The organism is Aliiroseovarius sp. B-4, assembly GCF_056857795.1.
The window spans coordinates 223340-279899 of the sequence record NZ_JBSXNV010000031.1; the positions used below are offsets into that span (position 1 = coordinate 223340).

A 56560-nucleotide genomic window follows, 5' to 3' on the forward strand; every position below is an offset into this window, starting at 1 on the left:
CAAAGAACGCGAAATCATGTCGGTCTATAGGGCCAGCACAGATCAGTACCAATGGTTCTATTATCGTGGGTCAAGAAGCACCCCACGGACCGAATGGCATGACAAACCGTTCGGAGATGATCCCAACGATTGTTTTGGCTATCCCTATGACGATGTCTGCGCAACCGAAACGGGGACCAGCTGGTGGGAAGAGCCACGCGTCGCTGAACCGACCCGCCTGTCCTGGCAGAACTTCTGGAAAAGGGATTATGTCTGGGGCTATGTCGAACGGTTTAGCTGGCTGGGAGACCCTGGGCGCTTGATCTCGAACAGCAACAACTCGGACGGTGATGCGGCCAATATCGGCGATATTGATGAACGCTTGAGGGATCAATGCACCGCTGCGAAGAACGCCGGGATGACGATCTATACGATCGAGATGGAGACAAGCTCGTCGACGGACACAAGCTCGCTGGAATCCTGTGCATCTGTGAAAGGTGGCAAGCGCCTGCACTACAAGGTGACGAAGGGTGATAGCAGCGTGAACCTGTCACAGGTGTTCTCGAAAATCGCTGCGGACATCAACAAGCTGCGGTTGATCAACTGACACGGCAGGGCCGTCAGCCGACTGCGGCGGCCCACCGGAACAAAGTGTTTTCTTTTGCGCCCGTATCGAGGCGAAACGTAGAACGGAATGTAACGAATGAAACAGGTATTGCAGGCATATTGGCGGCGGCTGCGCGCGTCCGATGGCAGCTCGACCGTCGAATTCGTGATCTGGTTCCCCTTGTTCATGACCTTGTTCCTGACATCGTTCGAGCTGAGCTTTTACGGGATGCGCTCCATGATGCTGGAACGCGCGCTGGATTTGAATGTGCGCGATTTACGGCTGGGTATCAGCCGCCCTGCCAATCTTGCCGATCTGAAAAAGGCGATTTGCCAAGACACGATCCTGTTCAGGAACTGCGAAGAAGAGATATCGGTCGATCTGCGACTGGTTGATCAAGGCAGTTGGTCCCTGCCGACGGGACCAATCCCCTGCGTCGATCGCGCCGAGAATATCAAACCCCTGACCAGCTATTCACCCGGTGGTGGGGGCGATTTGATGCTGGTGCGTGCCTGTCTTATCCGTGATCCGTTCTTTGCAACGACGCCGTATGTTATGGGCTTGCCGCGAGACCCGTCGGGTGGGGTGTCGATTGTCGCGGTGTCAACCTTTGTGAACGAACCATAGGGATGAGCATGACAAACACATTCCTTGATAAAATGCGTTCTGCCGCGGGTCGGCGTCTATCCCTGTTTGCCCGGACCGAGCGTGGCACGGTGACAGTCGAAAGCGTCATCATTTTGCCGCTGCTTCTGTTCGGCCTGCAAGCGGTGCACACCTATTTCGATGCTTATCGCCATCAAAGCCTTGCGCTGAAAGCGAACTATGCGATCTCGGATTATTTGTCACGAATCGATAAGTATGACCGCACCATATTGGAAGGGCTGGACGAACTGTTTGAATATATGTCGCGTTCGAAAGAAGAAAGCTGGGTGCGTGTGACGGTCGTGAAATGTGAACTCACTTCTGCGGAATGCAATGACGCGATCCCGCGCAAGCTGACCCTGGACCCTGGCGATTCTCAGGCCAGTTATAACAGCGGTATCACAGGCCATACGCAAGCAACGATGCGACAGTATCTGGGACCACATATTCCCAAGATGTATGATGGTGAAGAACTGATCGTTGTGGAAACCGTCGCGAAATATGAACCGCCATTTGCCGGGTTCTGGACCGGGATATATCCGCGCAACACAGAACATGTGGTCGTCACAAGCCCGCGCGAGTATCAGACACTCTGTTATGATACGGCGGCGAACCCGTGCCCGGTACCTGTCACACCGTAAACCGGTGCTGCCCCGCGTTCGGTCGGGGCAGTCTGACCCAGATCGGCATATGGTCTGACAGGTCGTGCGCAAACCGCGCGTAATCGGGGGTTCCATCGGGCAAAAGACCGGGGCCGGCATCCATGAACAATTGTGTGAAATCAAACATGCCATAATCGAACTGATCCGGGCCAAGCGTGCCCGCCAGGGCGTTATGACGCCCACGTGGCAGGCGCGTGTCGTCGGCAAGCCACGCGATATGGTCATAAGTCTGGGTGCGTCGGGCGTTGGTGTTGAACGCGCCATCAAGGAACGGGAAGTTCACCTTGGCATCCAGCCGCCGTTTCGCGTTGATCCCGGTGACGTAGTTTTCGATCCCCACACGCCTGTCTTCGTTTGAACTGTCAAAATCCAGGTTCAGATCGCCCATGATCATGATGATCTTGCCGCGTTCGCTGACCGTCTTGCGGCTGTCATGCAATAACCACTCCAGCAGGGCGAAGAACTCCTGCTCGCGCTCGGTCTTCTTGCCAGAAACCAGATGCGCGTTGACCGCATAGATTTCATACTGCCCATCCGGTCCGTCGATCCGAAATTCGACCAGATATGGGCTGCGGATAAACTGCACGAATTTGGAAAACTGCGACCCCATGAGGCGCGTGGTGTTTTGAACCCAGGTCATCAACTGCTCCAGATAGCCGGGGTCGTCCTGACCCGGCACGCTGGTATCAAAGGACGCTTTCAGCGCCTCGTTCATGTTCGCGGCGATCGCCGTGCGGTCATAGGACAGGTCCGAGGCCAGATGACCGAGCCGGACGCGGTCATGACGAAACAGATAGGCAAAGCGTTCCGACATACCCTTATAGCCGGGACTGCGCCCGGTCACGTCGCTGTAAATTACGCCATAGTTGGGGTTAAGCGCGGCGACCAGTGCGTCCAGTGCGCCGGTATCGTCTTGTTGTTCCTGTATCGAAAGCAGGTCGGCCTGTGCGGCGATCCGTTCAATCATCCGTGTTGCGCCGGGGCTTTTCTTTGGCCCGTCGCGATCTGCCACCGCGCCAAATTTGCGGATGTTCCATGACATCAGGATGACCGACCCGTCGCGCCTCTCTGGCAGGCCATAGGCTTCGGGGTCTTGGGCAAGGGCCGCGTCCAGATGCGCCTCGATCTCAAGCCATTCGACGTCGGAGAATTTCTGGGCCATCGTTGCCTCAATCGATACAGTAATTCTGCAAGCATAGCACGAATGGACTGTGCGCGCTTCCCCACGCGCGAATTGTGCAATAATGCGCGACCACTGTTAAACTGCGCGCAATTGTAGAATGAACGGGTCGTCCCTAGATAGAAGCAAACGCCACATGACCTTCTGAAAGGGGGATACCATGTCCATTCGTCCCGTTTTGTCGGCCACCCAGTCGAAACCCACGCTGGAAGGCGCGGGTGTTCACCTGCATCGTGCCTTTGGCTTTCACGAGCCGGAAGCCTATGACCCATTCCTGTTATTTGACGATTTCCGCAACGACGATCCGCGTCTGTCCGAAAAGGGCTTTCCCTGGCATCCGCACCGGGGGATCGAAACGATCACCTATGTTCTGGCCGGTGAGGTCGAGCACGAGGACAGCCTTGGCAACGCAGGGCGTCTTGGCGCGGGCGATATTCAGTGGATGACCGCAGGGTCGGGGATCATGCATCAGGAAATGCCGCACGCAAACACCAAGGGGCAGATGCACGGGTTCCAGCTTTGGGCCAACCTGCCGCGCGATCTGAAGATGACCGCGCCGAAGTATCAGGACGTGCCATCGGTCGAAATTCCGGTGATCGAGGAAGACGACGGCACCAAGGTGCGCGTGGTCGTGGGGGATTTCTGGGGCAAGTCCGGTCCCGTTGATGGGATTGCCGCCGATCCGCTTTATCTGGATGTGAGCGTCCCGGCGGGCGTAACCAAGACCTTCCCGATCGACACGCGTCGCCAGGCATTTGCCTATGTGTTCGAAGGGGCCGGTGCCTTCACGGATGCTGCTGCGCCGCAGGGTGTGCTGTTGGAGAAAGAGGTCATGGGGCAGGAGGTCAACATTCGCGACCTGTCCGGCAACCGCACCGTGGTGCGCTTTGGTGCGGGTGATGACGTGCGCGTGCAGGCCGGACCCGAAGGCGTTCGGTTCTTGTTGGTCGCAGGTGCGCCGATCCGCGAACCCGTGGCGTGGCACGGTCCCATCGTGATGAACACCAAAGACGAACTGCGGCAGGCGATGGCCGATCTGCGCAACGGCACGTTCATTCAGCCTGCGCACTAACGCTCAGGTCACGGCGGCCCGGGTGTGATACTCGGGCCGGTCCCATTGGCGGGTCGCCATGGTGTCTGACAGCGTGGCCACGGCCCGGTCGACATCCCCGTTGTCAATATAAAGCGGCGTGAAGCCGAAGCGCATGATGTCCGGGGCGCGGAAATCTCCGATCACGCTGCGCGCGATCAGCGCCTGCATGGCGGCATAGCCATGTTCAAATCGAAAACTCACCTGTGAGCCGCGCATCGCGGCCTCGCGTGGGCTGGCAAGGGTCAGGTCAGGGCAACTGGCCTCGACCCCCTCAATGAACCGCTCGCACAGCGCAACCGACTGGGCGCGCAGGGCGTCCATGTCCACCTGATCCCAGATATCCAACGCTGCCTCCAGTGCCGCCATTTGCAGAACCGGCGGTGTGCCGACGCGCATCCGCTCGATGCCGGGGCCGGGGCGATAGTCAGGGTCGAAGGCAAAGGGCGCGTCGTGACCCAGCCATCCTGACAGCGCGGGCTGCACCCGATCGGCAAGGCGTGGTGCCACATAGATGAACGCGGGCGCGCCGGGGCCGCCATTGAGGTATTTATAGGTGCAGCCAACAGCGAAATCCGCATCCGCGCCCGCCACATCGACCGGGAAAGCACCCGCCGAATGGGCCAGATCCCAGATCACCAGCGCGCCGACCTTGTGTGCCGCCTTGATCAGCGCGGCCATGTCGTGTCGCCGCCCGGTGCGGTAATCCACTTCGGTCAACATCAGAACGGCAAGGTCGTCACCGATCGCCGTGATGCGGTCGCCAACGTCTTCTGGGGCAGGGGTTTCAATCCGGTATCCTTGATCCAGCGACCGCACCAGCCCCTCGGCCATATAGAGATCGGTGGGGAAATTGCCGCTGTCCGACAGGATCACGCGGCGACCGGGTCGCAGTGTCAACGCCGAGGCCAGCGCCTGATAGACCTTGATCGACAGGGTGTCGCCCACCACCGTCGTGCCCGGCGCGGCCCCGATCAACCGACCGATCCGGTCGCCCAGGGCGCGCGGCTGCGCCATCCAGCCGGCCTTGTTCCACCCGGTGATCAGCAACTCGCCCCATTCATCGCGCAGGCAGGACGCCACCCGGTCCCGCGCGGCAACCGGCAGAGGACCAAGCGAGTTGCCGTCCAGATAGGTCACGCCGTCTGGCAGGGTAAAAAGCCGTTTGGTGGCGCTGAAATCGGTCATGTGATGCTCCGGTCGCGGTTCGGTGGCAGAGTATGGGTTTCCTTGCTGACGGCAAGGTCATATCCGTGCAATCGGCGTTGCACATCACACCCGATCCATTACAACTTTCGCAACATGAAACGACCGGAAGGCGGCACCCCTATGAAACAATTCACCCGTTGGCTTGATATGCCGCCGGTCTGGCTGTTGACGATGATCGCGCTGGCCTATGGGTTGGACCGGGTTGTGCCGGGGTTGGGCTTCGGGCTGGGCGTGAGCTTTGGGCTTGGCAACCTGCTGATTGTGCTTGGGCTTGGTCTGCTGGGTGTCGCGATGTGGGAATTCAGGCGTGCCCGCACCACTGTCATCCCGGGTGAGCAGCCGACGGTTCTGTTAAAGCGTGGCATCTACCGCTGGACGCGAAATCCGATCTATCTGGGCGATGCGATGATCCTGACAGGTCTTATACTTAGGTGGGACGTGCTGCCAGCCCTTCTGTTGGTGCCCGTATTCACCACCATCATCTCCAAGCGGTTCATTTTATGGGAAGAAGCGACGCTTTCGGCCAAATTCGGCCCCGCATTCAGCGATTGGGCGGGACAGGTGCGTCGTTGGATATGATTGCCCCGCTGCACAGCAGCATTGCCCTGTGAAGGGGAGTCGCGTATTGAAACATTATTGTCGCAATGCGCTCCGTAACGATAGCATCTTGCGCCTGAGCCGCGTATAGGATGCGCAGGAAACCGCCGGGGCCGAGGGATTGACCCTCGTTCGGCAGACGACGGGAGAAGGAAGAGACTGTGAAGATCGGTGTACCCAAAGAAGTTTACGAGGGCGAGAACCGGGTCGCAATGACCCCGGAAAGCGCTCAGATGCTGCAAAAGCTGGGCTATGAATGCGTGATCGAGACCAAGGCAGGTAACGCTGCGGGCTTCTCGGACGCGGCTTACAAAGAGGCTGGCGTCGAGGTCGTAAAGACCGCAGCCGCGCTTTGGAAAGCGGCAGATATCATCGCCAAGGTGCGCCCGCCAAATGACGCTGAACTGAAGCGGCTGTCGGCGGACAAGACGCTGATCAGTTTCTTCAATCCGGGCGGCAACGAAGCGGGCATGGAAAAGGCCAAGGCGTCGGGCGCGAACGTCATCGCCATGGAGATGGTGCCGCGGATTTCGCGCGCGCAGAAGATGGACGCGCTGTCGTCGATGGCCAATATCGCGGGCTACCGTGCGGTGATCGAAGCGGGTAACAATTTCGGTCGTTTCTTCACCGGTCAGGTGACGGCGGCAGGTAAAGTGCCGCCCGCCAAGGTTCTGGTGGTCGGTGCCGGCGTGGCGGGTCTGGCCGCCATTGGCACCTCGACCTCTCTGGGTGCGATCACCTATGCGTTCGACGTGCGCCCGGAAGTGGCCGAGCAGGTTGAAAGTATGGGTGCCGAATTCGTCTATCTGGATTTCGAGGAAGACCAGCAGGACGGGGCTGCCACGGGTGGTTACGCCTCTGTCTCAAGCCCCGAATTCCGCGAAGCGCAACTTGCCAAGTTCCGTGAGTTGGCGCCAGAAGTGGACATCGTGATCACCACCGCGCTGATCCCCAACCGCGAAGCACCCGAGTTGTGGACCGAGGACATGGTGAAAGCCATGAAGCCGGGCAGTGTCATCGTGGACCTTGCGGCCGAGAAGGGCGGCAACTGCAAACTGACGGTCCCGGATGAGAAGATCGTGACCGACAATGGCGTGACCATCATCGGCTATACCGATTTCCCGTCGCGCATGGCATCGCAAGCGTCGTCGCTTTATGCCAATAACATTCGCCACATGATGTCTGACCTGACGCCTGAAAAGGACGGCAAGATCAATCACAACATGGAAGATGACGTCATCCGCGGCGCGACTGTGACCCATCAGGGCGAGATCACATTCCCACCACCACCCCCGAAAGTGCCGGCCATCGCGGCCAAACCGAAAGCGGTGGTGCCGGAACTGACCCCGGAAGAAAAACGCGCCGCCGAGGTTGCCGCATTCAAAGCACAAACCAAACAACAATTCACTCTCCTGGGTGTCGGTGGCGCGCTGATGCTGCTTGCGGGTCTGTATACTCCCGCCAGTTTCATGCAGCACTTCATCGTCTTCGTCCTGGCGGTGTTCGTGGGATTTCAGGTGATCTGGAATGTCTCGCATTCGCTCCACACGCCGTTGATGGCTGTGACCAACGCCATTTCGTCGATCATCATACTTGGTGCGCTGATGCAAATCGGGTCGGGATCGTTCCTGGTTATTTTGTTGGCGGCTCTGTCGATCTTCATGGCCGGGATCAACATCTTCGGTGGCTTCCTCGTAACACGGCGCATGCTTGCCATGTTCCAGAAATCTTAAGGGGGTAGGGATCATGGATTTTGGTTTCACCACGGCCGCATATGTTGTTGCGGCAGTTCTGTTCATCCTCTCTCTTGGCGGTCTGTCGGGACAGGAAAGCGCGAAACGCGCTGTTTGGTATGGCATTGTCGGCATGGCGCTGGCGGTGTTCGCCACGCTGGTCGGCCCCGGATCGGGTCTGTGGTTGCTGTCGATCGTTCTGATCGCGGGTGGCGGTGTCATCGGCACCTATGTCGCCCAGCGGGTCCAGATGACCGAAATGCCGCAACTTGTCGCCGCGATGCATTCGCTGGTCGGTCTGGCAGCGGTGTTCGTGGGCTACAACGCCCATATCGAACTGGGCAATGTGCTGGCGATGAGTGACGAGGCTCGTCAGGGACTTCAGGGCTTCGCGGCCCTGCTGGCGCATAAGACACCGGTTGAGCAGAACATCCTGCGTGTCGAGCTGTTCCTGGGTGTCTTCATCGGTGCCGTGACCTTCACCGGGTCGGTCATTGCCTATGGAAAACTCGCGGGCAAAGTCAGCTCGGCGGCGGAAAAGCTGCCCGGTGGTCACATGCTGAATGCGGGTGCTGCAATCCTGTCGTTGATCTGTCTGATCTGGTATTTCAACACGGGTGGGTTCCTGCCGCTGTTCATCATGACACTGGCCGCGTTCTTCATCGGCTATCACCTGATCATGGGCATCGGCGGTGCTGACATGCCGGTCGTTGTGTCGATGCTGAACAGCTATTCCGGCTGGGCCGCGGCGGCGATTGGTTTCTCGCTTGGCAATGACCTTCTGATCGTTGTCGGTGCTCTGGTTGGCTCGTCCGGTGCGATCCTGTCCTATATCATGTGCAAGGCGATGAACCGGTCGTTCATCAGTGTGATCCTGGGCGGCTTCGGCGGCTCGTCTGGTCCTGCCATGGAAATCGAAGGCGAGCAGATCGCCATCGACGCCGATGGTGTGGCGGCAGCGCTTGAGGACGCCGACAGCGTGGTCATCATCCCGGGCTACGGCATGGCTGTGGCGCAAGCCCAGCAGAACGTGGCCGAACTGACCCGCCGTTTGCGCGCCAAGGGCAAGAATGTGCGCTTCGCCATTCACCCCGTCGCGGGTCGTCTGCCGGGTCACATGAACGTGCTGCTGGCCGAGGCCAAAGTGCCTTACGATATCGTGCTGGAAATGGACGAGATCAACGACGACTTCCCCGATACGGATGTCGCCATCGTCATCGGCTCGAACGACATCGTGAATCCGGCAGCACAGGAAGATCCCAACAGCCCCATCGCGGGTATGCCGGTGCTGGAATGCTGGAAAGCCAAGCAGGTCTTCGTGTCGAAACGTGGGCAGGGCACCGGCTATTCGGGCATCGAGAACCCGTTGTTCTTCAAGGAAAACACGCGCATGTTCTATGGTGACGCGAAACAGTCGCTGGACACGTTGCTGACACTGATCAACTAGGTGAACCGGAAACCAAGTCAAACGCCCCCGCAGGTCGGGGGCGTTTTTCGTCTCAACGGTTCCAAGGCGTTGTGAATTGCGCAGACGCGCGCAATTTCTTGGCTTCCAACGGCGCGGCACGTGGGTTACGCAAAGGGATGAACCCTTCGCGTGGCATAGCTCTGAAACTCGGATCGGTCGCCTTCTTTATCTCGCTTCAGACGATGGTGAAAGCGGTCACGGTCCATGTGCCTGTGGGCGAGGCGGTGTTTTTCCGCTCGCTTTTTGCGCTGCCGGTGATCCTTGGCTGGTTGGCGTATGAGGGGCGGTTGCACTCTGCCCTTCGCACCAAGAATCCATGGGGGCATATCAGCAGGGGCACGATCGGTGTGCTGGCAATGACGCTCAGCTTCGCGGCTCTTGGTTATCTTCCACTACCCGAAGTCACCGCCATATTCTATGCGGCTCCGATTATCACTGTGGCCCTTGCGGCGATCTTTCTGGGCGAACAGGTGCGCATGGTGCGTATCGGGGCAGTGCTGGCGGGGCTGGCAGGCGTGCTGGTGATCCTCTGGCCGCGTCTCGAAGGCTTTGGAGGGACGGGAGAAGATGATGCACTTCGGGCCTTCGGTGCCGTTCTGGCGCTTGTTGCGGCCTGCTGCATGGCAGTGGCGAAGATCCTGGTGCGCAAGCTGGTGGGGATTGATCCGCCCTCAACTGTTGTCATCTATGCGTCGTTGACCGCTGTTTGCCTGTCTGCCCTGACGATGCCTTTTGGCTGGGTCTGGCCTACCGGGTGGGAGTTCGCACTTTTGCTGGGGGCCGGGCTGTTTGGTGGGGTTGGTCAGTTGATGCTGACCACGGCCTATACGCATGCAGATGCCTCGACCATCGCGCCGTTTGATTATTCGTCGATGTTGTTTGCGCTCGCCTTCGGTTACATCTTCTTCAGTGAGTTGCCGACTCTGCAAACGCTGCTTGGCGCAGGAGTCGTCGTTTTCGCTGGTCTGGTGATCATCTGGCGTGAAAGCCAATTGGGTCGAGATCGGTCCAAGTCGCGCGCTGTCGGCCCACCGGGCAGCTGATTGCCCATCGCACAGTGTATGGGCGCGAATTCTCTGGAAAAGTGGCGAAAACCCCGCTAATCTTCGCGCAACGACCCACACAAGATGGGCGAATGAGGATCAATGGCAGATATAACCCGAACTACCGGGGCCTGCCGTTGGTAGATACGAGCGGTACAGACAAGTGGCAGGCATTTTCTCATGACAGAGATGGTATATGGCGCGGTTCCCGCGCGTGACGGCGACCCCATTCTTCCCCGGTGGTGGCGCACAATCGACAAATGGTCGGTATCGTGCATTCTGATCCTGTTCGGGATCGGCATTTTGCTTGGGCTGGCTGCGTCGCCTCCTCTGGCGGAACGCAACGGTTTGGCAAATTTTTACTATGTTGAACGTCAGTTGGTCTTTGGCGTGATGGCATTAATCACTCTGTTTGCCACCACGCTGATGAGCCCCCAAATGGTTCGCCGCCTTGGTGTGCTGGGATTTCTGGTCGCTTTGCTGGCGGTCATGCTGTTGCCGGTTCTGGGCACGGATTACGGCAAAGGTGCCGTGCGATGGTATTCGCTGGGCTTTGCCTCGGTTCAGCCGTCCGAGTTTCTGAAACCCGGTTTTGTTGTGGTCGCAGCATGGCTGATGGCCGCCAGTCAGGAGATTAACGGCCCACCCGGGCGGTCGATGTCACTGGCGCTGGTTCTGGTGATCGTCGGTTTCCTCGCGCTGCAACCGGATTTTGGACAGGCCGCTCTGGTGCTGTTTGGCTGGGGCGTGATGTATTTCCTGGCCGGTGCGCCGATCCTGTTTCTGGCCGCGGCCGCAGGTGTGGTCGTTCTGGGCGGGATGTTCGCCTATAGCAACTCCGAGCACTTCGCCCGCCGCATTGACGGGTTTCTGACCCCTGACGTGGATCCCACCACCCAGCTTGGCTATGCCACCAACGCCATCCGCGAAGGTGGGTTTTTCGGCGTGGGTGTGGGTGAAGGGCAGGTAAAATGGTCGCTGCCGGACGCGCATACCGATTTCATCATTGCCGTTGCCGCCGAGGAATATGGCCTGATCCTGGTCCTGATCATCATCGCGCTTTACGCCACCATCGTCGTGCGCAGCTTTCTGCGCCTGATCCGCGAACGCGACACGTTCACGCGATTGGCGGGCTCGGGACTGGCGGCGATGTTCGGTATTCAGGCGTTGATCAATATGGGGGTGGCCGTGCGGCTGCTGCCCGCCAAGGGAATGACCTTGCCGTTCGTCAGCTATGGTGGATCGTCCCTGATCGCGGGAGGGATCACACTTGGTATGCTTTTGGCCTTTACCCGCTCCCGACCACAAGGCCGGATGCAGGACGTATTCGCAAACAGGAAGGGGCGATGAACGAGCCCAAACCTCTTCTTGTCATCGCCGCAGGCGGCACCGGTGGCCACATGTTTCCTGCGCAGGCACTGGCAGAGGCGATGTTACGCAAGGGCTGGCGGGTGAAACTGTCAACCGATGCGCGCGGCGCGCGCTATACCGGCGGCTTTCCCCATGTGGTCGAGATCGAAGAAGTGTCCTCGGCGACCTTCGCGCGCGGGGGCGTGTTGGCCAAGGCTATGGTGCCCGTCCGTATCGGTGCGGGTATCATGGGGGCGATCCTGCAAATGCGCCGCGACCGACCCAAAGCGGTTGTCGGGTTCGGGGGGTATCCCACCATTCCGGCATTGGCCGCGGCCAAGGTATTGAACCTGCCACGGATGATCCATGAACAGAACGGCGTGTTGGGACGGGTGAACAGGATTTTTGCGACCCGTGTGAACGCTGTTGCCTGTGGCACCTGGCCCACCGCGCTGCCGGACGGTGCGAACCCTTTCTACACTGGCAACCCGGTTCGGGCAGAGGTGTTGGCCCGCGAAACTTCGGGCTATATTGCGCCTGGCGATTATCCGATGTCGATCCTGGTCATGGGCGGATCGCAAGGTGCGCGCGCCTTGTCGGACACGGTGCCGCCCGCGATTGCCGCTTTGCCGACGGAACTGTTGAAGCATATCTCGGTCAGCCATCAGGCCCGCGATGAGGATATGGCGCGCGTCAGCGCCTATTACACCGAACATGGCATCCGCGCGGATGTGCAGCCCTTTTTCAACGACATCCCGCGCCGCATGTCCGAGGCCCAACTGGTGATCAGCCGGGCGGGCGCGTCGTCGGTGGCGGATATCTCGGTCATCGGTCGCCCCTCGATCCTTGTGCCCTATCCGCACGCGACGGACGACCATCAAACGGCAAATGCGCGTGGGCTGGTGGAAGCTGGCGCGGCGATCTTGATCCCTGAAAGCCGGTTGGATGTGGACACGCTGTCCGAACAGATCAGAACGGTTCTGGACAATCCCGAAGGCGCCATGCGAATGTCGCGCGCCGCGCAGGGGCAGGCCCGGCCTGACGCGACTGAAGCCTTGGTGGAACTGGTCGAACACTTGACGGGCGTGGTCCCGACATCCTGATCCAGCGTGGCTGGTCCTGGACTATCGCATGAGCAGAAAGGCAACCGCATGAACGCAGCAGCGACCAAACTTCCCACCGAAATGGGGATGATCCATTTTGTCGGGATCGGCGGGATCGGGATGTCCGGTATCGCCGAAGTCTTGCTGAACCATGGCTATCGTGTGCAGGGGTCGGATCTGAAAACTTCGAGAATCACCGACCGTCTTGCCGATCTGGGTGCTGAAATCTTCGTGGGCCAGCGGGCCGAGAACCTGGCGAATGTCGAGGTCGTTGTGATCTCGTCCGCGATCAAGCCGGGCAACCCGGAACTGGATGCGGCGCGGGCGCGCGGCCTGCCGGTGGTGCGCCGGGCCGAGATGCTGGCCGAACTGATGCGGCTGAAATCCAACATTGCGGTCGCGGGCACACATGGGAAAACCACCACGACCACGATGGTGGCGGAACTTCTGGTCAAGGGCGGGATCGACCCGACTGTGATCAATGGCGGAATCATTCACGCCTATGGCTCGAACGCACGGATGGGGCAGGGCGAATGGATGGTGGTCGAGGCCGATGAAAGCGACGGCACCTTTAACCGCTTGCCCGCTACCATTGCCATCGTCACCAATATCGACCCCGAGCATATGGAACATTGGGGCGATTTCGACACGCTGCGACAGGGTTTCCTCGACTTCGTGTCCAACATTCCATTCTACGGGCTGGCCGTATGCTGCACTGACCACCCCGAAGTGCAGGCGCTGGTGGGCAAGATCACCGACCGCCGCGTCGTGACTTACGGCTTCAATGCGCAGGCTGATGTGCGGGCGGTCAATCTGACCTACAAAGGCGGCGTCGCGCATTTCGATATCGAACTGCACAATGAAGGCACAAGAATCGACGGCTGCACCCTGCCGATGCCAGGGGACCACAATGTCTCGAACGCGCTGTCGGCGGTGGCAGTGGCCCGCCATCTGGGCATGAAGCGCGACGAAATCCGCGCAGCGCTGGAAGACTTCGGCGGTGTGAACCGGCGTTTCACCCGCGTGGGCGAGGTCAATGGTGTCACCATCATTGACGATTACGGCCACCACCCGGTGGAAATCGCCGCTGTCCTGAAGGCTGCGCGCCATGCCACCGAGGGTCGCGTGATCGCCGTGCATCAGCCGCACCGTTACTCGCGCCTGCATGGTTTGTTTGAAGATTTCTGTGCCTGTTTTAACGAAGCCGACGTTGTGGGCATCGCCGATGTTTATGCCGCGGGCGAAGACCCGATCGAAGGGGCCAGCCGGGACGACCTGGTCGCAGGGCTTGTTCGCCACGGTCATCGCCACGCCCTTGCGATCCCGGACGAAGACGCCCTGACTTCGCTTGTCAAAGACCATGCCAGGTCCGGCGACATGGTGGTGTGTCTTGGGGCTGGCACAATCTCGACCTGGGCCAACAACCTGCCGAAGCGGTTGGGTTGAGGTCTTTCGTCGCAACAGACGTCGCACCGTCTGTCTTTCGGGTGGCAGAGGTGCACATTTGACGAAACACGCGCGGACAAGCGCCGTTTGATAGAAGATGGGTACATGGAACCAGCCCCGTTAAAACGCAATCTCGGCCTTGGCCTTCTGACCATGTATGGTATCGGCGTCATGGTCGGCGCGGGCATCTACGTGCTTGTGGGTGCCGTCGCAGCCGAGGCAGGCATCTGGGCGCCAATGGCTTTCGTTCTGGCCGGGATCGTCGCCGCCCCGTCAGCCCTGTCATATGCCGAACTCAGTTCGCGCATCCCCGAAGCCTCGGGCGAGGCGGCTTATGTCGAGAAAGGGCTGAACAGCCACTTGCTGGCGGTGTTGATCGGTCTGGCCATCGTGCTTGCGGGCACGGTGTCAGCCGCGGCAGTCCTGCGGGGCGGGGTCGGCTATCTGCTGTCACTGATCGACATTCCCGCAACTTGGGCGATCATCGGGTTTGGCGTTGCCCTGACCCTTGTCGCTGTGGCAGGAGTTCTGGAAAGCCTTGCCCTTGTGGCCCTGTTTACCATCATCGAGGTGTTGGGTCTGGCCACCGTGATCTGGGCCGGGTTCACCGCCCCGCCAGTGGCCGAGTTTACCGATCTGCCATCTATCTATTGGCCCGGCGTGGCAGGTGCCGCCGCTCTTGCCTTCTTTGCATTTATCGGGTTCGAGGACATGGTGAACATGGCCGAAGAAGCCCGCGACCCCACCCGCACCGTGCCAAGAGCAATCTTGATTGCGCTGGTTGTGACGACTGCGCTTTACGCCATGGTCTCGCTGGCGGCGATCAGGGCCGTTCCGGTGGACGAACTGGCTGGCTCTGACCGACCCTTGGTTCTGGTCTGGGAGGCCGCGTTTCTAATGTCCCCGGCCATGCTGGGTGCCATCGCGGTTGTCGCCGCGTTAAACGGTGTGCTGGCGCAGATCATCATGGCTGCACGGGTTCTGTTTGGATTGGGACGGCGGGAAAAGCGGCTGTCGATCTTTTATCGCGCGCATCCCCGGTTCGGCACGCCCGTGCTGGCGACGGTGCTTTTGGGTCTCGGCGTGGTGGCAGCGGCGCTGGCATTGCCTGTCTCGGACCTGGCGGAAGTCACCTCGACCGTCCTTCTGATCGTGTTCGCGGTCGTAAATGTCGCCCTGATTGCGTTGAAACGCAAAGACCCCAAAGCGCCGTTTCGCACCGCAAACTGGGTGCCGTGGCTGGGTCTGATCGCGGCGCTGCTGGCGCTTGGGGCTTCATTCCTGACCTCGGGTGCCGGATGAGCGCGCCGCTGATCGCCGCCGCCCTGTGGGTGATTGCCGCCACCGCTGTAGCGTTTCTGCCCATGCGACGTCAGTTTGTGCCAGGTCTGGTGCTTCTGGTGGCCGCGCCGTTCTTGATCCTTTGGATCGGGGCTAACCATGGCTGGCTGTGGGCCGGGCTTGGTCTTGCGGCCTTCCTTTCGATGTTTCGTCGACCCCTTTGGTATCTGACTCGCAAGGCGTCGGGGCGGGTATGACGCTGTCGCTGATCCTTGCCTGTTTCTGGGCCGTCCTTGCGCAGGTCATCGCGCTGTTTCCATCGCGGGATCATCATTGGCGCGTGGCTTACGTCTTGATCGCCATGGGCATTCCGCTATTGGGTTACGTGGTTTATCAAAACGGGCCGCTGGTTGGTGGGCTGGTCATGATCGCAGCAATGTCCATACTGCGCTGGCCAGTGATTTACCTGATCCGCTGGCTGCGCAAGATACGAGGTTGAAGTGACCCATCCAAGCAAGATCGAAACGCGCGGGGCGCTGGTGTCTGACAAGGACTTGTCCACCCTGACTTGGCTGCGCGTGGGCGGCCCCGCCGACTGGTTCTTCATGCCTGCCGATGACAGTGATCTGGCGCAGTTTCTGGCCGCGCTCGACCCGGATGTGCCGGTTTTTCCGATGGGGGTCGGGTCGAACCTGATCGTGCGCGACGGCGGTATTCGTGGCGTGGTGATCCGGTTGGGGCGCAGCTTCAACCGGATTGAGGTTGATGGCAACCGCGTCACCGCTGGCGTCGCCGCACTGGACGCCCATGTGGCGCGCAAAGCTGCGGACGCGGGTGTCGACCTGACCTTTCTGCGCACAATTCCGGGTGCCATCGGTGGCGCGGTTCGGATGAACGCCGGGTGCTATGGCTCTTATGTCGCTGATGTTTTCGTCGAAGCGCAGGCCATCACGCGATCAGGCGAGCGGGTGACGCTGACTGCTGACGACCTCAATTTTCAATACCGCCAGACCGATCTTCCGGACGGTTGCGTGATCACCAGCGCAACATTTGAAGGCCCGATGGGCGATCCTGCCCGGCTTGTCGCCCGGATGGAGGCGCAACTGGCCAAGCGCGACGAGACCCAACCCACCAAGGACCGCACCGCCGGATCGACCTTCCGCAACCCGGTCGGTTTCAGTTCGACCGGGCGCGCCGATGACAGTCACGAGTTGAAGGCGTGGAAGGTGATCGAGGCCGCGGGGATGCGCGGCGCGACCCTTGGCGGGGCGCAGATGAACCCGATGCACGCCAATTTTCTGACAAACACCGGCGACGCCAGTGCCGCAGAACTTGAAGGATTAGGCGAAGAGGTCAGAAAAAAGGTTTACGAACACAGTGGCATAGAGCTAGTATGGGAAATCATGCGCGTGGGTGAATTGGCAGATAAATAAGCCAATGTATGCGCGCAGATACCGGGGTCGGGCAGGCCCTTCAGATCCGGTCGAAATGAACCGGCGACAAGGGGCAAACGCCCTTGCAAACAAGGGGCATAAAGCCCTGAGCAAAGGGGCGGTACAGCCTCCGATAAAGATAAACGCCGCGCGCAAAGTGCGGATAGGCGCCGGAAACGGCTGGGCAGTTGGTCGCGTTCTCGCGATCAAGGACGAGGCAAAAGAGCAGGCATGTCGGGCAAGACGGTCTCGAAAGTTGTGGTTCTTCTGGGCGGCCATTCGGCTGAACGGGAGGTCTCGCTGAGTTCCGGGCGCGAATGCGTTGCGGCACTGAAGGGCGAGGGCTATGACGTGGTCGCGATTGACGCCGGTTCCGATCTTTCCGAGCGTTTGCGCGCAGAGGCCCCCGACGTGGTGTTCAACGCATTACACGGCCGCTGGGGCGAAGATGGCTGTGTGCAGGGCCTGCTTGAGTGGCTGCAAATCCCTTATACCCATTCCGGCGTGTTGGCGTCCTCGCTTGCGATGGACAAGGAGCGCGCGAAGGACGCATTCCGCGTCGCTGGTCTACCGGTTGTCGATAGCGTGCTGGCGCCCGCCGACGAGGTGCGCGCACGTCATGTGATGGAGCCGCCTTATGTGGTGAAGCCGTATAACGAGGGCAGCTCGGTCGGTATCTACATCGTTCAGGACGGGGCGAACACGCCCCCACAACTTGCCCCGACCATGCCCGAAACGGTAATGGTGGAAACCTATGCGCCGGGGCGCGAGATGACGACCACTGTCATGGGGGATCGGGCGCTTGGCGTGACCGACATTCTGACCGATGGCTGGTATGACTATGACGCGAAATATGCCGAAGGTGGGTCGCGCCACATCATGCCCGCCGACATCCCTGCTGACATCGAAGCCGCCTGTCTGGATTACGCCTTGCGCGCCCACGCGGTGTTGGGCTGCCGCGGTGTCAGCCGCACGGATTTCCGTTGGGACGAGGCGCGCGGTTTGGACGGATTGATCCTGCTTGAGACAAACACGCAGCCGGGCATGACGCCCACATCTCTGGCCCCTGAACAAGCGGCGCATCACGGGATCACTTTCGGACAATTCTGTGCATGGATGGTGGAGGACGCCTCATGCGATCGTTGATGCGAAAAACACGCCCTTCGGGCCCGTATCATTCCGTTGCCGCGCCACGCCCGACGGGTTCAAATGGCCCCGCGCGAGGGGGCGAGACCCTTCATCGTGATCCGGCACCGTCACGCATGGCCTATAAGGTGCATCGGCTCTGGCTGACCCCGGCGTTTCGGTCATTCCTGCGGGTCGGGCTTCCCGTCTTTGCCGTGCTTTTGACGGTCGGATGGTATTTCTCAATCCCCGACAATCGCGAAGCCCTTGCTGAAAAATACACCCAGATACAGAGGTCTGTGCAGGAGCGGCCTGAATTTATGGTCAAACTGATGGCGGTCGAAGGTGCGACACCGGTGGTTGCCGACGCGGTGCGGCAAATGCTACCGGTCGACTTCCCCATTTCCAGCTTTGATCTGGATCTGGAAGCGATGCGACAGGAAATCACCCAGTTGGACGTGGTTGAAAAGGCCGATCTGCGGGTGCGGCCTGGCGGGGTGTTGGAAGTCGCCATCACCGAACGCCAGCCGGTCATCATCTGGCGCCACGACGGCATCCTTGATCTGCTGGATCGCACCGGCCACCGCGTCGCAAGCCTGTTGGCGCGCGATGGTCGGTCGGACCTGCCGCTGATTGCCGGTGTCGGGGCTGACAAGGCTGTAACAGAAGCCCTGGACCTGATCGAGACGGCGCATCCGTTTGGCCCGCAATTGCGCGGCCTCGTTCGGGTGGGCGAACGCCGCTGGGACGTGGTGCTGGCCACCAAGCAGCGCATCCTGTTGCCGGAAAACGACCCCGTCGCAGCCCTGGAGCAAGTGATCGCGCTGGATCAGGCGCAAGAGGTGATGGCGCGCGATTTGACCGTAGTTGACATGAGAAATCCCCTGAGACCGACGCTTCGATTGGGCGAGCCTGCCGTCGAAGAATTGCGCCGCATTCGTGCGATTGAGTTTGGAGTAGAAGACCAATGACCGATATTTACAGCCAGCAGCGCGCCATGCGCTCGATGCGCGAAGCCGCCATGCAGCGAGGTGTGATCGCAATTCTGGATATCGGCAGCTCGAAGATCGCCTGTCTGATCCTGCGCTTCGACGGGCCGGACCAGTTTCGGGAAAGCGATGGGGTGGGCAGCCTGGCCGGGCAAAGCGCGTTTCGTATCATCGGGGCGGCGACCACGCGGTCACGCGGCGTGCGCTTCGGCGAGATTGATGCGATGCGGGAAACCGAACGCGCCATTCGCACCGCCATTCAGGCCGCGCAGAAAATGGCAAACATCCGTGTTGACCACGTGATTGCATGTTTCTCGGGTGCAAACCCGCGCAGCTATGGGCTGGATGGTGTCGTGGAGCTGAACGACTCGGCCGTGACGGAAGATGACGTCGCGCGGGTGCTGGCCGCGTGCGACATGCCGGATATCGGCGACGGGCGCGAAGTGTTGCACGCCCAGCCGGTCAATTTCGCGCTGGATCACCGGTCGGGACTGAGCGACCCGCGCGGGCAGATCGGCAACCGGCTTGCGGTGGACATGCATGTTCTGACCGTCGATTCAGCGGTCATTCAGAACCTGCTCTATTGCATCAAACGTTGCGATCTTGAACTGGCGGGGCTGGCCAGCTCGGCCTATGTGTCCGGCATTTCCGCCTTGGTGGAAGACGAACAGGAGCTGGGCGCGGCCTGTATCGATTTGGGTGGTGGTTCAACTGGTCTGTCCATCTTCATGAAAAAGCACATGATTTATTCTGACAGTGTGCGATTGGGCGGGGATCACGTGACCTCGGACATCTCGAAGGGGCTTCAAGTGCCCTTGTCGACGGCGGAACGCATCAAGACTTTCTATGGCGGCGTCGTTGCCACCGGCATGGATGATCGCGAGATGATCGAGATCGGCGGCGACACGGGTGATTGGGAACATGACCGCCGCACCGTCAGCCGGGCCGAACTGATCGGCATCATGCGACCGAGGGTCGAGGAAATCCTGGAAGAGGTCCGGGCCTGTCTTGATGCGTCTGGGTTTGAGCATTTGCGCAGCCAGCAGATCGTGCTGACCGGCGGCGGCAGCCAAATTCCCGGATTGGACGGGCTCGCCCCGAAAATTCTGGGCCAGCAAGTGCGGATCGGTCGGCCTTTGCGCGTGCAGGGTTTGCCACAGGCCGCCACAGGCGCGGGGTTCGCCTCGTCCGTCGGGCTGTGCCTGTTCGCCGCCCACCCGCAGGACGAATGGTGGGATTTCGACATTCCTGCGGAAAGCTACCCCGCCCGCAGCCTGCGGCGCGCCTTCCGGTGGTTCAAAGACAATTGGTGAATGGGGGTCGTCCAGGCAGCAACATGCGGTGCCTTCGGCGAAATCCTGCTGAAATCTTCGATAATCCCTCAATATTTTGCGGCTTTCCGACCCTTTAGGGCGTGACGGAAGGCTGTTTTATGGGTTAACATGGACCAAATGAGGCAGTAACCGGCGATTCAGTCGGAATTAAAAGACCATATTGGCCGCCATCGGGGGACATCGGTGCGGCGCGGACATAGACAGGCGGACAAATCATGACTTTGAACCTTACCTTGCCCGGTCAGGAAGAGTTGAAACCTCGTATCACGGTGTTTGGTGTAGGCGGTGCCGGTGGCAACGCTGTCAACAACATGATCGAGAAGGAACTCGAGGGCGTTGAATTCGTTGTAGCAAATACAGACGCGCAGGCTTTGCAGCATTCGCGATCGAAAGACCGCATCCAGATGGGTGTGAAAGTGACCGAGGGGTTGGGCGCAGGTGCCCGCGCGTCGGTCGGTGCAGCCGCAGCCGAGGAATCGATTGAACAGATCGTCGATCACCTTGCTGGTGCGCATATGTGCTTTATCACCGCCGGTATGGGTGGTGGCACCGGGACAGGTGCAGCCCCGATCATCGCGCAAGCCGCGCGTGAATTGGGTGTTCTGACCGTTGGTGTTGTGACCAAACCCTTCCAATTCGAAGGCGCAAAACGGATGCGTCAGGCGGAAGACGGTGTGGAAGCTTTGCAAAAGATGGTCGATACGCTGATCATCATCCCGAACCAGAACCTGTTCCGTCTGGCCAATGAGAAAACGACCTTTACCGAGGCGTTCTCGATGGCGGATGACGTGCTTTATCAAGGCGTTAAGGGTGTTACGGACCTGATGGTTCGCCCCGGCCTCATCAACCTCGACTTCGCGGATGTCCGCGCCGTGATGGACGAGATGGGCAAAGCCATGATGGGCACAGGCGAAGCAAATGGCGAAGATCGCGCCGTTCAGGCCGCCGAGAAAGCCATTGCCAACCCGCTGCTGGATGAAATCAGCCTGCGCGGCGCGAAAGGTGTGTTGATCAACATCACCGGCGGTTACGACCTGACCCTGTTCGAACTGGACGAAGCGGCCAACCGTATCCGCGAGGAAGTGGATCAGGACGCCAATATCATCGTCGGTTCGACGCTGGACACCGACATGGAGGGCGCGATGCGTGTGTCCGTGGTGGCCACCGGCATCGACGCGGTGGATGTGAACACCGAAATGCCGTTGCCGCGTCGCAGCCTTGCTTCACCGCTGCAAGCGCCGCTTGAAGTCGAGCAGAAGATGGAAGCCGAAGCACCTGATGCGGTTGCCGCAGCGGCTGCGATTGAAAATTCGCCTGCGCCGAAAGCTCCCTCGGCTGAGGTTGCCGCCAGTGAACCAACATTGTTTGGCGATCTGGAGCGGGAAGAAGTCGCCCCGAAAGCGCCGACCGAAAACGTGTTCCACGCCGATCAGGCCGGCGGTGATATTCCACCACCGGCTTATCAGCCGCGCGAACAGGAAGCCGCGCCCACGGGTTATGACAAGCAACCGGATGTGGCAACATTTGTGGCCCCGCGGGCGCCAACACCGGGCACCCCATCGCCCGAGGCTTTGGCCCGTTTGCAAGCCGCCGTGCACAATCAGCCGCGCGCGCAACAGCCCGCGCCGCATCGCGAAGCCCCGGCCCACTCCGACGCCGCCGCGCATGACAAACCGCGCTTTGGCATCAACTCGTTGATCAATCGGATGACCGGATCAGGGGCCGCAGGCGCCGAAGATCAGGCTCGCAGCCAACCGCCGGTGCAATCCGAACGGCCCGCCCAACCGCAGGCGCCGGCAGCCGACCCAGAACACGACAAGGTTGAAATTCCGGCCTTCCTGCGACGTCAGGCGAACTAGGTTTGTGACAAACAGGATCGCGCGACAGCAGCTTCGCGTGATCCTGATGTTGCACCAGGTCCACAGCAGGACGACTTCTGTGCTGAGACACTGTTTCACCGTTCACTAAATCACCAAAAGAGACCTGCCATGTGGTGGGTCTTTTTCTTTTGGAAACAACCCTTTGTGGCTCGGGGATAGGCGCTTCGGCAACCTCCCGCCCGAGCGAGTCCTGATGTTACAGACCGTTACAGAGGTTTGAATTGTTATTGCACCGGGCAGGATTTACCTCTGTGTCACCAAGCCATACATGCTTGGAGCGCGTCAGACCTGCCGCTGCATGGAACGGTTTCAAACACCTTTTTACGCACGGAGACTGGCAGTGGTGAACGGATAGAACCGGACGCCACACAGACCCAAGACGCTAAGGACCTGTGCCACTCCACACAGAACCTTGTTGTCTGCGGCTCCTGGCGCGGCGAAGAATGTGGATCGAACCGGATGCTGGATCATCAAGCATGACCCCAAGGCGGCGCGATCCGAACTGAGGCAAATAAAGAGGCAACACGTGCAAACCACAGTTGCAAGCAGTGTGACATTTACCGGCACCGGACTTCACTCCGGGCGACCGGCACGTATGCGCGTGCGACCTGCTTCGGCAGAACACGGCATCTGGTTCAAACGCATCGACGTTCTGGACCGGGACAATCTTGTCCCCGCCCATTGGGCCTCGGGTGTTCCCACACCGTTATGCACCCTGATCCGCAACGATGCGGGGGTCGAGGTCAAAACCATCGAACATATCATGGCCGCACTTGCAGGATGTGGTATTCATAACGCTTTGGTTGAACTGGATGGCCCGGAAGTGCCGATCATGGACGGCAGTGCGGCGCGGTTCGTCGATGGTCTGGTGAAGACCGGCGTGCGCGAATTGTCCGCACCTGTGCGGGTGATTGAGATACTGAAACCCGTCGAATACCGGGAAGACGACGGCGAACACGCCATATGGGCCCGGTTAGAGCCATCCGACGGATTTGAGATCGATTTTCACATTTCGTTCCCGGACCGTGTGATTGGCACGCAAAACAAGCGTCTGGACCTGTCGAACGGCAATTTCGTGCGCGAACTCAGCGATTGCCGCACCTTCTGCCGTCGTGCCGACGTGGAAGCGATGCACGAGGCGGGGCTTGCGCTGGGGGGCACCTATGACAACGCTGTCGTCGTTGACGGCGATGATGTTCTGTCGCCCGGTGGTCTGCGCCGCATCGACGAGGCCGTGCGCCACAAGATGCTGGATGCGGTGGGCGACCTTGCATTGGCGGGCGCGCCGCTGAAAGCACGCTATGTCGGGCATCGGGCGGGCCATGCGATGACCAACAAACTGCTGCGCGCTCTGTTCGACAAACCTGATGCGTGGCGCATGGTCGAATGTGACGCCGCAACCGCGCGTCGGTTGCCGGGCGTGGGGGTGCGCCGCTCTGATCTGCCCATGACGGCATGATCGCGGCCGGAACCTGTTGATTTCAAATCGGATACCACGCTTTTCAGGCGTGGTTTCTGCGTTTTTCGGACCGTGTGGGTGGGGCGAACATGCGCCAAGTGACCCAGAGGCGCGAAAATTGCCGAGCAAACCATTTTGCCTCGAAAATTTCTGTGCTAGGACAGGCGGGAACAATTCAGACCAGTCGGTCGAATGACAATTTTTTGGGGTGGCACCGGTCATGATCCGTGTGAAATTTGGCAAAGCTAAAGCGTTTCGCGAAGAACCTGTCGCACAGCTTTCTACGAAACGCGGCGCGACATCTGAGCGTTGCGCACGTTTCGCTTCAAATGAATGCCGCAGCTTCAAAACGAAACGCTTAATCAGTGTGATGCTGGCGTCCGGCATCGTTCTGTCATCATGCGGTGGTGGGTCTGGCAGTTTGGGGTTTGGCAGCCTTGGAGGCAGTTCAGGCGGCGGTGGGCGCGGATTGTTTGGCGCGTTTTCCCAACCGGTAGAAAAAAAGCCGATCGATCAGTGGACCGCGGAAGAAATCTATAAGCGCGGTGAATACGATCTTGACCGCGGAGACCCCTCGGAAGCGGCCAAGTGGTTTGGCGAAGTTGAACGCCTGTATCCGTATTCGGAATGGGCGAAACGTGCGTTGATCATGCAGGCTTTCGCGTTCCACAAAGACAAGGACTATGAACAGGCGCGCGCCAGCGCACAGCGTTACATCGACTTTTACCCCGCTTCGGAAGATGCGGCCTATGCCCAATATCTTCTGGCGCTCAGCTATTATGACCAGATTGACAAAATCGGTCGCGACCAAGGCCTGACATATCAGGCGTTGCAAGCTTTGCGCACCGTGATCGAACGCTATCCTGACACCGAATATGCAAAGTCGGCGATCCTGAAATTTGACCTCGCCTTCGACCATCTTGCCGCGAAAGAGATGGAAATCGGACGGTATTACCTGAAACGCAAGCATTATTCATCGGCGATCAACCGGTTCCGCGTGGTCGTCGAGCAGTTCCAGACCACAACGCACGTCGCCGAAGCGTTGCATCGTCTTGTGGAAAGCTATCTGTCGCTTGGATTGGTCGAGGAAGCCCAGACCGCAGGGGCCATTCTGGGGTATAATTTCCAGTCGAGCGAATGGTATCAAAGCAGTTATCGTTTGCTGACCAAGTCCGGGCTGAAACCCGAGGTAAAGGGCAACAACTGGCTCAGCGCGGTCTACCGCCAACTGATCAAGGGCGAATGGCTCTGATCCCTCACCGGGGCGGGGCGACGACTGACCGAGGGCATCATGCTGCGTGGTCTTGATATCCGCGACCTTCTGATTATTGACCGGCTGGAGCTTGAGTTTCAGCCGGGGCTGAATGTTCTGACCGGGGAAACCGGTGCGGGAAAATCCATTTTGCTGGACAGTCTTGGTTTTGTGCTGGGCTGGCGCGGACGCGCCGATCTTGTGCGTGCCGGGGCCGAACAGGGCGAGGTCACGGCGGTGTTCGATCTTGCGGATGGTCACCCCGCCCGCGCGGTGCTGGATGAAGCGGGGATCCCGGCCGAGGACGAGTTGGTATTGCGGCGCATAAACCGTGCGGATGGGCGCAAGACGGCGTGGGTGAATGATCGCCGCGTGTCGGGCGATGTGTTGCGCGCGCTGTCCGATACGCTGGTCGAACTGCACGGCCAGCAGGATGATCGCGGGCTACTGAACCCGCGTGTGCATCGGCAATTGTTGGATGAATTTGGCGCGCTTGGTCCCCAAGTTGGCGCGACCCGCGCGGCATGGCGCGACCTGTCCCGCGCGACGACGGCGTTGGATCAGGCCCGCGCCGATCTGACCGCCGCGCAGGCCGAGGAAGATTTCCTGCGCCACGCGGTGGCCGAGTTGGATGCGCTTGCCCCGGCACCGGGTGAAGACGCCGAGCTGGACAGCCGCCGCCGATTGATGCAGGCCGCAGAACGCATTGGCGAGGACATCACCAAAGCCCATCAGGCGCTCTCATCTGGCGAGGGGGCCGAGGCGCGGATGGGTGATGCGCTCAGGTGGCTGGAAGCGGTGGCCGATCAGGCGGGCGAGGCACTGGATCCGCCGATCTCGGCCCTTGGGCGGGCTTTGGCAGAATTGGGCGACGCGGTGCAGGGGGTCGAGGCTGCGCTTGATACCCTGTCTTTCAATCCGCACGAATTGGAAGTGGTCGAAGAGCGTCTGTTTGCGATCCGCGCCATGGCCCGCAAGCATCAGGTGGCCCCCGATGATCTGGGCGGTTTCGCTGAAGACCTGCGTGCGCGGCTTGACGCGCTGGACGCGGGCGTGGATGCGATTGCCGGGCTTGAGAAGGATGTCGCCAAGGCGCTGACGCACTACAACAGTGCCGCCGCCTTGCTGACTCAAGCACGCGTCACGGCCGCCAAGGCGCTGGATAAGGCCATGTCGGGCGAATTGGCGCCATTGAAAATGGAGCGCGCGGTATTCACCACAGAAATCACACCGATGGATGCGGGTCCGGATGGGTGTGATCAGGTTACATTCACCGTCGCGACCAACCCCGGAGCGCCGTCAGGTCCATTGAACAGGATCGCATCGGGTGGCGAACTCAGCCGGTTCCTGTTGGCGTTGAAAGTGTGCCTGACGCGTGAAGCTGACGGCTTGACCATGATCTTTGACGAGATTGATCGCGGTGTGGGTGGGGCGACGGCCGACGCGGTTGGGCGACGTCTGGCGGCTTTGTCCCTGGGTGGGCAGGTGCTTGTTGTGACCCACAGCCCGCAGGTGGCCGCCTTGGGCGATCATCATTGGCAGGTGCAGAAAACCGTGTCGCAAGGCATGACGCTGACCAATGTGACACCGCTGGATGCGCCCGCCCGCGTGGACGAGGTGGCGCGCATGATTTCCGGCGACACGATCACCGATGCCGGACGGGCCGCCGCGCAAGAACTTCTGGACGGTTAGGGGCGATCACCCTTGCGGCACAAGTTTGCCGGGGTTCAGAATGCCCTTGGGGTCGAGCGCGGTCTTGATGTCGCCCATGACCGACCAGGCCGGGCCATGTTCCGCGCCCATCAAGCCCAGTTTCCCCATACCGATCCCATGTTCGCCAGTGATTGTGCCACCCATCGCAAGGGCGCGGGTGCTCATTCGGGCGGCCAAGTCCTTGGCCGCCGCTTTCTCGGCCTCGTTGCCGTCTTCGATCAGCAGGGCGGCGTGAAAATTGCCGTCCCCCACATGACCCAGGATCGGTCCCATAAGGCCCGATGCTGCGATGTCCGCCTGCGTCTCGGTGATGGCCTCGGCCAGTTTTGAAATCGGCACGCAGATATCCGTGACCACGGCCTTTGCGCCGGGGCGCAGGGACAGCACCGCGTAATATGCGTGGTGGCGGATCTTCCACAGCGCATTGCGATCTTCGGTCCGGGTGGCGTGTTCGTATCCGGTGGCGCCGAAATCCGTGGCAATGTCGCCAAAGGCTTCGCTGGCTTCGGCAACGGCGGTGGGGCTTCCGTGAAATTCGACCAGCAAATGCGGGCATTCAGGCATGTCGGTCCCGGCATAGCCGTTGAAGGCGCGTGCGGTGTCGGCGTCCACAAACTCGATCCGCGCCATTGGGATCCCCATCTGGATCACCTGCTGCACGGCCCCCACTGCAGACGCCATGTCGGGAAAGGCGCAGATGCCCGCGCTGATCTGTTCTGGCACACCGTGCAGGCGCAGGGTCAGTTCGGTTATAATGCCCAGCGTGCCTTCCGATCCCAGAAACAGCGCGGTCAGGTCATAGCCAGAGGCGGATTTCGCCGCGCGCGATCCTGTCTTGATGATCCGCCCGTCTGCCAGCACCACCGTCAGGCCCAGCACATTGTCACGCATCGACCCATAACGCACTGTTGTGGTGCCCGAGGCCCGCGTCGCCGCCATTCCGCCAATCGAGGCATTGGCACCCGGATCGACCGGAAAGAACACGCCCAACGCGCGCAGTTCATGGTTCAGTTCTTCGCGTGTCACGCCGGGCTGAACGACTGCGATCATGTCGCCCGGATCGGCGGAAACAACACGGTTCATACGCGACATGTCGATACATAGCCCCCCCATCGGCGCGCTGGTGTGACCTTCCAACGACGTGCCCGCGCCATAGGGAATGACCGGCACACTGGCCGCATGGCACAGGTGCAGAATGCGGCTGACCTCGTCCGTGGTTTCGGGCCATGCCACCGCATCGGGAGGGGCCGGGGCGAAATGAGTTTCGGAACCGCCATGATGCGACAGATCGGACTTGGAGCGGCTGAGCCGATCGCCTAGCATGGACGAAAGCTCGGTAAACACGGTGTCGATGGTCATCCCATCCTCCCCAGCAAAGCCGGAACAACTTATGGTAAATGCGTGATCTTGGGAAGGGCCGCGCGGGCGGAGGACGATGCCTAATCGGCTAAAATTGTTCTTAGATCGCGCTTGGCGGGATTTGCAGGATCGGTCCTCTACCGGTTGGCATATCTTGATCGAGAAAGGACCAAGCCAAGTGCAATTCTGGCTGATTGCGCTGATGATCGGGATCGCGTCGGGTTTTGCGGCATTGGGATTCCGAAAGGGAATCGAGACGCTTCAGGCGGCGCTGTATGGCACTGACGATCTGGCCCATCTGCACAGTTTTGCGGGCACCTTGCCATGGTATTGGGTGCTTCTGCTGCCCGCGTTCGGCGGATTGGTTGTCGGGATCATCCTGAACTGGTTCACCCATGACGGCCGGGTGCGCGCGGTGGCCGACGTGATCGAAGGCGCCGCCTTGTGGGACGGGCGTGTCGAGAAACGCGCCGGACTGGGATCGGCGCTGGCCTCGCTGATCACGCTGTCGACCGGTGGGTCGTCGGGGCGCGAAGGCCCGGTTGTGCATCTTGCCGCTGTGATCTCAAGCTGGGTTTCGGCGCGGATCAACGCCAATGGCGTGACCGGGCGTGATCTGTTGGGCTGTGCGGTCGCGGCGGCGGTGTCGGCCAGTTTCAACGCCCCGATCGCGGGGGCTTTGTTCGCATTGGAAGTCGTGCTGCGTCATTTCGCTGTGCACGCTTTTGCGCCGATTGCAATCGCGTCGGTCGCTGGAACCGTGATCAACCGCCTTGAATATGGCGATGTGACCGAGTTTGTCCTGCCCGCCGAAGGATCGCTTGCTTTCTATGTCGAACTGCCTGCCTTTTTGCTGCTGGGGCTTGTCTGCGGGGTGGTCGCTGTCATCTTGATGCGGTCCATCTTCTGGGCCGAGGATGTCGGCGACACCATCCAGACTGCCACGCGACTGCCTCGGGTGTTGCGACCGGCCGGTGCTGGGCTGATCCTTGGTGCCATCGCCATCTGGTATCCACATATCATCGGCGTGGGCTATGAAACCACATCGGTTGCCCTGACCGGCGGGATGGGGCTGCAACTGGCGATCACCTTTGTCGTCGTCAAGGTTGCCGCAGTCGCAATCACCATGGCCGGACGCATGGGCGGCGGGGTGTTTTCACCGGCCTTGATGGTCGGGGCTTTGACCGGGCTGGCCTTCGGGATCGTGGCGACCGCTGTGTTTCCCGACGTATCAGGGTCCGAGACACTCTATGCGCTGGCGGGCATGGGTGCCGTCGCGGCGGCGGTGCTGGGCGCACCGATTTCGACCACATTGATTGTGTTTGAGCTGACGGGCGACTGGCAAACCGGGATCGCAGTGATGGCCGCGGTGTCGCTGTCCACGGCGCTGGCCAGCCGCTGGGTGGATCGGTCGTTCTTCCTGACCCAGTTGGAAAGACGAGGTGTTCACCTTGCCGCTGGCCCTCAAGCTTATCTGCTATCCACAGTGCGCGTGGCGTCGATCATGCGGGCAAGTAATCACGACAGGGCGGCGAATGAAGAACAGTGTTGGGATCTGATCGAACAGGGCGTGTATATTGACGGGAACGCGACGCTGGAGGCCGTGATGCCCATGTTCGAAACCTCTGCCGCGCGGTTCATACCTGTGGTCACGTTGGGCGGCGAGGGGGATCCGCCCGAACTTTGGGGAGCGGTGTTCCAGGTGGACGCGTTGAAGGCTTTCAACCGGGCACTGGCGGAAACGGCGGCCGAGGAACATAGTTGATTCTTGAACGGATCAACTCGCCAGCGCGCGGCTGAGGGCGCAGAACTCTTCGATGCCGATTTCTTCGGCGCGCGACGTCGGCTTGATCCCGACCGAGGTCAGCACATCCTCGATATCGGGTCGCAACCCTTTCAAAGACGCGCGCAGCATTTTGCGGCGCTGCCCGAACGCCTTCGCCACTAGGGCTTGCAGCTTGTCCGGGTCGGCTTCGAACCGGGGCGCAGGCAGGGCGTCAAAATGCACTACGGCGGAATGAATTTTGGGCGGCGGGGTGAACGCTTCGGGCGCTAGTTCCATTACCACGCGCGGGGTGGTGCGCCATTGCGACAGCACCGCCAGACGGCCATATTTCTTCGATCCCGGCTGGGCGACAATCCGTTCGGCGACCTCTTTCTGGAACATCAGGGTCAGGCTGGCCCAGACCGGCGGCCAAGACAGAGGGGTCAGCCATCGTACCAGAAGCTCGGTCCCGACGTTATAGGGCAGGTTTGCCACGATACGGATGGGCGGGGTCAGGTGCTCCAGCGGATCAAGGTCCAAAGCATCGGCATTGATCACTTCAAGCCGGTCGGGATAGACCGCCTGTATCTCGGCCAGCGGCGCCATGGCGCGGCTGTCTTTTTCCACTGCCAGCACCTTGCGTGCCCCTTCGACCAGAAGCCCGCGCGTCAGCCCTCCGGGTCCGGGGCCGATTTCCAGAATGTCAGAGTTCGCCAAATCACCCGCCTGCCGCGCGATTTTGGCGGTCAGGTTCAGATCGAGCAAGAAGTTCTGCCCGAGCGACTTCTTGGCGATCAACCCATGGGCCGCAATGACGTCGCGCAAGGGGGGGAGGCCGTCGATCTGGCTCATGTCCGACGCTTCTGTCGGATGCGGCCCATCTGATGCGCCATGCGCAACGCCGCGACCAACGAGCTTGGGTCGGCCTTGCCAGTGCCCGCGATATCAAACGCGGTGCCGTGATCGGGCGAAGTGCGCACGAAGGGCAGGCCAAGGGTGACGTTCACGCCGCCGGCAAAGTCGATGGTCTTGATCGGGATCAGGGCCTGATCGTGATACATGCAGATCGCCGCGTCATAGCCTGCGCGGGCTGCTGCGTGGAACATCGTGTCGGCAGATTGCGGCCCGATCAGGTCCAGCCCTTCGGCGCGCAGACCGTCCAGCACGGGGGTGATCATCTCGATCTCTTCATACCCCATCGCGCCGCCTTCGCCCGCATGGGGGTTCAACCCCGCCACGGCGATACGCGGGAACGGTTTGGCAAAATCATGGATCAATGCTGCATGTGTCGTGCGAATGACCTGTGCCAGAAGATCACGGGTCAGCTTGGATGGCACTTTGGCGATGGGGATATGGATGGTGGCGGGTACGACCCGTAGCCCATCACAGGCCAGCATCATCACGACCTCAGCGCCGCCTGCAAGATGGGCCAGAAATTCTGTGTGACCGGGAAAGGCGAAGCCTGCGCCGTCTTTCAGCGCCTTCTTGTGGATCGGGTTGGTGCAAACCGCCAACGCTTCGCCAGATCCGGTCAGTTCCACAGCGCGTTCGATTGCCGCGATCACATGTTGCGCATGGTCCGCCTGGGACAGGCCGGGGCGGCGGGGGCTGCCGAAGCCGTGAGGCAGAACCGGAAGGTGGTCAGCCATCAGCGCCTCGGAGGGTGCGGAGATTTCAGCGAAGGCGACGCCGTCCGGCAGGTGTGATGGATCACCGATCAGAAAAAACGGCACCTCACCCTTCAATGCGTCAAAGGCAGGACCGACAATATCGGGGCCGATCCCTGCCGGTTCGCCCATGGTTAAAGCCACCGGCGGCAAACTGTCCGCGGACGGCGCGCCAGTGGTCATTGATCGCTGTAATCTTCGATATGGGCCGCTGCCTTCAACTCGTCCAGATAGGCATTGGCGAAACTTTGCAGACGCTGGTTTTGTAATCGCAGCTTGATGTCGTCGCGGCTGACCTCTTCCGGCAGGTCGCGGGTGCGCGAGCATAGCATAAGGAACACAAGATTCTGGCCCGAGGCCGAGGTCAGGTTGGTCGACACCTCGCCTTCGTCCAGCTTGGCCAATTCCAGCGCATAGTTGGTGGGAATCTGACCAATGGAGAGCGTTTCACGTTGCAACTGCTCGGGCGAAGCATCCCTGATGATGCCGTAGAGATCGTCGCAAGTATCTGCTTTCGCGCGAATATTTGCTGCCTCGCCAAGGGCGGATTCGGTCCGCCCGCCGGGCAGCAGCAGCGTGGCATAGTCCACCGTCACATCCGTCGGCTGCGGGGTCTCGATCTCTTCAATGGCGCGCATCTGAAACACCGCCACGCCGTTATTGACGGGGATCGGGTCACTGACATGTCCGGGGGCCAGCGGCAGGATCTGCGCGGCGACTGCTGGGGGCAGGTTGGACAGATCCATCCACTGCAACCGACCCGAGCGATCGCGTGACGGGGCCACGGAATACTGCCGTGCAGCGGCGGCAAAAGCGGGCAGGGTGGTGATCTCGCTGAGTTCCGAGGCCTGCGCGTTCGACGCCTGCAATTGCGCTGGGGTCTGGGCGGGTAGTATTATCTCGGATAAAAGCACACGCACACCCTGGCCAGGGCGGGTCAGGGCCAATTGGCGATCCACCTCATCGTCTGAGACCTGAACGCGACCAGCCCAGCGGGCCCGCACCACGCCACGCCAGGCGATCCCGCCCGACACGAAGTCACGAAATGTTTCAGGTGCGATACCGGCCTGCGAAATGATATTGTTGAAGGCTTCGACATCCAGATTGAACCGGCCCGTGAATTCCTCCATCCCGGCAAGAATTTCTTCTGCGGTCGGTTTCACATCCGCATTCTCGGCGGCCTGGCGTTGCAGGGCTTCGTTCGTCAGTTGCTCCAAGGCCAGTTGCCGAAGGTTGCCGGGGGCCTTCAGGATGGTCAGAAATGCCATGCGCTGCGACAACTCATAGGCGGTGATCACCCGGTCGTTGATCTTCTTTACCGGTGCGAACAGATCCTGGGCCATTGCTGGTCCCGCGCTGAACGGTGCCAAGACAAACAGTCCGGTCATCAAGATTGCCGCAAGGCGCTGGATCCACCGGGGTTCCGGCAACGTGCAGGCGCGGCTGTTGTTCATGCGTTTCACCATAGTTCTGTCCGATCTGCTCATCGTCATCTCAACCTGTCATCTCAATCATCGGTTTCGATCAGCCGCTGCATTTGTTGGACGTTTTGCCCCGCGCACCGCCAAACCCCGTCAGTTCGACCTTGAAGCCGAAATCCGTTGTTGGCGTCACATTAATGGAGGATGTGAAACGACGCGAGAGGGAAAGGTCCACAAAAATGCATTCATTTTGATAGCGCAGCCCCAATCCGGCCCGTGTGGCCTGCTGGGCCTCAAGATCAAAGCTGCCATCTGCCGACACGCGCCAGAAGTCGCTGATCTGATAGGCCCCGTCCAGCCGCAATTCATGGGTCGGGTCGGGGCGGTTTTCGGCACTGTCTTCGATGACCCAGATATGGGCCGCGCTGAACTCGAAATCGTCGGCCAGATAGGCGGCGCGCGTTTCGGATTTGGTTATCCCGAAATCATCGTCCAGCAACGCGCGGCCCTGCAAGGCGAAGCGTCCGCCGAAATTCACATGCGCGCCCAGAAGCCAATCCGAACGATCTCCGGCCAGCCCGGACGCATCGGTGAACTGGTCAAACCCGCTTTCGCGGAACACCCGACCGGCGGCCAGCGTAAAGGCCCAGCCAGACGGCGAATGCCGTGTCCAGCTCAGCCCGACCGCCGCGCGCGCGCCATCTTCGCGTCGATCATAGCCGGGAAAGCGGTTCAGATCGAACAGATTGGCTTCGTCAAATTCGACAAACACGCTGTCTTCGTTGGGAATATCGGCGCCGACCTGCTTTGACCACGCCACATGGGCGACGGGTTCCAGAATATCCACTGCGCCCGATGCGGCCACGCGCGACATGGGCCATCTGAGTGTCACACCGGCCGATGGTGCGGCGAAACTTTGTTCGGACTCGAAACGGCTGTCCTGTTCGATCCAGTAGACGTTTGCGTCAACGCCCGCCTCTGCTTCGATCACCAGACCAGAGGGGCCGATCCAACTGCGGGTCCAGCCCAGCCCGGCCCCCAGACGCGCCATGTCACGGCCAAGGATATCTTTGTTGCTTTCGCGGAAATGCGCCTGCCATGACAGGTTGCCGCGCACCTCGCCGCCCAGCCAGGTCGGGAAGAAACGGCGCTCATAGAATGTGTCGATCTGGGCAAAGGGCAATTGGTCAGATATCGGCAGTTCGGATTCTCGCAATGTGTCATAGCGGGTGATGCCGCCGAACACGAACTCGTCCCGACGCGCCCGCATCACATTGATCGCGTTGCGCAACCGGTCCTGATCGGAATAACCGTAATCCAGCAGGTAAGCGGGGTCCGAGACCTCTTGCAGCTCAAAGCTGAGCGTGTAGTCGCGGGGCAGGGCAAACTCACCCTCGCCAAAGACGTAATACCGCGTCTGGTCGGGCAGAACGCTGTCGCGGCTGAACGCACCGGAAAACTCGATATCGCCCGCCCGGAACGCCTGACGATAGCGCAGCTCAAGCGTGGTGGTCTTGGCTGCCAGAAACGGCGACAGGGTAAGATCGGCGTGATCGCCCAATCTCAGAAAGAACGGGGCAACCAAACCCACGCCCAGCGTTGACGTGGTGCGAATTCTTGGCGGTAAGAACCCGGTCGCGCGTTTCAGAGTGGGATCGGGAAGGCGCAGGCGCGGCAGATAGAAGATCGGCACGTCCGCCACCAGGAACTGTGCGCCGTGGAAATACAATTGTCGCGCCTTCTCGTCATGCACCACGCGGTCAGCCCGGATCTGCCATAGCGGCACCGGGTTGGCTTTGCACACCTGGCAGGACGAGGCTGCAACGCGCGTCATTTGCGTATACCGGTCATTCACGCGATTGATCTGGGCGGCTGCGATCTGCAACTGTTCGTTCAGCACAAGTCGCGCGCTTTTCAGGATGCCGTTGCGCAGGTCTGACGACAATTCGGCCGCATCGGCAATCAGGACCGTGCCGTCTGCACGGCTGATCGTGATCGGTCCTTCGATGCTCAGATTGTCCGTGACCTTGTCATAGACCACGCGGGAAGCGGTCAGCCGCGTGCCTTCATACAAGACGACCACATTGCCCTGTGCGATCAACGCGGTGTTGCCATCGACACGAACGAGATCCGCGATCAGGCTGGCCTGACCTGCCATTGCAGGTCGCATGGGGGTGATGACAGCAATGGCAGCGACGGCAGATCCCAGCCAAGCCGCCAGAAGGCCAGTGCGTAATCTTGAGCGAACGCCCATCACCCGTCCTCCAAATGCAAGAGAAGCCCCATAGGCATCATGATTGCAGCGATGGGGGGCACCCATGCTGCCAAGAGCACGGGGATCTGGCCGTTTTCACCCAGAATTTGTGCGAAATTACGAATGAAATACGCCCCGAAGCCCATCATCAGCGCCAGCAAGACCATGATGCCGGTGCGGCCAAAACGGGTATGGCGCATGGTAAAGCCCGCGCCAATCAGCACCATCGCGACCAGAAAGAACGGAGTGGCAAGCTCCATATGAAACCAGACACGATGCGCACGGGCTGAGAAACCGGCGGTTTCCAACTGGTTGATAAAGCGGGGCATGTCCCAGATCGAGATCGAACTTGGTTTGCCGAAACTGTCCCTGATCTGTTCCTGTGTCAGGTTCGAATCCACCAGATATTCGTCATAGGACACGGCCTCCATCTCGGGATTGTCGGCGTTCTCAAGATCCCAGACCTTGGCGCTGGTCAACATCCATTGGCCGGGTTCAAGACTGGCCGTTTTGGCCTCGATCCGAAGGGTGGGAAGACCGTCCGGTGCGAAGGAAAAGAAGGTAACGCCCGACAGGCTGGTGCCTTCCAGATCGGATTTTGTCGCGCGGATCACGGTCTGCCCATCCTCGTTTCCTTGCCGCAGCCACACCCCGTCGGTCGAGATTGACAAGACCGACCCGCCGGTGCCTTTGTATTGGGCCGCGATGCGCTCGTATTTCTTGGACGTTGCCGCCGCGATCGGGTTGCCGACAGCCACCGCGATCAGGCCGAACAGGAATACCGTCAATGCGGGCGAGACGAGTGTATTCAGAGCAGACCGTCCGGCGGCACGGGTCACGACCATCTCGGAACTGCGTGCAAGGCTGAGGAACATCCAAAGCGTTGCCAATATGACGATCAATGGCAGAATGCGGTACATCCAGACCGGCGCGTTCAACAGAGTCAGGCCAAGAACATTACCGAAGCCGACCGCGGCACTGTCAAACCGGCGCATGCTTTCCACCATGTCCAGAAGCACGAAGATCATCGCCAACACAACCAGCATGGTCAGAAAGGCAAACAGAAACCGGCGTGCGATATAGAGGTGTAGTTTCATGCAGCCCCCGCCGCCGGTATCCTGGACATCTCGCGCAAGGTGCGCCGCCGCCGCCGCATATCGCGTGGCGATGGGCGGCTTGCCATGATCAGGACAACGATGTTCAACACGACCCCGACGCCTGTTGCGACATAAACCAGCCATAAATAGTTTGCGTCCCGGCGTGCCATATCCAGCATCGTGTTGTCCAGCGTTTGAAGCAGCGCAACAGCGCCAAGCGCCAACACGACCTGCCGCCAAAGCCCGAAGCGGCTGAACCCCGCGACGATCAGCATCGAGAACCCGGTCATCGCCGTGACCACGGAATAGAGCGCCTGCGCATTGCGGAAATGTCCCTCGGCGCGCAAGGCCGCGCGTGTCTCACCTGTCTCAGACAGGGTGGCGACAGGTGGATCTAGAAGCTCGGGCGTATAAATCTGGGTGACGGTGCGATTGCCGCCGATCGGCCCCGACAGAAGGGCTGAAATGTCATAGGTGAAATTCTTGAACCCTGTGGTCGACAGCCGTTGCGATTTGGCATTCAAGACCTGTGCCAACCCGTCAAACATGATCAGCCGCGGCCCCGCATCGGTGCGCAGGATCAGCGCTTTTTTGGCGGTATATGTATATTTCTGCGCCGCATTGCGTTCATCGGACAAGAAGATGTCCAGCAGTTCGCCAGCCGGGCTGATCTCGCGAATATAGAGGGTAACGCCGTCCACCGGATGGACGAAACTGCCTTCGGTCAGGAACCGCGCGGTGATGTTTTCGGAAATCTCGGCCTGCCGTTCGGCAAAGCGAAGCTGGCTCATCGGCACAAGGACATGGGTCAGCACCAGCATGAACAACGCGGTGAAAACACCGAAGACCAGAACCGGCCGGGCCAGACGGAACGGGCCGAACCCGGCGGCTTGCGCCACGACCAGTTCGCTTTCAGAATTCAGCCGGTTCGTCACTGATACGGCCGCCGCAAAGGACGCAATCGGGATGATGAACACAATGACACCGGGCACGATCATCGCCGAGAATTCAAGGAACACCATGGCGGTCTGACCATTGGCGATCAGCTGATCGAACAGCCTGACCGCCCGGTTCACCCAAAAGAGCAAAACAAGCACCAGCCCGTAAAAGCCAAACAGCAAAATAAGCTGCGACAGCATATAGCGGTCGAATCTGGCCACGATACCCCCGGTGAACCCCAACATGTTGTGGGTCATTTTCTAGCCCATCCCACCGCCGGGGAAAACTGCTATCTGGTCAATCGGTGTGTGGCTGGCTAGGAATGGCAAAAGATTGCCTGAAAGGAATGTCCCATGACGACCCCGATCCAGCCCGTTTTCAGCGAAGTCAACCTTGATCCCATCGGCGAACATGAAGGCCGCGTTGTGGTCGTTTTGTCCGAACCGGGCAAGCTGCATCCGGCGGCGCGGCGGGTCAACAAGCTGACCCGTGGTGCGCTTCTGCGTTTCGCGGAAAGCGAGGCATTCGACAAGATGAAAGACGGCGACGCGCATGAAATGGCTTTTCCTACGGGTATGAACGCCGAGGCGGTGCAGGTCATTCGTCTTGCGCCGCGTGCAGATATGAACACCGCACGCAAAGCGGGCGGGGCGATTGGTAAGTCCATGGCAGGAAAGGATGTTCTGGTTCTGGCCGGACCGGTCAAACATGCCGATGATCTGGCGCTGGGGGCGGTGTTGCGGGCCTATGCGTTCACCGATCACAAGACAGGCAAAGACGCCCAGGTCAAGCCGGGCAGCCTGACCGTGATGGTGTCGCGGGTTGACCAGTTCGAAGGCGCGACGGACCGCATCAATGCGCAAAGCGATGGGGTGTTCTTCACCCGCGATCTGGTGAACGAGCCTGCGAATGTTCTGACCACCACCGAGTTTGCGGACCGACTGGTTGCGCTGAAAAAACTTGGGGTCAAGGTCAAGGTGCTGGAAGAAGACGCGCTTGAAAAACTTGGGATGCGCGCGCTTCTGGCCGTGGGGCAAGGGTCGGAAGCCCCGTCAAAAGTGGTCGTCATGGAATGGTTGGGCGGCGAAAAGGATATGGCGCCGCTGGCTTTGGTCGGCAAAGGGGTCGTGTTCGATACCGGCGGCATCAGCATCAAGCCCGCCGCCGGCATGGAAGACATGACCATGGACATGGGTGGAGCGGGCACCGTCGCGGGCGTAATGAAAACATTGGCCACCCGCAATGCCAAAGCCAACGTGGTCGGGCTGGTCGGGCTGGTTGAAAACATGCCCGATGGCCGCGCGCAGCGTCCCGGCGACATTGTTACCTCGATGAAAGGCGACACGATCGAGGTGATCAACACCGACGCCGAAGGACGGCTCGTTTTGTGTGACGTGATGTGGTATGCTCAGGAGGAATACAAACCCGCCGGGATGATCGATCTGGCAACCCTGACCGGCGCGATCATCATCGGGCTGGGGCATGAGAACACGGGCGTCTTTTCCAATGACGACACGCTGTGCGACGGTCTGCTGGACGCGGCAAAAGCCGAAGGTGAAGGCGCGTGGCGAATGCCGATGGGACCGGGCTATGATCAGTTGATCAAGTCGAACAAGGCGGACATGAAGAATGTCGGCGGTCGCGCCGCTGGGTCGGTGACTGCCGCGCAGTTCCTTGGCCGCTTCGTAAAGGAAGGCCAACCCTGGATTCACCTGGATATCGCGGGCACCGCGCAAGTGGCGCAGGACGGACCACTTGCGCCGAAAGGCGCGACCGGGTGGGGGGTTCTGGCGTTGAACCGTCTGGTGCACGACATGTTCGAGGCTGAATAGCATGTCCGACCCGGCAACAGGGACCCAAGACGGGCAGGGTGCGTTGCACGACAAGACCGGCGAGGTCTTTTTCTATCACATGACGCGCAGCCCGCTTGAGGCAACATTGCCGGTTCTTTTGCAAAGGTCATTGGAGGCAGGTTGGAAAATCTGCCTGCGCGGCACCGATCCCAAGCGCATGGCGTGGTTGGACGAGCGTCTCTGGACAACATCGGATGATGGGTTCCTGCCGCATGGCCAATCGGGTGGACCGCATGATGCGGATCAGCCGGTGCTGCTGACCACGGACACAACCATTCCCAATCAGGCCAATGCGTTGATTGCGGTCGATGGTGCGGCGGTAGATGCTGAAGAATTGGCGGGTCTGACACGGGTCAGCATTCTGTTTGACGGCAATGACCCAGATGCGGTGGTCCACGCGCGCTCCCAGTGGAAAGAGGTGGCGGCCGCAGGTCTGACCGCGAAATACTGGAGCCAGGAAAGTGGGCGGTGGGAGATGAAGGCAAGCTCGTAAGTAGTTGATAGCAATTAGTTTTGAGCGCCTAGTTTCCGCGCGTCAGGATCAATCTATCCCGCTCGATCTCGATCTTCTCAAACCGCTGCAAATAGTCGTTTCCAAGCAGCGACCCCGGCATTTCGCCATCGTTTACCCAGACCTCGACGCCGAAATCCTCGACGCCCAGAAATTCGACGCGCGCAATGCGGGCGGGGGCGGTGCGGACCGGGCCATTTGCGCTCATCGCGCGACCGAAAAAGCGCAGCGCCTCCATCTGCACCCCTGCCCGTTCGGCATCTTCTTTGGTCAGAACGATTTGGCTGGCTCCGGTGTCGACAACAAAATCAATCGGCTGCCCGTTCATCAACAGGGTGGCATAGAAATGGCCGTCGCGTGCGCGCGGCAGCTCGATCTGACCTGTTTCCTGCACCACGCTCTGGCGCGGTGTAATGTCGTTTCTGATATCCTGCCAAAGCCCGACACCCGCCATCGCGCCGATGAAAATCAAGCCCCAAATCAGGGCGTGGCGGAAGGTCTGACCGATATTTTTTCGATTCTCGGCAATGAAATACCCGCCGATCGCTGCCAGCAGCAGCGTAAGATATATCGCACGTGCATAGTCGTCGCCTGTCATTCTGGCCTCCGAAACCCTTACCCGAAAGATATAGGAAGGGCAGGCGCATTTGTCATCGGGGCAGGGCGCCGCGTGTCAGCCCATTAGCCCAAAGTCGCGCAGCCCTTCCAGAATGAACTGAACGGCCAAAGCAGACAGAAGCATACCCAATAGCCGGGTTACGACCTTGATCCCCGTTTCGCGCAAGACATGTTCCAGCAGCGAGGATGCGTTGAACAGAATGAAAGCGATCAACAGCACCACCACCATCACCGCCACCGCCAGCATGACACCGGAAAAGCCGTCGCCCTGTCCCGACAACAGGATCACCGTCGCAATCGACCCCGGACCGGCCATGATCGGGATTGCCAACGGAAAAACCGACGGGTCGTCGTGGCTGTCAACGCCGTCCTCGGATTGATCCTTGCGACGTGCTGTGCGGCGTTCAAATACCATGTCCAAAGCCAACAACAACAGCAGGATACCGCCCGAAATTCGGAACGCGGGCATCGAGATGCCAAGGAAATTCAGAACATTTTCGCCCAGAAAGGCGAACAGGATCAGCAACAGACCGGCGGTTCCGCAGGCCCGAAGTGCAATGCCCCGCCTTTCCCGCGCCGTCCTGCCTTGAGTCAATGCCATGAACAAGGGCGAGATCCCAATCGGGTCCATCACCACAAAAAGCGTGACAAAGGCGGGAATGAACAGATCAAGATCCATCTCTAACCCTCGGCTTTTTCAAGTTTATCCTGCGCACGCAGCCACAGTTCCTCGGCGCGGTCCAGGGCCTCGTGAACCTCGGCATGTTTCTTTTGCCAGACCACGACCTCGTCCTTGCGTTCTGGTTCATATATCCCCGGATCGCCCAGTTTGGCGTCCAGCCTGTCGCGCATCGCTTCCAGTTTTTCGACCCGCGCTTCTGCTTTTCTCAACTCGGCGCGCAGGGCAAGGATCGTGTCCCGGTCGGCGCGTTTCGGTTTCGCAGGCGCAGGTTTCGCCTTGGCGGATTTCTTGTCGTCCTCTGATGACAGCAACATTTTGCGATAATCTTCAAGATCGCCCTCGAAGGGTGCGACGCCCCCGTCATTGACCAGCCAAAGCCGGTCGGCCACCAGCCCCAGCAAATGCATGTCGTGGCTGACCAAAACGACCGCACCGGAATAGGCGGTCAGCGCCTCGACCAGGGCCTCGCGGCTTTCGATATCAAGGTGGTTGGTCGGTTCATCAAGGATCAGCAGATGCGGCGCATCCAACGTGGCCAGTAGCAGCGTCAACCGCGCCTTCTGCCCGCCCGACAGCCGCGCAACGATGGTTTCCGCCTGATCCGCGCCCAGCCCGAAGCCTGCCAGCCGCGCCCGATGGCGACCGGGAAGCTCGTTGGGGCGCAGGCGACGCAGGTGTTCGATGGGGGTTTCATCCTCATACAGCTCGTCCATCTGATGCTGCGCGAAATACCCGATGCGCAGCTTCGATGATTTGGTCATCTTCCCCGTCATCAGCGGCAGACGATCCGACAGCAGTTTCGACAGGGTCGATTTGCCCTGACCGTTCTTGCCCAGAAGCGCGATCCGGTCATCCTGATCGATGCGCAAATCCATCCGCGACAGAACCGTCGTGTCGCCATAGCCGCAGGATGCGCCCTCCATGTTGATGATCGGGGGCGACAGCTCTTCAGGTTCCGGGAAGCTGAACGCCTTCAAAGCTGCTTCTTGCGGGGTGGTGATGGTTTTGAGTTTCTCGATCATCTTCAGCCGCGACTGCGCCTGCACAGCTTTTGACGCCTTCGCCCGGAACCGATCCACGAAACTTTGAAGATGTGCGCGCCGCGCTTCGACCTTCTTGTTTTCGCTCTCGGCAACGGCCAGACGCGCCGCACGGGTCTCGGCAAACCGGTCATAGGCACCCTGATACAGCGTCAGCTTGCGGTCTTCCAAATGCAGGATTGCGCCGACGGACCGGTTCAGCAACCCCCGGTCGTGGCTGATAATCAGAACCGTATGAGGATATTTCGTCAGGTACTGCTCCAGCCAAAGCGCGCCCTCAAGGTCCAGATAGTTGGTCGGTTCATCAAGCAACAGCAGATCCGGTTCGGAAAACAATACCGCCGCCAACGCCACGCGCATCCGCCAGCCGCCCGAGAAATCCGCGCAGGGCAGGGCGTGCTCGTGGTCGTCAAACCCCAGCCCTTTCAAAATCGCCGAGGCGCGCGCCTCGGCGCTCCAGGCATCAATATCGGCCAGCCGGGTCTGGATGTCCGCAATCCGGTGGGGGTCGGTGGCGGTTTCGGCCTCCTCCATCAACGCCGCCCGTTCAGTATCCGCCGCCAGCACGGTGTCCAGCAATGAGGTTTGCGAGGCGGGCACTTCCTGCGCCACCCCGCCAATCCGCGCGCCTTTGGGAACTGAAATCTCGCCGGATTCCAACGCCAGCTCACCCCGGATCAGGCGAAACAGCGTCGTCTTGCCCGTGCCATTGCGCCCGACAAGGCCCACTTTGTGACCATCGGGGATCGCTGCGGTGGCACCGTCAAACAGGGGGCGGCCCTCAACGGCGTAGGTGATATCTGAAATCTTTAGCATGTTGTCTCATGTGCCTGAGCCGCGCGCGGGCGTCAATCGCTGTCACGCACGGTCAGAACAGGTCACAATCGCCGCTTCCCAAATCCTTGATCCCATGTTACGGGACGCGCCAATCACATATGCATCGGGGCAGGGGTCCCGTTGCCCAAACGCAAAAGGGACCGACATGGCCATTCAACGCACATTCTCGATCATCAAACCCGATGCCACGAAACGCAACCTGACAGGCGCCATCAACGCCAAGATCGAAGCCGCTGGCCTGCGCATCATCGCGCAAAAGCGCATCCACATGACGCAGAAACAAGCCGAAACCTTCTATGGCGTCCATAAAGAGCGCCCCTTCTTCGGTGAACTGGTCGAATTCATGATCTCGGAACCCGTCGTCGTGCAGGTTCTGGAAGGCGAAGACGCGATCAAAACCTACCGCACCGTGATGGGCGCCACCAACCCGGCTGACGCTGATGAAGGCACCATCCGCAAAGAGTTCGCCCAGTCGGTTGGCGAAAACTCGGTGCACGGCTCGGATGCGCCGGAAACCGCCGCCGAAGAAATCGCCTACTTCTTCTCAGGTCTGGAACTGGTGGGCTAAGCTGGTTTGTCAGACGAATGAAAGGCCGCGCGAGGGAACTCGGGCGGCCTTTTCCATGTCTGCCGCTTTCTTCTGGCTTAAAATATCCCGGGGTGAGCGGCCTCGCCGCGAGGGGCAGCGCCCCTCAGGCTCACATCGTGAGCCACCCGATCAGACGCCCGACTGTCTTGGAATTCCAATTTCATCCAAGATCGCTTCCATCTTGTCTTCCGAAGGCGTGTTTGCGCTCGCTTCGGCCTTGAGCGCATCAAACCGCGCGCGCAATTCAGACTTTTCCTTGCCCTTGCAATCATTCCAGGGACGCCCCTGCAACCCCATGACCATGGCGTAATATCCGATGAAATGTGGACGAGAGCCCGCAGCCAGAAGGCGGCGATAGGCCTCATCCGCGCCCAACTCCCGCAATTCATCCGCCGAGTGGATGCCTGCCCGCGCGAAGGATATATCCGACGCAGGCCCAAGATTGCGTATGGACGAAACCGGATCAGTCATGATCCCAACTCAAGCGTGTAGCTCGACCGTGAAAATACGTCAGATACTGGCCCAGTCCGTAAACACCACGGCGGGCGTTTCCGGTTCCTCGGTCTTTGTTCTGTCGGTTTTCGGCGGTGTTTGCTGTCGAAGATAACGAACGACACGTTTTGGTGTTTTAATCTGTTTATTCTGTGACTTATATACCATTTCCCCACTCCAGTTGCTGAGGTTTGCGCCTGAATATGACGCACCATTTTTCCCACCAGAGACCTTTCGGTATTCACATGTTAACAGATTATGAACGATGAGTGGCGAATAAATATTTCACAATTGTGTTGTCTGTTGAAACATTGTGGCGTCAGTGTCACACAGATGACCTGCGGTCAGCGGGCGGCAACGCATATCCCACACCATCCCACACCATCCCACATTATCGTTGTCACATGACGATCACGCCAGTGCGCAACCGAAAGCCGCGCGCGCAAACCACGGCCCCGAACAAAAGGTCGATCATCCAGGCCACTGCGCGGAAGGCAAATGAAACAGCTTTGGTGGCGTGGGAATGATCGGCAAGGGACTGCCCGGTTTCGGGCGCCGAACGGTCTAGGATTGCGGATCGTCCAGTGCGCCGTGGATCGCAAATTGCTCAAGCCCGGCGTCCTGAGCTTCAATCACACGATAGGTTTCGCGCACGCCCGCTTCCGTCAAATCGCGCGCAACGGTCAGCAAGGTGTTGGCCGCATGTTCGTCACACAGATCCGCCATCTGTGAAAGTTCTTCGATGGCGACTTCGCGTGCGGTCTCAAGCGACGGTGCGCCGTAAACATCGACAAAGTGCTGGGCCAGACGGTCGGCCAGGGTGTCGCGTTCGCCGGACTCGATCTGGGTGACAGCGACAAAGCTGACGCGGCCAAATGTTTCGCACCCCAACCAGCCATTGGCAAACGCCTGACGGGCCTTGCCGACTAGATCAGCCTCGGACCAGTTGGAAAATTCGAACCCGCCGGAGATGCACCATTCGCCGGTCCTGGCGGGATTATGGAAAACACGGGTATCGCTTTCGTCAAAATGGATTGCGCGGGCAAGTTTCATGCGGGCTCCGTTAACAGGGCGGTCAGGGGGATCAGATGGGATTGGCCGTCGGTTTTCAACAGCAGGCCGAGGTTTTCGTCAAGGCCGACGAACGTGCCGCGTTGCCCGGCGACGGATATTTCGGTGTTGCGCCCATAGGCCACGCCAATCCAGTCCTGATGCAGGCGCGCGGGACCATCTTCGGCCCAGGTATTCAACGCCACCAACGTATGGCGCACCCATGCCTCAAGCAGGGTCACGGCGTCCACATCGGTGCAGCCCTCGGCATAAAGCGCGGTGATGTCCGGTGTCAGCCCGGTTTCCTCCGACGCGGGCCAAAGGTCCAGTGACAGCCCGACCACCAGCCAGTCGGGCACCGCATCGGGGTCCGGTGCGGACGCCGCCAATTTCAGCGCGCCACAGCGCCCGCCATTCAGGTATATCTCCCCGCTCCAGCCCAGATGCACTGCGACTTCGGGTGGGGCAAGCGCGCCAAGGGCGTTCTGGAACCCGATCCCGCAAAGCGGCAACATGCAGGCTGCGTTGCCCAGCGGAACCTCGGGCGCGAAAACCATCGCCGCGCGCAGGCGGTCATGGGCCAGATCATACGTAACCAACCCCGCGTCGCACACCCCAACCGCCTGCGCGCAGGCCAGTGCGAACGGGTCTGAACCATCTGCATCAACGCCAGAGAACAAGGGGGGAAAGACAGGCCGTGTCATGCGTGACCGGCTGCGACCAGCTTCTGCGCAACCTCGCGGAACGCCGCCGCCTGCGGGCTGTCCGGCTTGGACACCACGATCGGCGCGCCGCCATCTGCGGCCAGCCTGATATCCAGATGCAGTGGAATTTCCGCCAGCAATGGCACGCCAAGTTTGGCCGCTTCGGTTGCAACCCCGCCATGGCCGAACGTGTGTTCTTCGTGGCCGCATTTCGAACAGATATGGGTCGACATGTTTTCGATCATCCCGATGATGGATGTGCCCAACTGGTTGAACATATCAATTCCCTTGCGCGCATCCAGCAGCGCCACATCCTGCGGGGTCGAAACGATGATCGCGCCGTCAAGCTGCGCCTTTTGTGCCAGTGTCATCTGCACATCGCCAGTGCCGGGCGGCAAATCGACAATCAGCACATCCAATGCACCCCATTGAACTTGCGTCAGCATCTGCTGAAGCGCGCCCATCAGCATCGGTCCACGCCAGACCACAGCCTGATCGTCGTTTGTCATCAGTCCGATGGACATCATCGTGACGCCGAAGTTGCGCATTGGCAGAATGGTCTTGCCATCGGGTGAAGACGGACGTCCCGACACCCCCAGCATCCGCGGTTGCGACGGGCCATAGACATCAGCATCCAGCAGACCGACGCGTCGCCCTTCTGCCGCCAGCGCACAGGCCAGGTTGGCGGCAACAGTGGACTTGCCCACGCCGCCCTTGCCGGATGCGATTGCGATGATCCGGTCCACACCCGGTACTTTCTCAGGTCCTGTTGGCTCAGAACCTCGCCCAAGACCCAGATCGGGCGGAGCAGCGGGTGCGCTATGCGCCGTCATCACAACGGATAGTTTTTCAACTCCGGGCAGGGCTTGCACCTTCGCTTCGGCCTGGTCCTTCACTTTTGTATAGGCGGCGGCATGGCTGCCGCTTACCTCCAGCACAAAGCGCACCATGCCGTCTTCGACAGTCAGTGCCTTGATCAACCCGGCCTCGACCAGCGAGCCACCACTGACCGGATCGGTCAGCGTGTTCAGCGCAGCCAACACATCCTCACGACAAAGCGTCATGTTCGGCTCACCCCTTGATCGTGCCGGTGACGACGTGTTCCAGATCCAGACCGTCGATTGTCAGCACCATCCGCGCTTCGAAGGTTTTGCCGTCCGTGCCACCCGCCTTGCGGGCCGCTTCTTCGATGGCCTGTTGCGAGGTCACGCCGACCTGTTTCAGGAATTTGCGCATCGACATGTTGAAATCTTCGCTCATCTTCATCTCCTTTTCAGGGTTGTTCATCACCGTCGCGCCTGTCCGGTCTAGTGATCCTTGCGTTTGGAAAAGTAGTCTTCGGTCGTGCGCACGGCAGGTCGTTCGCCGCCAGTGAATGGATTGTCTTGCGAATGGAATTGTGCCTGCACGCGGCAATTTTCGCACATCTGGATCATCCGCGCAGCGGCGGGGTTGGCAAACATTGCGTGGTTGCCCGCCAGCTTTTCAACGATCCGCTCAACAGTGGATTTGACGCCGAACAGGCTACCGCATTCGACGCAGGCGAACGGCTCTTCCTCGTGCAAGACCACCTGCGATAGCGCCGCGTCGGTCAGGTTAAGCTGCGGTTGCAAAGTGATGGCGTTTTCGGGGCAAACATTGGCGCACAGACCGCATTGCAGGCAGGCATCTTCCTGAAAGCGCAATTGTGGCTTGTCTGGGTTGTCCACCAATGCGCCGGATGGGCAGAGCGAGGCGCACGCCAGACACAGTGTGCAGGCATCGGTGTCAACGATCACAGCGCCATAAGGTGCGTGGGCGGGCAGGGGGGTGATTTCTGCTTGGGGTTGCAGCGTCTTTGCGGCCAGCCGGGTAATCTGGCGGCGTGATCCTTGCGGCAGGATTGGCGCGGCAAGCTGTGTGGTTGCGACATTGCGGTCAAACAGGTGATCCGACAGCCTATCGGGGTCTGTGATATCCAGCAGTGCGACGCGATCGTCTGACCAGATGGCTGCGGTCAGATCGACCTGCGTCTGCAATACATCGCGATCGCTTTTGGGGGCCAGCAGGATATCCACCCCGGCAAAACCGCTGGCCAGGGCCGCGAGCATCTCGGCATGACCGAACATCGCCAAAGCGTCGATTTCCAGCGGGATCACATGGGCGGGCAGCCCCTTGCCAAACCGAGCGGCAAGGCGGATCATTTCGGCACCGTGGCCGTCATGCACAAGAAGCGTTCCGGTCTGCCCGCCAGCCTTACGGTAGGTCGTGGCCAGCGTGTAGATGCGGCGAAACACATGATCAAGCGGCGGCGCGTCATAGGTGATCGCCCCGGAGGGACAGACCGCTGAACAAGCGCCACAACCGGCGCAGATCAACGGATCGACGCTTACATGTTCGCCGGCAGGCAGGATTGCACCCGTGGGGCAGACATTCAAACAGTTAGAGCAGGCAGGTTTCTCGGCGCGGGAATGCGCGCAAAGAGACGGCTCCAGTCGTACATGGAGCGGTTTTTCAAACGTGCCGACCATCTGGCTGGCGGCAAGAATGGCATCGGCGACCGCCGGCAGGCTGTCCGGGTCGGCGCGCACATAGCCATCGCGCTTGTCCGGGGCGGGAAACAGGGGCGTATCACCTGTCAGGTCAAGAATCAGGTCACAGCCTGACTGCGCGCCGTCGCGTGGTGCCGTCAGCGCGGGTGCACCGCGCCCGCCCGGCAAGACCTGCTGGAACGCGTCAATCGTCACCTCAAACTGGCCCAGCGTGCCTGCGACCCGGCGCAACTGCCCGACGCAACTGTCATAGCGGGTCGTCACGGGCATGTCCGCCGGTTGCGAGACAAGCACCGTCACCGCCAGAATATCGGCCAGTTTCTCAGCGGCACCAAAGGCCGCATCCGGTGCGCCCAATATAAGGCAAGTGCCCTGCGAGACGACATCGACGGTCTTGGGCTGGGGCATCACGAGTGCTGCGTCGGCCACAAGGGCTGCCATTTTTGCGGTCGTGTGCGCGGCGTCTGCGGTCCAGCCCGCTCGGTCGCGTATATCGACAAAGTCGGGGATGGGCGCACCAATATCTTCGGCCAGGTCTGCGAAGCGGCTGGCTTCCTGCTGGCAGGCAATCATCACACCGCCCTTGGCCATCGCCTTGGCGGCCAGGTCGGCTTGCGCCTGACACAGTGCAGTGTGCATGCGCGAGCATTCTAATCCCGTCGCCGCGCCCAATGCGTCGCCGTCAATATTTTGCGTGCCCAGACAATCACAGATCAGCAGTGTTTTTTTCATTTCGACCCCTCACCCATGTATTGGTAGGATGGAACGGCGCCGGATGAAAGGCGGTGTGACCAAATTCGGCGATCATTTCCGAAGATCGGTGGGAAAGGACCGTAACAGCGATGTGTCGGCGCAGTTGGTCTTGGTCAGAGCGTTGGCCGAAACAAGGTTGCGTGGCTGCCCAAAGCCGACAACGCACTTTATTTTTCTCGTCGTTTCAGTAGACTGATTGAGACTCGAGATAACGTCGTAACCAGCAGGTGCCAGTTTGTCCTTCGTCTTTCCCAATTCCCAATCCATCCCGCTTGGCGTTGTGATGCGGAAAACGCCCGGTGTGACGCGGTGGGCGAAATGGGCCTGGCGGGCGGTTGATGTGTTGCCGGGTGCAGGGCCTGCGCGGTGGAAGGTTCTGCGCACCGAAGGTCAGGTGACAGACTATCACGCCGCAACCGTGCCGCTGGAGCTTTTTGTTTCGGATACCGAGGCTTACGTGCATGAATTGCAAGCGCGCCAACCCTCCATCTACGTGATACTTAGCCCGGATGAGACATCGCCGGAGACCCCGTGGAAGCTGTCGCTTGCCACGGCATCGCCCTATGAGGCGCAGGATTATTGTGATTCCTCTGAGGTTCTGGTGGAAAAAGTGCCTATGCCCGAAGGCATGTTGGCCTGGGTCGCAGATTTCGTGAACCGCCACCACGAAGAAGAAGAATTTGTGAAACGCAAGCGCAAGAATATGAACGTGGATGGTGATCAGGACGGCATCGGTGATCCGCGCATCGTGCAGGACAGCGATGTCTACCGCTCGCCACGCCGCCGAAGGGAGTCCATGAATTGAGCCGAAACGCGACATTCTGGGACCGTCGCCGCGCCGCTGTCGAGGCTGAGGCGGAAGCCATCGCGGCCGAGAGGCAGGCAGCGATTGAGGCCGAGCAGCGCAGCGCCTTGGAAGAGAAAAGCGACGAGGATATTCTGTTGGAGTTGGGTCTGCCTGATCCCGACACTATGTCCGAGGGCGACGACTTTGCCGCCTTTATGGCCAAGGCCGTCCCTGAACGTATCCGCAAGCGCGCATTGCGCAAGCTGTGGCGTAGCAATCCGGTGCTGGCTTGCGTGGACGGGCTGAATGACTACGACGATGATTATCTGACCGGAAGCTACGGCAGCGCACCGCTTCAGACCACATATCAGGTGGGTAAAGGACTGCTTGCGCATGTGCTTGACGCGGCGCGTCAGGACGAAGCTGAGGGGGACGCGGCAGAAGACGACGTGAAACCACTTGGCAAAGAAGACAAACTGGCCGAAGATATTGGCAAGGACGTTCTGGCAGATGGGGTTGAAGCTACGGCCCCAGGCGTTGCGGAAGATCAGGGACAGAAGACTGACCACCCCACGCCGCGCAGAATGGTATTTCATTTCGACGGACATGACGTATGACCCTGGCACAAACTCATCCCGAGACAATCGAAGAGGACCGGTTGCGCGCTGACCTCTACAATTATCTCGGCGTTATGTTGGCGGGCCCGCCGGATGAGATGCTGTTGGAGCAGACTGCGGCGCTGACAGGGGATGCGTCCCCACTGGGTCAGGCGATTGAGGGGCTTGCGCGGGTTGCGAAAGTTACGAAACCCAAAGCGGCAAGCAGGGAATACAACGCGTTGTTCATCGGCCTTGGGCGTGGTGAGCTGTTGCCCTATGCCAGTTATTACATGACCGGTTTTCTGAACGAGAAACCACTCGCCAATCTGCGCGCCGACATGGCTGCCCTTGGGATCACCCGGGCACAGAACACGTTTGAGCCGGAAGACAACATCGCCTCGTTGATGGAGATGATGGGTGGCATGATCGTCGGGCGCTTCGGCAATGCGACACCATTGCAGCGCCAGAAAGATTTCTACAACACACATATCGGGCCATGGGCCACGTATTTCTTTGCGGATTTACAAGGTGCCAAGGGGTCGGTGTTTTATGCTTCGATTGGAGCCGTCGGTTCAGAGTTTCTGAGCATAGAGCAGGAAGCATTTCGCATGATGGCAGGCTGACGGCCTGTCGATATAAGGGTGGCCGGGGGCTGCCTTGAGACGACAACAGGGAGGGAACACATTCAAATGGCTGATACAAAGCAAGGCACAACGCGTCGGAATTTCCTGAAGATTGCCGGCACCGCCGTGCCGGGGGCGGTCGCCGTCGCCAGCGGCACCACCGCCGCGCAGGCAGCGCCTGCCGAAGTCGATCTGTCATCGCAAGTGATGCAGGACACCGAACATACCCGCGCGTATCTGAAAAGCACCCGCTTCTAAAGCCGCGCGACCCGCCCCGCCACCACTTGGCAGGGCGAATGAGACTGGGACCAAGACGTCTGCAGCGCAGAACCAGGGAGAACAATGATGCTTAGAAAAAAAACAAATGGCAGCGCGCGGCGTTCCGCAAGACCGTCAATCACACGTGCTGCAACCACCACCGTTGACCGCCGCACTTTCTTGCGCGGCTCGGGACTTGCAATTGGCGGGCTGGCGGCTGTTGCTGCAACTGGCGGCACCGTCACGCAGGCTACGGCACAAACCGCAGCGGAACGGGCGATTGAGATCAAGAAAACAGTCTGCACACATTGCTCGGTCGGATGCACGGTCATTGCCGAGGTGGATAATGGCGTCTGGATCGGGCAGGAGCCCGGCTTTGACAGCCCTTTCAATCTGGGCGCGCATTGCGCCAAGGGCGCATCGGTGCGCGAACATGCCCATGGTGAACGTCGCCTGAAATACCCCATGAAGAAAGAAAATGGCGAATGGGTCCGGCTGAGTTGGGAACAGGCGATCAATGAAATCGGCGATGGCATGATGAAGATCCGCGAAGAAAGCGGGCCGGATTCGGTGTATTGGCTGGGGTCTGCCAAGCACAGCAACGAACAAGCCTATCTGTTTCGCAAGTTCGCCGCCTACTGGGGCACCAACAACGTCGATCACCAGGCGCGGATCTGCCATTCGACCACGGTGGCCGGTGTGGCGAACACATGGGGCTACGGCGCCATGACCAACAGCTATAATGACATTCATAACTCCAAGGCAATCTTTCTGATCGGCAGCAACCCTGCCGAGGCGCATCCAGTTTCGCTTCTGCATATCCTCAAGGCGAAAGAGGAAAACAACGCGCCGGTGATCGTGTGTGATCCGCGCTTTACCCGCACGGCGGCACATGCCGACGAATATGTGCGCTTCCGGCCCGGTTCCGACGTGGCGCTGGTCTGGGGCATTCTGTGGCATATCTTCGAGAACAAATGGGAGGATCAGGAATTCATTCGCACCCGTGCCTGGGGCATGGACCAGATCCGCGACGAAGTGAAACGCTGGACACCGGAAGAGGTCGAGCGTGTAACTGGCGCTCCCGGTGAGCAGTTGGAGCGGGTTGCGCGCACCTTGGCCAACAACCGTCCCGGCACCGTGATCTGGTGCATGGGTGGCACGCAGCACAGCAACGGCAATAACAACACCCGCGCCTATTGTATCCTGCAACTGGCCCTTGGAAATATGGGCCGCCCGGGTGGTGGCACCAATATTTTCCGCGGCCATGACAATGTGCAGGGGGCCACGGATCTTGGGGTTCTGGCTGATACACTGCCGGGCTATTACGGCTTGTCGGATGGCTCGTGGGCGCATTGGGCACGTGTTTGGGAAGAAGACCTTGACTGGCTCAAGGGACAGTTTTCCGATGCGACGTTCGGCGACACCAAGATGATGAACCTAACGGGCATTCCTGTCAGCCGTTGGATCGACGGGGTGCTGGAGGACAAGGCCAACCTTGACCAGCCCGACAATACCCGCGCGATGGTGCTTTGGGGCCATGCGCCGAACTCGCAGACTCGCATGAAAGAGATGAAGACCGCGATGGAGAAGCTTGACATGCTTGTCGTCGTCGATCCGTATCCGACCGTCTCGGCCGTGTTGCATGACCGCACCGATGGCGTCTATCTGCTGCCAGCCAGCACGCAATTCGAGACGCGTGGCTCGGTGACGGCCTCCAACCGATCGCTGCAATGGCGTGAACAGACAGTTGCGCCACTGTTTGAGTCGCTGCCCGATCATACGATCCTCGCGAAGTTTGCCGAGAAATTCGGTTTCCATGACAGGATGTTCCGAAATATCGCGATTGACGACGGAGGCGAGCCTAATGTCGAGGACATCACCCGCGAGTTCAACCGCGGCATGTGGACCATCGGCTATACCGGTCAAAGCCCCGAGCGGTTGAAGATGCACATGGCCAATCAGCACACGTTCGACAAAACCTCGCTGCGCGCCGTGGGCGGCCCAGCGGATGGTGATGTCTATGGACTGCCTTGGCCCTGCTGGGGCACCGCCGAGATGAACCATCCCGGCACGCCGGTTCTGTACGATATGTCGATCCCGGTGGCCGAAGGCGGCCTGACCTTCCGCGCCCGGTTCGGGGTGGAACGTGACGGCGACAACCTTCTGGCAGAAGGCGTCTATTCCGCGGGGTCCGAAATCAAGGACGGCTATCCCGAGTTCACCATGCAGATGCTGCGTGATCTGGGCTGGGACGGCGATCTGACGGACGTGGAACGCGCCAGCATCGACCGGGTTGCCGGCTTCCCGGACGGGGCACCATTGGCGGCGGAACCGGCGGATGACGGCGGCACTACCGAGGAAGTTGGCGAGACATCTCAGCAGGGCGATCTGCCGTCGGATTACCAGTCCAAATCCGGTGGCGTGAACTGGAAAACCGACCTGTCGGGCGGCATCCAGCGGGTGGCCATCAAGCATGGCTGTGCGCCCTTCGGCAACGCCAAGGCCCGCACCGTGGTCTGGACCTTCCCCGATCCGGTGCCACTGCACCGCGAACCGTTGTATACCAACCGCCGCGATCTGGTGGCCGACTATCCGACATATGAGGACAAGAAATTCTGGCGCGTGCCGACGATGTACGAATCGATCCAGAAGAACGATTTCTCGCAGGATTATCCGATCATCCTGACGTCGGGCCGTTTGGTCGAATACGAGGGCGGGGGCGACGAATCCCGTTCGAACCGGTGGTTGGCGGAATTGCAGCAGGATATGTTCGTCGAAATCAACCTCCGCGATGCCAACAATCTGGGCGTCCGTGATGGCGAACAAGTCTGGGTCGAAGGGCCCGAGGGCGGCAAAGTCAAGGTGATGGCAATGGTCACTGAACGGGTCGGAGAAGGCGTCGCCTTTATGCCGTTCCATTTTGGTGGCCATCTAGAGGGCAAGGATCTGCGCGACAAATACCCCGAGGGGGCCGATCCTTATGTTTTGGGGGAATCCACCAACGTCGCCCAGACCTATGGCTATGACAGCGTAACCCAGATGCAAGAGACCAAAGCGACCCTCTGCAAAATCTGGTCAGCGTAAGGGAGAAGAGAAATGGCAAGAGCAAAGTTCCTCGTTGACGCCGAACGCTGCATCGAATGCAACGCCTGTGTCACCGCCTGCAAGAACGAAAACGAAGTGCCGTGGGGTATCAATCGCCGCAAGGTGGTCACGATCAACGACGGCAAGCCGGGCGAACGCTCGATTTCCGTGGCCTGCATGCACTGCTCGGACGCGCCCTGCATGGCAGTTTGTCCGGTTGATGTGTTCTACCAGACCGAAGACGGGATCGTGCTGCATTCCAAAGATCTGTGCATCGGTTGCGGTTATTGTTTCTATGCGTGCCCGTTCGGCGCACCGCAGTTCCCCCAAGCGGGGAATTTCGGGTCGCGGGGCAAGATGGACAAATGCACCTTCTGCGCCGGTGGCCCCGAGGAAAATAACTCGGCTGCCGAGTTCGCCAAATATGGCCGCAACCGGATCGCTGAAGGCAAATTGCCGATCTGCGCCGAGATGTGTTCCACCAAGGCCCTGCTGGCGGGCGATGGTGACACCGTGTCCAGCATCTATCGCGAACGGATCGTCGCCCGTGGTTTTGGCGCAGGCGCCTGGGGTTGGGGTACGGCCTATGGCAGGAAAGGTCAGGCCGGACCACGATTGGGAAGCGGCGGATAAACCCGCCCGCATTCCCTGCGTTGAACGGGCGGTCCTGACCGGGCCGCCTGTCTTTTGCGACACAAGGTAAGGATCGTCCAAATGCTTCGTCTATTCGCCGTTTTTGTCCTGGTTTTTGGCCTGCTGACGCCCGTGTCGGCACAAGAGGCTGTGGACAATCCGCGCGCCGAAACAGGCGGGGCGCAGACATTGGCCGACATCCTGCGCCGTCAGGCCGACCAGAAGGTGGACGACACATTCCGCCGTTCCGTCACGGGTGACCCGGACTCTGCCGCGCCGATCACCGCCCCGCTTGGGACGCTCGGTGGGCAATCTGACCCTGACCTGTGGCGCGCGCTGCGCTATAGCACGGCGGACATAACGACACAGACACGCGGACCTGCCGCAAAGACTCTGATTCAGGATGGCGGCATGTGGTGGCTGAAGTTTCGCGAAGGGCCGCTGTTAACCTATGGCGCGGGCCTTTTGGGGGTCACGCTGCTGCTGCTGGCGCTGTTTTATCTGTTTCGTGGACGTATCCGAATTGACGGCGAAAAGACCGGCCGCACGATCACCCGGTTTTCCGGTGTTGAGCGGTTCGGGCATTGGCTGCTGGCGGGTTCTTTCCTCATCCTTGGTTTGACTGGCCTGATCTCTCTGTTCGGGCGCAAAGTGTTGATACCAGTCTTCGGGCACGACGCGTTCTCGACCCTCGCGATTGGCACCAAATGGGTGCATAACAATATATCTTGGGCGTTCATCGCGGCGCTGGTCATCATCTTTGTCTTCTGGGTTGCCCACAACCTGCCAGACCGCACCGATCTGAAATGGATGTCGCAAGGGGGCGGGCTTGTCGGCGGTGGACATCCTCCGGCCAAGAAATTCAATGCGGGGCAAAAGCTGATCTTCTGGTCCACGATCATCTTGGGTGCATCGATTTCGCTTTCAGGTCTATCGCTGCTGTTTCCGTTCGAGTTCAATTTGTTCGGCGCTACCTTTGCAAAGCTGAACGATTGGGGTGTTCCCAACTGGTTCGGGCAGGACCGTCTACCCTATCCGCTGACGCCTCAAGAAGAAATGCAGTACGCTCAGCTTTGGCACGCGGTCGTCAGCTTCGTGCTGCTCTCCATCATTTTTGCTCATATCTATATCGGTTCGATCGGGATGGAGGGTGCATTTGACGCCATGGGCAGCGGCGACGTTGAAGAGCAATGGGCCCGCGAACACCACAGCCTGTGGGTCGACGAGGTGCGCGAGGCCGAAATCCAGCAGGGCAAGGAGGCGTAGGATGAAAGCGTTTTTGGCAGCATTATTCGCCCTCGTGGTGATCACCGTCGGCGCAAATCAGATCTTGGTGAACAGCGACTTTTCGTCGAGTGCCGTTACAGCATCATCGGAAAATGTAAGACTGAGCGACTGAGGCTGCTGTCGGGCATCGTAAACGAAAATCTACCCGTGCCGGGCAGGGCGGTCATTTCACCGTTCTGAATGTCACATTCGTTGCCCTGGTCAGTTATTTCAAGAAGCTTCCGGAAATCATTCGCTTTGCAGTGACGATGTATGCCCTTTTCCGGTTGCCGCGTCGAGGTGAGGAAGAGGTGAGGTGCCCCTAGTTTTCCAGACACCTTCTTTGTTGACGTTTTGTTGTCTGTTTTCGAAGTCGACGGGCGACAGCGTCCCGTACACCCAGCTCGTCGGAGGCGTAAGCTCGTTCCACTAAAGCGTTTCGACATTAACCTGCGACATATCCGGCAGCCTTGAAGTAATTGCAGCACTCGTCTGGGTCGTAGAGATCGCAGATTGCACCGATGGCCTCAAAAACCTCGGTGAAGGTTCTGGCCCCGATCTTTCGAAGGT

Annotated in this window: 52 protein-coding genes and 1 pseudogene (1 of these 53 only partly in view); 34 read left to right on the forward strand and 19 right to left on the reverse strand. The window is 60.0% G+C overall.

Annotated features, from left to right (window positions below; translation table 11 throughout):
• The 3 genes from AC13C8_RS06095 to AC13C8_RS06105 all read left to right on the forward strand — a co-directional run.
• Nucleotides 1-586 carry the 3' end of a pilus assembly protein gene (locus AC13C8_RS06095; protein WP_482846721.1) on the forward strand. Its footprint begins 1244 nt before the window's first position, so 586 of the gene's 1830 nt are visible here — the last part of the coding sequence; the start codon falls outside the window, past its left edge; the stop codon is at nt 584-586.
• A gap of 96 nt (nt 587-682) precedes the next feature.
• A complete protein-coding gene (locus tag AC13C8_RS06100; protein ID WP_091430412.1) occupies nt 683-1213 on the forward strand; it encodes a TadE/TadG family type IV pilus assembly protein in 531 nt (176 codons plus the stop codon).
• Between the two features lie 8 nt (nt 1214-1221).
• The gene (locus AC13C8_RS06105) at nt 1222-1872 is read left to right on the forward strand and encodes a TadE/TadG family type IV pilus assembly protein (protein WP_482846722.1); all 651 of its coding nucleotides are present in this window, start codon (nt 1222-1224) and stop codon (nt 1870-1872) included.
• Here the strand turns inward: AC13C8_RS06105 and AC13C8_RS06110 are convergent.
• The gene (locus tag AC13C8_RS06110) at nt 1862-3055 is read right to left on the reverse strand and encodes an exonuclease/endonuclease/phosphatase family protein (protein ID WP_482846723.1); all 1194 of its coding nucleotides are present in this window, start codon (nt 3053-3055) and stop codon (nt 1862-1864) included. The two genes, AC13C8_RS06105 and AC13C8_RS06110, sit on opposite strands and share 11 nt — an antisense overlap.
• A 178-nt stretch (nt 3056-3233) precedes the next feature.
• On the opposite strand from AC13C8_RS06110, the gene AC13C8_RS06115 reads away from it, so the two are divergent.
• The gene (locus AC13C8_RS06115; protein ID WP_482846724.1) at nt 3234-4145 is read left to right on the forward strand and encodes a pirin family protein; all 912 of its coding nucleotides are present in this window, start codon (nt 3234-3236) and stop codon (nt 4143-4145) included.
• 3 nt (nt 4146-4148) lie between these two features.
• On the opposite strand, the gene kynU is transcribed toward AC13C8_RS06115, so the two are convergent.
• Nucleotides 4149-5351: a kynureninase gene (gene kynU / locus AC13C8_RS06120; protein WP_482846725.1), complete on the reverse strand. Its 1203-nt coding sequence runs from the start codon at nt 5349-5351 to the stop codon at nt 4149-4151.
• 141 nt (nt 5352-5492) lie between these two features.
• Between kynU and AC13C8_RS06125 the strand changes: the two genes are divergently transcribed.
• From AC13C8_RS06125 to recN, 18 genes are all read left to right on the forward strand, one after another.
• Nucleotides 5493-5951, forward strand: a complete 459-nt coding sequence (locus AC13C8_RS06125) for a methyltransferase family protein (RefSeq protein ID WP_482846726.1) — start codon at nt 5493-5495, stop codon at nt 5949-5951.
• Nucleotides 5952-6130: 179 nt separating this feature from the next.
• The gene (locus AC13C8_RS06130; protein ID WP_091430401.1) at nt 6131-7702 is read left to right on the forward strand and encodes a Re/Si-specific NAD(P)(+) transhydrogenase subunit alpha; all 1572 of its coding nucleotides are present in this window, start codon (nt 6131-6133) and stop codon (nt 7700-7702) included.
• A gap of 13 nt (nt 7703-7715) precedes the next feature.
• Entirely contained in the window at nt 7716-9149 is a 1434-nt protein-coding gene (locus tag AC13C8_RS06135; protein WP_482846727.1) for an NAD(P)(+) transhydrogenase (Re/Si-specific) subunit beta, read from the forward strand.
• 137 nt (nt 9150-9286) lie between these two features.
• Nucleotides 9287-10213, forward strand: a complete 927-nt coding sequence (locus AC13C8_RS06140) for a DMT family transporter (protein ID WP_482846728.1) — start codon at nt 9287-9289, stop codon at nt 10211-10213.
• Between the two features lie 180 nt (nt 10214-10393).
• On the forward strand, nt 10394-11563 hold the full coding sequence (gene ftsW / locus AC13C8_RS06145) for a putative lipid II flippase FtsW (protein WP_482846729.1): 1170 nt from the start codon (nt 10394-10396) through the stop codon (nt 11561-11563).
• Nucleotides 11560-12666 carry an undecaprenyldiphospho-muramoylpentapeptide beta-N-acetylglucosaminyltransferase gene (murG, locus tag AC13C8_RS06150; RefSeq protein ID WP_482846730.1) on the forward strand — a complete coding sequence of 369 codons (1107 nt, stop codon included), beginning with the start codon at nt 11560-11562 and terminating at the stop codon, nt 12664-12666. The genes ftsW and murG overlap by 4 nt, the downstream gene beginning before the upstream one ends.
• A 48-nt stretch (nt 12667-12714) precedes the next feature.
• The gene (gene murC, locus AC13C8_RS06155) at nt 12715-14112 is read left to right on the forward strand and encodes a UDP-N-acetylmuramate--L-alanine ligase (protein ID WP_482846731.1); all 1398 of its coding nucleotides are present in this window, start codon (nt 12715-12717) and stop codon (nt 14110-14112) included.
• A gap of 105 nt (nt 14113-14217) precedes the next feature.
• Nucleotides 14218-15414 carry an APC family permease gene (locus AC13C8_RS06160; RefSeq protein WP_091430388.1) on the forward strand — a complete coding sequence of 399 codons (1197 nt, stop codon included), beginning with the start codon at nt 14218-14220 and terminating at the stop codon, nt 15412-15414.
• Entirely contained in the window at nt 15411-15650 is a 240-nt protein-coding gene (locus tag AC13C8_RS06165) for a DUF2484 family protein (RefSeq protein ID WP_091430386.1), read from the forward strand. The genes AC13C8_RS06160 and AC13C8_RS06165 overlap by 4 nt, the downstream gene beginning before the upstream one ends.
• Nucleotides 15647-15892: a DUF2484 family protein gene (locus tag AC13C8_RS06170; RefSeq protein WP_091430384.1), complete on the forward strand. Its 246-nt coding sequence runs from the start codon at nt 15647-15649 to the stop codon at nt 15890-15892. Before AC13C8_RS06165 ends, AC13C8_RS06170 begins: the two co-directional genes overlap by 4 nt.
• Nucleotide 15893: 1 nt before the next feature.
• Nucleotides 15894-16826 carry a UDP-N-acetylmuramate dehydrogenase gene (gene murB / locus AC13C8_RS06175; protein WP_482846732.1) on the forward strand — a complete coding sequence of 311 codons (933 nt, stop codon included), beginning with the start codon at nt 15894-15896 and terminating at the stop codon, nt 16824-16826.
• Nucleotides 16827-17057: 231 nt separating this feature from the next.
• On the forward strand, nt 17058-17972 hold the full coding sequence (locus AC13C8_RS06180; protein ID WP_482846733.1) for a D-alanine--D-alanine ligase: 915 nt from the start codon (nt 17058-17060) through the stop codon (nt 17970-17972).
• Nucleotides 17960-18922: a cell division protein FtsQ/DivIB gene (locus tag AC13C8_RS06185; RefSeq protein WP_482846734.1), complete on the forward strand. Its 963-nt coding sequence runs from the start codon at nt 17960-17962 to the stop codon at nt 18920-18922. Before AC13C8_RS06180 ends, AC13C8_RS06185 begins: the two co-directional genes overlap by 13 nt.
• Nucleotides 18919-20253: a cell division protein FtsA gene (gene ftsA, locus AC13C8_RS06190; protein WP_482846735.1), complete on the forward strand. Its 1335-nt coding sequence runs from the start codon at nt 18919-18921 to the stop codon at nt 20251-20253. The genes AC13C8_RS06185 and ftsA overlap by 4 nt, the downstream gene beginning before the upstream one ends.
• 236 nt (nt 20254-20489) lie before the next feature.
• The gene (gene ftsZ / locus AC13C8_RS06195) at nt 20490-22133 is read left to right on the forward strand and encodes a cell division protein FtsZ (RefSeq protein WP_482846736.1); all 1644 of its coding nucleotides are present in this window, start codon (nt 20490-20492) and stop codon (nt 22131-22133) included.
• Nucleotides 22134-22680: 547 nt separating this feature from the next.
• Entirely contained in the window at nt 22681-23613 is a 933-nt protein-coding gene (gene lpxC / locus AC13C8_RS06200; protein ID WP_091432328.1) for a UDP-3-O-acyl-N-acetylglucosamine deacetylase, read from the forward strand.
• Nucleotides 23614-23983: 370 nt separating this feature from the next.
• Entirely contained in the window at nt 23984-24865 is an 882-nt protein-coding gene (locus tag AC13C8_RS06205; protein WP_091432326.1) for an outer membrane protein assembly factor BamD, read from the forward strand.
• Between the two features lie 39 nt (nt 24866-24904).
• Nucleotides 24905-26557, forward strand: coding sequence for a DNA repair protein RecN (recN, locus tag AC13C8_RS06210; RefSeq protein ID WP_482846737.1), 1653 nt, complete (start codon nt 24905-24907; stop codon nt 26555-26557).
• A 6-nt stretch (nt 26558-26563) separates the two neighbouring features.
• Here recN and AC13C8_RS06215 read toward each other — a convergent pair whose 3' ends face one another.
• Nucleotides 26564-27937, reverse strand: coding sequence for an FAD-binding oxidoreductase (locus AC13C8_RS06215; RefSeq protein WP_482846738.1), 1374 nt, complete (start codon nt 27935-27937; stop codon nt 26564-26566).
• A 76-nt stretch (nt 27938-28013) separates the two neighbouring features.
• Here AC13C8_RS06215 and AC13C8_RS06220 point away from each other — a divergent pair, with 76 nt between their 5' ends.
• A complete protein-coding gene (locus AC13C8_RS06220; protein WP_091430370.1) occupies nt 28014-29702 on the forward strand; it encodes a chloride channel protein in 1689 nt (562 codons plus the stop codon).
• A 12-nt stretch (nt 29703-29714) separates the two neighbouring features.
• Here AC13C8_RS06220 and rsmA read toward each other — a convergent pair whose 3' ends face one another.
• From rsmA to AC13C8_RS06250, 6 genes are all read right to left on the reverse strand, one after another.
• Nucleotides 29715-30554, reverse strand: coding sequence for a 16S rRNA (adenine(1518)-N(6)/adenine(1519)-N(6))-dimethyltransferase RsmA (rsmA, locus tag AC13C8_RS06225; RefSeq protein WP_482846739.1), 840 nt, complete (start codon nt 30552-30554; stop codon nt 29715-29717).
• Nucleotides 30551-31552 (reverse strand): 4-hydroxythreonine-4-phosphate dehydrogenase PdxA, encoded by a 1002-nt coding sequence (pdxA, locus tag AC13C8_RS06230; RefSeq protein ID WP_482846740.1) that lies wholly within the window; start codon nt 31550-31552, stop codon nt 30551-30553. Before pdxA ends, rsmA begins: the two co-directional genes overlap by 4 nt.
• On the reverse strand, nt 31549-32823 hold the full coding sequence (locus AC13C8_RS06235) for a peptidylprolyl isomerase (protein ID WP_482846741.1): 1275 nt from the start codon (nt 32821-32823) through the stop codon (nt 31549-31551). The genes pdxA and AC13C8_RS06235 overlap by 4 nt, the downstream gene beginning before the upstream one ends.
• A 70-nt stretch (nt 32824-32893) precedes the next feature.
• The gene (locus tag AC13C8_RS06240) at nt 32894-35044 is read right to left on the reverse strand and encodes an LPS-assembly protein LptD (RefSeq protein ID WP_482846742.1); all 2151 of its coding nucleotides are present in this window, start codon (nt 35042-35044) and stop codon (nt 32894-32896) included.
• Nucleotides 35044-36141 (reverse strand): LPS export ABC transporter permease LptG, encoded by a 1098-nt coding sequence (gene lptG, locus AC13C8_RS06245; protein ID WP_482846743.1) that lies wholly within the window; start codon nt 36139-36141, stop codon nt 35044-35046. The genes AC13C8_RS06240 and lptG overlap by 1 nt, the downstream gene beginning before the upstream one ends.
• Entirely contained in the window at nt 36138-37337 is a 1200-nt protein-coding gene (locus AC13C8_RS06250) for an LptF/LptG family permease (protein ID WP_245744707.1), read from the reverse strand. Before AC13C8_RS06250 ends, lptG begins: the two co-directional genes overlap by 4 nt.
• A gap of 96 nt (nt 37338-37433) precedes the next feature.
• On the opposite strand from AC13C8_RS06250, the gene AC13C8_RS06255 reads away from it, so the two are divergent.
• Both AC13C8_RS06255 and AC13C8_RS06260 read left to right on the forward strand, forming a co-directional pair.
• Nucleotides 37434-38912 (forward strand): leucyl aminopeptidase, encoded by a 1479-nt coding sequence (locus AC13C8_RS06255; RefSeq protein ID WP_482846744.1) that lies wholly within the window; start codon nt 37434-37436, stop codon nt 38910-38912.
• Nucleotide 38913: 1 nt separating this feature from the next.
• Nucleotides 38914-39426 carry a DNA polymerase III subunit chi gene (locus AC13C8_RS06260; RefSeq protein ID WP_091430359.1) on the forward strand — a complete coding sequence of 171 codons (513 nt, stop codon included), beginning with the start codon at nt 38914-38916 and terminating at the stop codon, nt 39424-39426.
• Nucleotides 39427-39454: 28 nt separating this feature from the next.
• On the opposite strand, the gene AC13C8_RS06265 is transcribed toward AC13C8_RS06260, so the two are convergent.
• The 3 genes from AC13C8_RS06265 to AC13C8_RS06275 form a co-directional block, all read right to left on the reverse strand.
• The gene (locus AC13C8_RS06265; RefSeq protein WP_091430358.1) at nt 39455-40042 is read right to left on the reverse strand and encodes a retropepsin-like aspartic protease family protein; all 588 of its coding nucleotides are present in this window, start codon (nt 40040-40042) and stop codon (nt 39455-39457) included.
• Between the two features lie 75 nt (nt 40043-40117).
• Nucleotides 40118-40741 carry a MarC family protein gene (locus AC13C8_RS06270; RefSeq protein ID WP_482846745.1) on the reverse strand — a complete coding sequence of 208 codons (624 nt, stop codon included), beginning with the start codon at nt 40739-40741 and terminating at the stop codon, nt 40118-40120.
• Nucleotides 40742-40743: 2 nt separating this feature from the next.
• Nucleotides 40744-42600: an ABC-F family ATP-binding cassette domain-containing protein gene (locus AC13C8_RS06275; protein ID WP_091430355.1), complete on the reverse strand. Its 1857-nt coding sequence runs from the start codon at nt 42598-42600 to the stop codon at nt 40744-40746.
• 166 nt (nt 42601-42766) lie between these two features.
• Between AC13C8_RS06275 and ndk the strand changes: the two genes are divergently transcribed.
• Nucleotides 42767-43189 (forward strand): nucleoside-diphosphate kinase, encoded by a 423-nt coding sequence (gene ndk, locus AC13C8_RS06280; protein WP_091432320.1) that lies wholly within the window; start codon nt 42767-42769, stop codon nt 43187-43189.
• A 150-nt stretch (nt 43190-43339) separates the two neighbouring features.
• Here the strand turns inward: ndk and AC13C8_RS06285 are convergent, their stop codons facing one another.
• From AC13C8_RS06285 to AC13C8_RS06310, 6 genes are all read right to left on the reverse strand, one after another.
• Nucleotides 43340-43681 carry a TfoX/Sxy family protein gene (locus tag AC13C8_RS06285; RefSeq protein ID WP_482846746.1) on the reverse strand — a complete coding sequence of 114 codons (342 nt, stop codon included), beginning with the start codon at nt 43679-43681 and terminating at the stop codon, nt 43340-43342.
• 585 nt (nt 43682-44266) lie between these two features.
• Entirely contained in the window at nt 44267-44755 is a 489-nt protein-coding gene (locus AC13C8_RS06290; protein ID WP_091430349.1) for a DUF6505 family protein, read from the reverse strand.
• Nucleotides 44752-45456: a biotin/lipoate--protein ligase family protein gene (locus AC13C8_RS06295; RefSeq protein ID WP_482846747.1), complete on the reverse strand. Its 705-nt coding sequence runs from the start codon at nt 45454-45456 to the stop codon at nt 44752-44754. Before AC13C8_RS06295 ends, AC13C8_RS06290 begins: the two co-directional genes overlap by 4 nt.
• The gene (locus tag AC13C8_RS06300; protein ID WP_482846748.1) at nt 45453-46520 is read right to left on the reverse strand and encodes an Mrp/NBP35 family ATP-binding protein; all 1068 of its coding nucleotides are present in this window, start codon (nt 46518-46520) and stop codon (nt 45453-45455) included. The genes AC13C8_RS06295 and AC13C8_RS06300 overlap by 4 nt, the downstream gene beginning before the upstream one ends.
• Nucleotides 46521-46527: 7 nt before the next feature.
• The gene (locus AC13C8_RS06305) at nt 46528-46716 is read right to left on the reverse strand and encodes a DUF6494 family protein (RefSeq protein ID WP_091432317.1); all 189 of its coding nucleotides are present in this window, start codon (nt 46714-46716) and stop codon (nt 46528-46530) included.
• Between the two features lie 47 nt (nt 46717-46763).
• Nucleotides 46764-48719, reverse strand: a complete 1956-nt coding sequence (locus AC13C8_RS06310) for a 4Fe-4S binding protein (protein WP_482846749.1) — start codon at nt 48717-48719, stop codon at nt 46764-46766.
• A 256-nt stretch (nt 48720-48975) separates the two neighbouring features.
• Here AC13C8_RS06310 and AC13C8_RS06315 point away from each other — a divergent pair, with 256 nt between their 5' ends.
• From AC13C8_RS06315 to AC13C8_RS06350, 8 genes are all read left to right on the forward strand, one after another.
• On the forward strand, nt 48976-49545 hold the full coding sequence (locus AC13C8_RS06315; RefSeq protein ID WP_482846750.1) for a DUF3305 domain-containing protein: 570 nt from the start codon (nt 48976-48978) through the stop codon (nt 49543-49545).
• On the forward strand, nt 49542-50144 hold the full coding sequence (locus AC13C8_RS06320; RefSeq protein ID WP_482846751.1) for a DUF3306 domain-containing protein: 603 nt from the start codon (nt 49542-49544) through the stop codon (nt 50142-50144). Before AC13C8_RS06315 ends, AC13C8_RS06320 begins: the two co-directional genes overlap by 4 nt.
• Complete coding sequence (locus AC13C8_RS06325; protein ID WP_482846752.1) at nt 50141-50749, forward strand: TorD/DmsD family molecular chaperone; 609 nt, start codon at nt 50141-50143, stop codon at nt 50747-50749. The genes AC13C8_RS06320 and AC13C8_RS06325 overlap by 4 nt, the downstream gene beginning before the upstream one ends.
• A 66-nt stretch (nt 50750-50815) precedes the next feature.
• Nucleotides 50816-51007 carry a twin-arginine translocation pathway signal protein gene (locus AC13C8_RS06330; RefSeq protein ID WP_091430339.1) on the forward strand — a complete coding sequence of 64 codons (192 nt, stop codon included), beginning with the start codon at nt 50816-50818 and terminating at the stop codon, nt 51005-51007.
• Nucleotides 51008-51094: 87 nt separating this feature from the next.
• A complete protein-coding gene (locus tag AC13C8_RS06335) occupies nt 51095-54091 on the forward strand; it encodes a formate dehydrogenase subunit alpha (protein WP_482846761.1) in 2997 nt (998 codons plus the stop codon).
• Nucleotides 54092-54103: 12 nt separating this feature from the next.
• Nucleotides 54104-54724, forward strand: a complete 621-nt coding sequence (fdh3B, locus tag AC13C8_RS06340; RefSeq protein ID WP_091430337.1) for a formate dehydrogenase FDH3 subunit beta — start codon at nt 54104-54106, stop codon at nt 54722-54724.
• A gap of 81 nt (nt 54725-54805) precedes the next feature.
• A complete protein-coding gene (locus AC13C8_RS06345; RefSeq protein WP_482846753.1) occupies nt 54806-55990 on the forward strand; it encodes a formate dehydrogenase subunit gamma in 1185 nt (394 codons plus the stop codon).
• A gap of 1 nt (nt 55991) precedes the next feature.
• Nucleotides 55992-56123 (forward strand): hypothetical protein, encoded by a 132-nt coding sequence (locus AC13C8_RS06350; protein WP_281242446.1) that lies wholly within the window; start codon nt 55992-55994, stop codon nt 56121-56123.
• A gap of 312 nt (nt 56124-56435) precedes the next feature.
• On the opposite strand, the pseudogene AC13C8_RS06355 reads toward AC13C8_RS06350, so the two are convergent.
• Nucleotides 56436-56560 (reverse strand): annotated as a pseudogene (locus AC13C8_RS06355) (IS630-like element ISSpo6 family transposase); the annotation flags it as partial.

Excerpts from the sequence above, each read along its gene's own strand:
- AC13C8_RS06215 (WP_482846738.1), bottom strand. The coding sequence starts at position 27,937 with ATGACCATCGACACCGTGTTTACCGAGCTTTCGTCCATGCTAGGCGAT.
- pdxA (WP_482846740.1), bottom strand. The coding sequence starts at position 31,552 with ATGACCACTGGCGCGCCGTCCGCGGACAGTTTGCCGCCGGTGGCTTTA.
- AC13C8_RS06140 (WP_482846728.1), top strand. The coding sequence starts at position 9,287 with ATGAACCCTTCGCGTGGCATAGCTCTGAAACTCGGATCGGTCGCCTTC.
- AC13C8_RS06335 (WP_482846761.1), top strand. The coding sequence starts at position 51,095 with ATGCTTAGAAAAAAAACAAATGGCAGCGCGCGGCGTTCCGCAAGACCG.
- AC13C8_RS06290 (WP_091430349.1), bottom strand. The coding sequence starts at position 44,755 with ATGAAACTTGCCCGCGCAATCCATTTTGACGAAAGCGATACCCGTGTT.
- lptG (WP_482846743.1), bottom strand. The coding sequence starts at position 36,141 with ATGAAACTACACCTCTATATCGCACGCCGGTTTCTGTTTGCCTTTCTG.
- AC13C8_RS06170 (WP_091430384.1), top strand. The coding sequence starts at position 15,647 with ATGACGCTGTCGCTGATCCTTGCCTGTTTCTGGGCCGTCCTTGCGCAG.
- murC (WP_482846731.1), top strand. The coding sequence starts at position 12,715 with ATGAACGCAGCAGCGACCAAACTTCCCACCGAAATGGGGATGATCCAT.
- AC13C8_RS06115 (WP_482846724.1), top strand. The coding sequence starts at position 3,234 with ATGTCCATTCGTCCCGTTTTGTCGGCCACCCAGTCGAAACCCACGCTG.
- AC13C8_RS06330 (WP_091430339.1), top strand. The coding sequence starts at position 50,816 with ATGGCTGATACAAAGCAAGGCACAACGCGTCGGAATTTCCTGAAGATT.
- AC13C8_RS06325 (WP_482846752.1), top strand. The coding sequence starts at position 50,141 with ATGACCCTGGCACAAACTCATCCCGAGACAATCGAAGAGGACCGGTTG.
- murG (WP_482846730.1), top strand. The coding sequence starts at position 11,560 with ATGAACGAGCCCAAACCTCTTCTTGTCATCGCCGCAGGCGGCACCGGT.
- recN (WP_482846737.1), top strand. The coding sequence starts at position 24,905 with ATGCTGCGTGGTCTTGATATCCGCGACCTTCTGATTATTGACCGGCTG.
- AC13C8_RS06135 (WP_482846727.1), top strand. The coding sequence starts at position 7,716 with ATGGATTTTGGTTTCACCACGGCCGCATATGTTGTTGCGGCAGTTCTG.
- AC13C8_RS06270 (WP_482846745.1), bottom strand. The coding sequence starts at position 40,741 with ATGGATCTTGATCTGTTCATTCCCGCCTTTGTCACGCTTTTTGTGGTG.
- AC13C8_RS06240 (WP_482846742.1), bottom strand. The coding sequence starts at position 35,044 with ATGGGCGTTCGCTCAAGATTACGCACTGGCCTTCTGGCGGCTTGGCTG.
- AC13C8_RS06265 (WP_091430358.1), bottom strand. The coding sequence starts at position 40,042 with ATGACAGGCGACGACTATGCACGTGCGATATATCTTACGCTGCTGCTG.
- AC13C8_RS06305 (WP_091432317.1), bottom strand. The coding sequence starts at position 46,716 with ATGAGCGAAGATTTCAACATGTCGATGCGCAAATTCCTGAAACAGGTC.
- AC13C8_RS06345 (WP_482846753.1), top strand. The coding sequence starts at position 54,806 with ATGCTTCGTCTATTCGCCGTTTTTGTCCTGGTTTTTGGCCTGCTGACG.
- kynU (WP_482846725.1), bottom strand. The coding sequence starts at position 5,351 with ATGACCGATTTCAGCGCCACCAAACGGCTTTTTACCCTGCCAGACGGC.
- AC13C8_RS06160 (WP_091430388.1), top strand. The coding sequence starts at position 14,218 with ATGGAACCAGCCCCGTTAAAACGCAATCTCGGCCTTGGCCTTCTGACC.
- ndk (WP_091432320.1), top strand. The coding sequence starts at position 42,767 with ATGGCCATTCAACGCACATTCTCGATCATCAAACCCGATGCCACGAAA.
- AC13C8_RS06300 (WP_482846748.1), bottom strand. The coding sequence starts at position 46,520 with ATGACGCTTTGTCGTGAGGATGTGTTGGCTGCGCTGAACACGCTGACC.
- ftsZ (WP_482846736.1), top strand. The coding sequence starts at position 20,490 with ATGACTTTGAACCTTACCTTGCCCGGTCAGGAAGAGTTGAAACCTCGT.
- AC13C8_RS06185 (WP_482846734.1), top strand. The coding sequence starts at position 17,960 with ATGCGATCGTTGATGCGAAAAACACGCCCTTCGGGCCCGTATCATTCC.
- fdh3B (WP_091430337.1), top strand. The coding sequence starts at position 54,104 with ATGGCAAGAGCAAAGTTCCTCGTTGACGCCGAACGCTGCATCGAATGC.
- AC13C8_RS06180 (WP_482846733.1), top strand. The coding sequence starts at position 17,058 with ATGTCGGGCAAGACGGTCTCGAAAGTTGTGGTTCTTCTGGGCGGCCAT.
- AC13C8_RS06260 (WP_091430359.1), top strand. The coding sequence starts at position 38,914 with ATGTCCGACCCGGCAACAGGGACCCAAGACGGGCAGGGTGCGTTGCAC.
- AC13C8_RS06295 (WP_482846747.1), bottom strand. The coding sequence starts at position 45,456 with ATGACACGGCCTGTCTTTCCCCCCTTGTTCTCTGGCGTTGATGCAGAT.
- AC13C8_RS06310 (WP_482846749.1), bottom strand. The coding sequence starts at position 48,719 with ATGAAAAAAACACTGCTGATCTGTGATTGTCTGGGCACGCAAAATATT.
- ftsW (WP_482846729.1), top strand. The coding sequence starts at position 10,394 with ATGACAGAGATGGTATATGGCGCGGTTCCCGCGCGTGACGGCGACCCC.
- AC13C8_RS06255 (WP_482846744.1), top strand. The coding sequence starts at position 37,434 with ATGACGACCCCGATCCAGCCCGTTTTCAGCGAAGTCAACCTTGATCCC.
- AC13C8_RS06110 (WP_482846723.1), bottom strand. The coding sequence starts at position 3,055 with ATGGCCCAGAAATTCTCCGACGTCGAATGGCTTGAGATCGAGGCGCAT.
- AC13C8_RS06205 (WP_091432326.1), top strand. The coding sequence starts at position 23,984 with ATGCTGGCGTCCGGCATCGTTCTGTCATCATGCGGTGGTGGGTCTGGC.
- ftsA (WP_482846735.1), top strand. The coding sequence starts at position 18,919 with ATGACCGATATTTACAGCCAGCAGCGCGCCATGCGCTCGATGCGCGAA.
- AC13C8_RS06350 (WP_281242446.1), top strand. The coding sequence starts at position 55,992 with ATGAAAGCGTTTTTGGCAGCATTATTCGCCCTCGTGGTGATCACCGTC.
- AC13C8_RS06165 (WP_091430386.1), top strand. The coding sequence starts at position 15,411 with ATGAGCGCGCCGCTGATCGCCGCCGCCCTGTGGGTGATTGCCGCCACC.
- AC13C8_RS06125 (WP_482846726.1), top strand. The coding sequence starts at position 5,493 with ATGAAACAATTCACCCGTTGGCTTGATATGCCGCCGGTCTGGCTGTTG.
- AC13C8_RS06220 (WP_091430370.1), top strand. The coding sequence starts at position 28,014 with ATGCCTAATCGGCTAAAATTGTTCTTAGATCGCGCTTGGCGGGATTTG.
- rsmA (WP_482846739.1), bottom strand. The coding sequence starts at position 30,554 with ATGAGCCAGATCGACGGCCTCCCCCCCTTGCGCGACGTCATTGCGGCC.
- AC13C8_RS06250 (WP_245744707.1), bottom strand. The coding sequence starts at position 37,337 with ATGACCCACAACATGTTGGGGTTCACCGGGGGTATCGTGGCCAGATTC.
- AC13C8_RS06285 (WP_482846746.1), bottom strand. The coding sequence starts at position 43,681 with ATGACTGATCCGGTTTCGTCCATACGCAATCTTGGGCCTGCGTCGGAT.
- AC13C8_RS06235 (WP_482846741.1), bottom strand. The coding sequence starts at position 32,823 with ATGAACAACAGCCGCGCCTGCACGTTGCCGGAACCCCGGTGGATCCAG.
- AC13C8_RS06275 (WP_091430355.1), bottom strand. The coding sequence starts at position 42,600 with ATGCTAAAGATTTCAGATATCACCTACGCCGTTGAGGGCCGCCCCCTG.
- AC13C8_RS06105 (WP_482846722.1), top strand. The coding sequence starts at position 1,222 with ATGACAAACACATTCCTTGATAAAATGCGTTCTGCCGCGGGTCGGCGT.
- AC13C8_RS06100 (WP_091430412.1), top strand. The coding sequence starts at position 683 with ATGAAACAGGTATTGCAGGCATATTGGCGGCGGCTGCGCGCGTCCGAT.